Genomic DNA, 57179 nt, shown 5'->3' on the forward strand with positions numbered 1-57179 from the left:
GCGTGGCGAACCGTTGCCGGAAGGACGGCTTCAGCTCTTTGAGCGAGCTGCGGTAGGCCGGGTTATAGGAGCACACCAGCATGAAGGTGTCTGGGGCCGTGATGGTTTCACCTGCCCGGTCCAGGTACAGAGTGCGACGGTGATCGGTCAGTGAATGCAGCACGGCCAGCGAGTCATGCCGTGCCTCCACGACTTCGTCCAGGTAGCAGATCGCCCCGGACTTCACCGCTTGAGTCAGCGGCCCGTCGTTCCACACCACGTCACCGCCGGCCACCAGGAATCGGCCCACCAGATCCGAGCTGGTCAGGTCGTCGTGGCAACTGATGGTGATCACCGGTCGCCCCAGCAGCAAGCCCATGTGCTCAACGAGCCGGGTCTTGCCGCAGCCGGTCGGACCGGTGAGCATCACCGGGATGCGGCGCAGGTGCGCCTTCTCGAACAACTGCACTTCGTTGCCGTTGGCGAAGTAAACATCGCTGCTCATCGGACTCCTCGCACGTCGTCGGTCATGCCGCGGTCAGTTCGCGGTGCACGTGGGCCAGTACTCGCGGTAGCTCCGCGACCCGCCGAATCCGTTGGGAGCGGCGCGGTCCGAACACTTCGGGAAGTGGATCCACCCGGACCGGTCCGACTCCGACGTAGTACACGCACACACCGGCCCGGTCGGCTTCTTCGACGGCATGCGCAACGTCGGCCCAGGCGTATCGGCCTTCATAGCCTTCGTCGGACATCAGTCCGTCGCCGATCATGAGGAGCAGCCGCCGCTCGCCGGACTGGGCCAGCAGCCGGCTGGTCAGATGCCGCAGCGGCGCCCCCAGTCGGGTGTAGCCACCGGTGCGCAGGCCCAGGCCACTCGGCGCCACGAAATTCCGGTCACCGAAGTCCTTGAGGCAGTGCACTTCCACGTGGTGACGGGTGTTGCCGGTGAACGCGAAGACGCCGTGGCGCTGACGCGCGCTGGTCATTGCTCCCGAAAGCGCGTCCGCGCAGGCCAGTTCCAGGCCGAACAGCCGGCCACCGTGCACTCCCAGTGACGAGCTCGCGTCGAGCAGCACCGCGACGGTCACATCCCTATCCGCCGGCAGCAGCTCCCGGAAGATCCGGGGTTCCCCCGCCGCCCTGGCCAACACGTCCAGGCGGTGGCTGACGTAGGCATCCACGTCGAGGTCTGATCCGTCGGCGAGCCGATTGGTCATGGCACGGACGGTGTGTTGCTCGAACCACTTACGCAGATCGACCGCGGCCGGGGACGGCTCGCCCGATGGCGTGCGCCGGTCGCATTCCACGACGGCGACATGGTCGGGCAGCAGGGTGCCGGTGTGCATGTTCCACTCTGGGTAGGGGATGCCGGCTCGCCGGTCGCGACCGAGAGAGCGATCGTCGTCTTCGGGTCGGCTCGGTGGCGGCATGGTGGTGTTGCGAACTCCTCCGTCACCACCGACCGGTACCGAATACGGGCGAGGGCGGCGCTTCTGGTTGCTGGACCATGGCATGCGGCCGAGGCGGCGCACCGAGGAAGCCAGTCGTCCCGGCTCGGTCCAGGCGGCCGGCAGCGTCCCGGTCAGCGAATGCCCGGCCAGGGGTTGCCGGGTGCGCGCCAATGCGGTCGCACGATCGAACATCTCGGCGGCCGGCATCTCGGGATCGGCGGGATCGAGATCCGGCAGCACCCGTTGCAGCTCGGCCACCAGTCCCGGCCACCGCCCAGCCACCCAACCGAGGGCCACCTGCGCCTCGACGAGCGTCAGGGCTTGACGCTCACGTGGCGACAGGTCGGCCAACCGGTACTGGGCAATTCTCTCTTTGGAGGGTGAGCATTGCAGCGCCACCCCGCAGGTCAGCGTCCGTCTGGTCCAGCCCGGTTCCGCAGGATGGGGAACATAGACGGTGGACAGGTTCGGGTTGAGGCTGAAACTTCTTTGGGCACCGGTCATCAGCCGTGCGCCGTCGCGACGCCGGTCGCTCAGTGCGACGGCCGTCAGCGCGCAGCTGATCTCCAGCGCCAGGGGGTCCACGCCTACCCCGGTCAGAAGGTTCCGATGCTGGAGAACATCCAGTACCAGAACGCGATGATCAAACACGTTCCGCCCCATGCGGCGACGTAACGGAGAATCTCCCAGAGCCAGGTCATCAGAGTTTCCTATCGTCGGTCAGTCGGAGAAGATCTCGCGGTTGACGGTGTGCAGGTACGGGATCGCCAAAAACGGTGTGATGTAGAAGATGTCGTAGAGCCACCAGCCGATCACCGGGAACACCACACCGGCATAACGCACATCGGCATACATGGTCATGTTGAACACGTAGCCGATCCAGATCACCACGCCCATCCAGCAGGTCACCACCATCCACTGATGACCCCACCGCTTCATCTGCAGAAATCCGATCGCCGCCGCGATGCGCATGGTGAAGACGGTGAAGATCAGCCCGATCTCCCAGCCCTTCTCGCCCGGGCCGGCCGCCCCGCCGATCCACAACTCGTTGTAGTGCCAGAAATAGCCGGCGTCGAACATCGCGCCCCAGCCGTTGAGCAGCACGCGGGCCAGCAGGGTGTGGCCGGCCACCATGTCCAGCGCCCAGCCCACTGCGTTGATCGCGGCGTCGATGATGACCAGGTAGCCCAGCAACGTCACCAGCATGGGCCGGACCGCCAGACCGTCGCGTTGGGCCTTGCGCTGCAGCCAAATTCCGCGCAGGAACAGTGGGAGGCCGAAGATGCCCGCCGCTGCCGTGCCGATCAGCATGCCGCCACAGATCATCCATCGGTCTGCCCGGCGCTGGGCGGCCCGTGACAGCTCCAGGTGCTCATCGAGACCGAGCCCGTCGCGCAGTTGCTGCGGTGCCGTACGCAATAGCCGCCCCCTCGCCGTTTGAGGAACGCCTACGACGGTAGGGAAATCACTGACTTAAGTCAATGACTTTTGGCGAGTTCAGTGCGCAGCACCCAGGCCACGCAAGGTCCTGGTCACGTAGTCGGCGACCAATTCCGGACGAGATGGCCAGTCATGGGTGGTGATGAGCAGGGCGTAGAGGCCGAGCAGGAAGAACACCGCACTGTTCATCGCGACGACGTCGTCGTCGATCTCGCCGCGCTCCCGCGCCACTTCGATACGCTCGGAGATCAGCACGATCAACGGGTGATGCTCGCCGTTCTCGGCAGGCGGTCGGGTCGGCGAGAAGTGCAGCGCCAGGAATTCGGTGAACAGCGGATCGCCCAGACGTCGCTCCAGATCGATGATCAGGCGGGCGGACTCAGCCAAGATGTCCGAAAGCCCTTGGCGCTCACTAAGAAATTTCTCGAACTGCCTGGTGATTCGTTCTTCCTCCCGGCGCTCCAACTCCAGCAGCACGTGCTCCTTGGTGGGGAAGTGAAAGAAGAATGTGCCGTGCGCGACGCCGGCGGCGGCGACGATGGCCCCGACGTCGGCCTGGGCCATCCCGGTCCGCTTGAATTCGGCAGTCGCCGCACCCAGCAACCGCTCGCGCGTCTGCAGGCGCCGAGCTTCGCGCGCCGTCACCTTCGCCGGCTTGTCCGCCACCGCCATGCTTTGATCCCTCTGTCCACCGACCCTGCGCCATCCGCCGTCACGACAGTATCGCCTTCCGGCGGCCGCGCACATTAGATGACTTAAGTCAGCGTTTTGGATTCCTGCAGGGTGGTCGAGATCAGGGCCCGGATGTTGTTTCGGCAGCGTCCACACACCGTCCCGGCTCCGGTGCGCTCACCGACCTGCTTGGTGGTCGTGGCACCGGCTCGGGCCGCGTCGATGACCTGCTGACTGGTCACCCCGGCGCACAAGCAGACGTACACAGCGCGTCAGGCCCCGGTCTCGAGGGCCTTTGCCTCCAGCTGCACTTTGTCCACCTTGCCCGTGGCATTCAACGGCAGCGCGTCGACGAAACACACCGAGCGCGGCACCTTGAAACCGGCCATTCGGTCGCGGCTCCAAGCGATCAGGTCGGTCTCGGAGAGCGGCGCATCCCCGGCACTTTTCACCACAAACGCCTTGCCGACCTGCCCCATTCGCGCATCGGGCACGCCGACCACCGCAACCTGCGAGATCCCCGGATGCTCCAGCAGGAAGCCTTCGATCTCGGCGGGATAGGCGTTGAATCCGCCGACGATGAACATGTCCTTCTTGCGACCGACGATCCGCAACCGGCCGGCGGCATCCAGCGTGCCGACGTCCCCGGTGTGCAACCAGCCCTGTGCGTCGATGGCCTCGGCGGTCGCCGCCGGGTCATCGAGGTAGCCCACCATCACGTTGTAGCCGCGCACCAAGACCTCGCCGTCGCCGGCAATGCTCACCTCGATGCCTTCGCAGGCCCGCCCCGCCGTGGTCGCGATGTCCTCGAACGAGTCGCCGCGCCGCGAGGCCGTCACCGTACCGGCTTCGGTGAGCCCGTAACCGGTCATGATGGATCGGAACGGCAACTCGTTGCGAATACGCCGGATCAGGTCCACCGGGATGTCCGCGGCGCCGGTTACCGCGGCACGCAGCGACGACAGGTCGTGCGTACCGCGCGCATCCAGCAGTGACTGATACAGCGTCGGCGGGCCAGGAAGCATGGTGATGCGTTCGGCTTCAATGAGTTCCAGGACGGCGTCGACCTCGAAGACCCGCACCGGAACCATGGTGGCACCGCGGATGCATGCGGCGATGCAGCCCGCCTTGTAGCCGAACGTGTGGAAGTAGGGGTTGACCATCAGGTACCGGTCGCCCTCGCGCAGGTCGGCCAGATCGCACCACTCGGCATAGAGCCGCAGGTTCTGTTGATGGGTCATCATCACGCCTTTGGGCCGGCCCGTCGTGCCCGAGGTGAAGATGATGTCGGCGACGTCGCCCCCGCCGACACTGCGCTGCAGCGGCGAACCACTGCTCAGGAAATCCGATCTCAGGTCGACCACCGGCACACCGGGCGGGGCACTGAAATCCAGTCCGAGAAAGCCCTTCTCCACCAGGACGAGCTTGGCGCCGCTACGGCGGATGATGTCCTCGGCCTCGCTCGGTTTGAACCGGGTGTTGACCGGAACCAAGACGCCGCCGGCGGTCAGCAGCCCGAAAGCGGCGATGATCCAATCCGCCGAGTTCGGTGCCCAGATCGCCACCCGATCGCCCTTGGCGACACCCGCCGCGGCGAATGCTCCTGCAGCGCAACGAACCCGGTCGGCCAGCGCGGCGAAGCTCAGCCGTACCGGACCGTCGGCGATCGCCTCGGCGTCCCCGAAGCGATCGCCGGCGCTCAGGACCATCTCGGGAATGGTCTGCCAGCGGGGCACCGCTAGACGGTGACGAGCCGACCGAGGTTACCGCCCATGATCTTGGCCTGGTCCTCGATGGGCAGGTGCGACAGCGCGGTGATGTAGTGCGTCGGCTCGGCCAAGCCCTCCGGGTGCGGCCAGTCCGAACCGTAGAGCACCTGCTCCACGCCCACCAGGTTGATCAAGTCGTCGATGCCCTCCTCGTAGAACGGGCTGACGTAGATCCGGTTCTTGATCTCCTCCATCGGGTTGCCCAGGAACGCCTCGGGCGCCTTCCGATAGACCTCGGTCATGGAGTCCAGCAGCGGGAACATCCACTTGGAGCCGGCTTCCACAATGCCGACCTTCAGCTTGGGGTGGCGGAACAGGGCACCGTGAATCACCCACGAAGCCACCGCATCCTGGATCGGGCGCCACTCGTTGAGAATGCCCATGGCGTTGGTCTGGAACGGCAGCATCTCCTCCACCGAACCGTCCCACTCGGAGGTGTAGCGGGAGTAGCCGCTGTCCGACGAGTGCATCCCGATGAAGACGTCGTGCTCGACGCACCTCTCCCAGAACGGGTCGAACTCGGGCAGCGCGAACGAACGCGGGCCCCGGAAGCCGGGCACCGGGGCCGGCCGGATCAGAATGGCGCGGGCACCGCGCTTGACCGCCCACTCCAGTTCCTCGATGGCCTTCTCGACGATCGGGAGCGTGATGACCGGCGTGGTGAAGATGCGGTTCTGGTAGTTGAAGCCCCAGACCTCGTCCAGCCACTGGTTCAAGGCGTGGATGATGACGTGGATGGTGACCGGGTCATCGCGCAGCCGCTCCTCGATGAGACTGGCCAGGGTCGGGAACATCAGCGAGCGGTCGATGCCCAGCTCGTTCATCAGCTCCAGCCGCGGAGCGGGCTCGAAGAACGCCGGGATGGACTTCATCGGCTCGCCGAACAGCTCGCGCTTGCTCTTGCCGTCGGGGTTGCCGTACTTGAAGTATTCCTCCCAGGCGCCCGGCTTGGCGACCACCGAGAAGGTGGGGTTCGGAATGTAGTTGCTGATCTGGCCGCGGATGGCGATCTTGGTGCGCCCGTTGATCTCCACGTACTGGACGACGTCCTTGTACTCCTTGGGCAAGTACTTGGTCAGCGCTTCCGGCGGCTCGTAAAGGTGGTTATCCGCATCAAACAAGGGGAACGGGACGTCCACGCGATGTGACAGTTGACCCATGAAATGCTCCTTTTCGGTTCATGAGAATCTTATTCTCACATAGGTGTCGTTGCAACACTCTCGGCGAGCTGGTTGCGCACCAGGTACTTCTGCACCTTGCCGCTGGCCGTGCGCGGGAAGTCCTCGACCTCACGCAGTTCCTCGGGCCACTTCTGCCGCGCGACGCCCATCCGCTCGAAGTGCTCCCGCACTTGCGCCATGGCCGGCAGCACGCACCCCGGCTTGAGGCGCAGCACCGCGACCGCCCGCTCCCCCAGCCGGGCATCCGGCGCCGCGACCACGACCGCCTCGGCCACCGCCGGCATCGCCAACAGGACGTCCTCGACCTCCACGGCGCTGATGTTCTCGCCGCCGCGGATGATCACATCGGCTTTGCGGTCGGTGATGGTCAGATACCCGTCGGCGTCGAGCACCCCGATGTCCCCGGTGTGGTACCAGCCCTCGGCGTCGAACGCCGCCGCGGTCAGCGCGTCATCGGTGTAGCCCAGACACAGGTCGGGTCCGCGGCTCAGGATTTCGCCGTCGTCGGCCAACCGCACCTCCACGCCGGGCCGCGCATTGCCGTCGGTGAACAATCGCTTGTCCTCGGGCGCGCTCGGGCGTGAACCGGTGATCGACGGATGCTCGGTGCTGCCGTAGGAACGGAAGACGAAGATGCCCAGGTCGGCGAGTCGTCGGGTGACCGCCCCGGGCACCGTCGACCCGCCCAGACCGACGTGGCGGATATGGCGCAGGTGCGCGTCGGTGAAGTCCGGGTGATCGAGCAGGCTGGTGACGAAGTACGGCGGCCCGCCACCGATCGACACGCCCTGCTCGGCCATCAGTGCCAACACCTTGGCGGGGTCCCAGACGTCGGCGAGGTCGATCGGCGCTCCCTCCAGTACCGGGATGAGGAACGCCCCGACCATGCCGATGAAGTGCCCGACCGGGGTGGCGGTGAGCTGGCGACCGCGATCCTTGGGGTAGTTGGCCAGCAGCTGGCGGGTCTCGCAGCACAGGGTCTGGTGACTGTGGATCACGCCCTTGGGTTCGCGGGTGGTCCCGGAGGTGAACGCGATCAACGCCGGTGCACCGGGGTCGGTATGCAGCGTGCCCGCCATCGGTTCATCGGCGAGCAGGTCTTCGAAGTCGACAACGTTCCCGCCCACCCCGCTCGCGTCGTTCCCGCCCACCACGCTCGCGTCGTTCCCGCCCACCACCCCGATGATCGGGATGTGGGCGCACAGCTCGGGCCGAAAGCTCATCCGCCCGAATCGTTCGGCGGTGATGAACACCCGCGGCCGGCTGGCGGACAGGATGAAGCCCAGTTCCCGTGGGCCGTAGAAGTGCACGACGGGCACCACGACCGCACCCAGGAACGCCGCCGCCCAGAACGCCGCGGCGGCCTCCATCCAGTTGGGCAGCTGCAGGGCCACCACATCACCCGGGCCGACGCCGCGGGCCCGCAGCCCGGCCGCCAGCCGGCGGGCGACGAGCTCCACGTCGGCAAAACTGCCCCGCCACGGCCGTACCGCCGAGTGCACCTCGAACCCGGTCTCGGCGCTCGCCGCCAGCCCGGTGGCGAGCAGGTCACCGAGGGTTTCGCGGGTCCACCATCCCTGCTCTTCATAGTGCCGAACCAGGTCGGCAGGAATCTTTCGCATCTTGCCCGTGATGCTATTCTCCGTTTTTGAGAATGCCAATATCTTGAGTGGAGAGCCATGGGCCAGGACTGTCCGGACGAGCTGGACGTGCAACTGGATGACGGCCTGGCCATCATCACCATCGACCGGCCCCAGGCCCGCAACGCCATCGCCCCCGAAACCATGGAGCAACTCGACCGGGCGCTGGACAAGGTCGCCGGGGCGCAGGCGCTGGTGATCACCGGCGGAGGCGACCGCGCCTTCGTCTCCGGCGGCGACCTCAAGCAGCTCGCCGCCCTGCGCACCGAGGCCGAAGCGGCGGCGATGGCCTGGCGGATGCGCACGCTGTGCGATCGGATCGCCGCGTTCCCGGCACCGGTGATCGCCGCCTTGAACGGCCACGCATTAGGTGGTGGCGCCGAAGTCGCGGTCGCCGCCGACATCCGCATCGCGGCCGCGGACATCAAGATCGCGTTCAATCAGGTGTCCCTGGCGATCATGCCGGCCTGGGGCGGCGCCGAGCGGCTGGGCAAGCTGGTCGGACACAGTCAGGCGCTGCTGCTGGCCGGCACCGGAACCATGCTGGACGCTCCGGCGGCCGAACGCATCGGCCTGATCAACCGGGTGGTCCCCCGGGAGTCTTTCGACGCCGAATGGCGTGCCCTGGCCCGGTCATTGGCCAATCCCTCGGCCGGTGAGATCAAGCGCGTGCTCGGTGGCGCATCGGCAGACGAGGCGGTGGCGGCATTCGCCCGGTTGTGGGTCGCCGACGCGCATTGGGAGGCCGCGGATCGCCTCCAACAAGGCAGGAAGCAGCGCTAATGCGGGGCGGGCCCCGAGGCCAGCGCGACGCCGGCGAGCGGCGCGTGCGGTGGCGGGTCGCCCTCGAGCCGTTGCAGCCAGCGCTCGACGAACTCCACGGTCTCGGCGTGGCCGAGGGTCATGCCCAGCGCCTCCTGCTCGATGATCAGCATCCGCGAGGCGCTGGTCATGAGCACCATCAACACCGTCGGCGGGAATTCCGCGTCGTCGACGCCATACCGGGCGAACAGCCCGGAAACCGCCGCGATCTGTTCGGCGCGAAGCCGCTCGGCGTAGTTGGCGATCTCGGCCCGCAAGGCCTCGCGCTCGTTGGCCACGGTGATGAATTGCATGGTCAGCGCCGTCCACGCCGGGTCGGTGTTGAATCGCCACAGCGCCCAGAGCGGCTGCGGCGACGCCAGCACCGCCGCCTGTTCGGCCAATCCCTGATCGCCGCGCCGCCGGAACATCGCCAGGAACAGGTCGTCCATGGTGCGGAAGTAATAGTGCACGAGCTGATGCTTGAGGCCCGCCCGCTCGGCGACACGGCGCGAACTCACCGCGCCGGCGCCGGCGGTCAGCAGAAGCTCTTCGGCAGCGTCGAGCAACAGGGTCCGGTTCTTCGCGTCCGGTGCCCCAATTCTGCGCTGTCCCTTAGCCGATTCGGACATACAGTTCGCTCCGCATCGTTGTCGTCACCTTTACATGTCCGGCGGCCATCGTAGTGGCGTCGCAACCCTTGACCCCCCAACCCCGCCCATGCTAAGCAGGTGCACAGCAGCTGTCAGCCCGTTCTGCAGAGAGGTCCATGTTGACTGACTTCGCGACGATCGACTTCTTCACCGATCAGTCCCTGGTACCCGATCCCCACCCATACTTCGACTATCTGCGGGCTCAGAACCCGGTCACGCCGCTGGGCGTGTACGACGTGGTCGCGGTAACCGGCCACGAAGAGGCCAACGAGATCTACCGCGACTCCGACACCTACTCCAACCTGGTCGCGGTCGGCGGACCGTTCCCGCCGCTGCCGTTCACCCCCGAGGGCGACGACATCAGCGCTCAGATCGAGGCCAACCGCCACCTGATGCCGATGACCGAGCACATGGTGACGATGGACCCGCCGATGCACACCAAGGCCCGATCGATACTGAGCCGACTGCTCACGCCCAAGCGGCTCAAGGAGAACCAGGACTTCATGTGGCAGCTGGCCGATCGCCAGCTCGACTACTTCATCGACAGCGGCAGCTGCGAATTCCTCACCTCCTATGCCCGCCCGTTCGCCATGCTGGTGGTCGCCGACCTGCTCGGTGTGCCCGAAGAGGACCGGCCGGTGTTCCAGGAGGTGCTCGGCGCACCACAGCCCGGTGCCCGCATCGGCGCGCTGGACCATGAGGAGCTCGCCCACGATCCGCTGGCCTGGCTGGATGACAAGTTCAGCCGCTACCTGTCCGACCGGCGGGAAAGCCCTCGCGGCGACGTGCTGACCGACCTGGCCACCGCCACCTACGAGGACGGCTCGATTCCCGAGATCGCCGACGTGGTCAAGAGCGCCACGTTCCTGTTCGGCGCCGGTCAGGAGACCACCACCAAACTGCTCAGTGCCGCATTGCGATTCATGGCCGAGGACCCGGCCCTGGTCGAGGCGCTGCGCAGCGACCGCAGCAAGATCCCGAACTTCCTCGAGGAGACCCTGCGGCTGGAAAGCCCGGTGAAGACCGACCCCCGATTGGTGCGCAAGACCACCACGCTGGGCGGGGTGGAGCTGAAGGCCGGCACCGTCGTGGTGATGTTCCCCGGCGCGGTCAACCGCGATCCTCGCAAGTTCGACAACCCGCACGAACTGCGGATCGACCGTCCCAATGTGCGCGAGCACCTGGCATTTGCCCGCGGCAGCCACACCTGCCCGGGCTCACCGCTGGCACGCGCCGAGAGCCGCATCTCATTGGAACGAATCCTGGATCGCATGACCGATATCCGGCTCGACGAATCCCAACACGGCCCGGCCGGCGAGCGCCGGTTCACCTTCGAGCCGACTTTCATCCTGCGCGGATTGACCGAACTGCACCTGGAATTTACCCCGGTGGCGGCTCCAGTCACCGCCGGCCTGTAGACCGCAGCTCCGCCGAAGGGACGAACAACATGACGGTGACCACCACCGACGAAGCGCGCTATGACCCGTATGACGTTGACCTCAACAGCGATCCGTACCCGATGTTTCGCCGGCTTCGCGAAGAGGCACCGTTGTACTACAACGCCGAGCACGATTTCTACGCGCTGAGCCGCTTCAACGACGTCAACAAGGCCCTGGTCGATCACCAGACGTTCAGCTCGGCGCGCGGCGCGATTCTGGAACTGATCAAGGCCAACACCCCGATCCCGCCGGGGCTGATTCTGTTCGAGGATCCGCCCATCCACGACATTCACCGCAAGCTGCTGGCCCGAATGTTCACCCCGCGCAAGATCTCCGAACTCGAATCCAAGATCCGCGAGTACTGCGCCCGTTGCCTGGATCCGCTGATCGGTACCGGAAGCCTCGATTTCGTGGCCGACCTGGGCGCGCAGATGCCCATGCGGGTGATCGGCATGCTGGTGGGCATTCCCGAAGCAGATCAGGAGGTCATCCGGGACCGCTCGAATGACAACATGCGCACCGAAGCGGGCAAGCCGATGACGGTTGCGTCGGAGGGGTTCGATGACGGATCGATCTTCGCCGACTATCTGGACTGGCGCGTCGAGCACCCGTCCGACGACATCATGACCGAACTGCTCAATGTCGAATTCACCGACGAATCCGGCACCACGCGGCGGCTGACCCGCGACGAGCTGCTGATGTACGTGATGCTGGTGGCCGGGGCCGGAAACGAGACAACCACCCGGCTGATCGGCTGGACCGGCAAGGTGCTGGCCGAGCATCCCGACCAGCGCCGCGCGTTGGTGGCAAACCCGGCGTTGGTCCCGCAGGCGATCGAAGAGCTGTTGCGCTACGAGCCACCGGCACCGCACGTGGCGCGCTACGTCACCCGGGATGTGGAGTACTACGGCCAGACCGTGCCCGAGGGCAGCGTGATGATGATGCTGATCGGCGCGGCCAACCGCGACCACCGCCGATTTGCCCCCGACGGTGACGTTTTCGACATCCACCGCGAAGCCCGCCAGCATCTGACCTTCAGCGTGGGCGCGCACTACTGCCTGGGTGCCGCACTGGCCCGCCTGGAAGGGCGCATCGCGCTGGAGGAGATCCTCAAACGCTTCCCCGACTGGGAGGTCGACCTCAGCAAGGCAGCGCTGTCACCAACTTCGACGGTCCGCGGGTGGGAGTCCATGCCCGCTTCGGTCGGATGAATCCACTTCTACTAGTTACGAATTGAGGGTTTCCATGGCTGGACGTGTTGAGGGCAAGGTCGCATTCGTCACCGGCGCGGCCCACGGTCAGGGCCGCAGCCACGCGGTGCGGCTGGCCGAGGAGGGCGCTGACATCATCGCGATCGACGTCTGTAAGCCGATCGTGCAGAACTCGCCCATCCCGCCGGCCACCCCGGAGGAACTGGCCGAGACCGTCGACCTGGTCAAGGCACGGGGGCGCCGGATCTTCACGGCCGAGGTCGATGTACGCGACTTCGACGGGCTCAAGGCCGCGGTGGACGCCGGCGTGGAGGAGCTGGGCGGTCTGGACATCATCGTTGCCAATGCCGGCATCGGCAACGGTGGCGACACCCTGGACCAGTGCAGCGAACACGACTGGCAGGAGATGATCGACATCAACCTGTCGGGCGTGTGGAAGACGGTCAAAGCGGGTGTCCCACATCTTATTTCCAGCGGCAAGGGCGGCTCTATCATCCTGACCAGCTCGGTCGGCGGACTGAAGGCCTACCCGCACTGCGGCAACTACGTCGCCGCCAAGCACGGCGTGGTGGGCATCATGCGCTCGTTCGCCGTCGAGTTGGGACACCAGAACATTCGCGTCAACACCGTGCACCCCACTCACGTCAGCACCGGCATGATCATGAACGAGGGCACCTGGAAGATGTTCCGTCCGGACCTGGAGAACCCGGGCCCCGATGACATGGCACCGATCTGCCAGATGTTCCACACCCTGCCGGTGCCGTGGGTGGACGCGGTCGATATCAGCAACGCCGTGCTGTTCCTGGCCTCCGATGAGGCCCGCTACATCACCGGCGTCACGCTGCCGGTCGACGCGGGAAGCTGCCTGAAATAACACTGTCGGCCATCCCTGACAGTTGGGACGCGATATCCCCGGAGTGGATGACCGCTGCGATCAGCGGTCACCACCCCGGGGCGGTCGTGGATGCCGTGACGGTGGCATCTCGTGACGACGGCACTAACCGCCGAGCGCGCCTGGCTCTGAGCTATTCGTCCGGCAGCGGGCCGTCCACCGTGTTCGCCAAGGCCATCGACCCCGAGCACGCCGACTTGGTGGAGCTGACCAGTGGCCTCTACCACGAGCCGCGGCTTTTTCTGTCCGATGTCGCACTGCCGCTTGACCATCCGACGGTCTATCGAGCGGTGATCGACGAACCGCGTCGCGACTTCCTGCTGATCATGGAAGACATCACCGCGGCGCGCGGCGCGCAACCGCGCGACGCCACCCAACCGCTCAGCATCGACGAGGCGGCCCACGGGGTCCGCGGACTGGCCCGCCTGCACGGGGCGTTCTGGGGAGAGCGCATCAGCGGCAATCCTGCGCTGGACTGGGTGGAGCCGTTCGTCCCGTTCGCCGGCCTGGAGCTGGCGCCGCTGGAGGTGGCCTACCAGAGGCTGGGCGACTCGGTGCCGTCCGAGATCACCGCGATGTCTGGGGTGGATCTGTTCAGCGACACCTGGGCCCGCTACATCCGCAGCCTGACCCGGGGACCGCAGACCCTGCTGCACGGCGACCCGCACATCGGCAATACCTACGTGTTGCCCGACGGTGACGTCGGTTTCCTGGACTGGCAGATGGTGCGGCGCGGCAATTACTCACTGGACCTGGGCTACTTCCTGCAAGGTGCGCTGACCATCGCCGACCGGCGCGACGGCGAACGGGCGCTGATCGAGGAATACCGCGGTGCCCTGGGCCTTCCAGCCGGGCAGTTGCCGTCGGCCGAGGAGATCTGGCTGCACTATCGGGCGTCAGCGGCGCATGGCCTGGCGATCTGGATCGCGACGCTGTCCGGCGGCGACAACTGGCAGCGGCCCGACATCAGCCTGGCGCTCGCCCAGCGTTATGCCGCAGCGTTCACCGACCTGGATACCCGTGGCGCACTTCCCGCGCTGGAATCCGGCCCCTGCTGAACTCCCGCGAGCCATGCACCACCCGGGCAGCAAGTGAGAGAATCTCCGTATGGAGTGGACCGGAGCGGTGTACGCCGACGCGCCGACGGTGCAGGTTTCCACCTGGATCGATGCCCCGCCGGAACGCGTCTGGGAACTGGCCATTGATATCCACGCGGTCGCCGAGAGCAGTCAGGAACTCCAGCGCGTCGAATGGGCCGACGGTGACGGGCCCCGGTTGGGTGCTCGGTTTACCGGCTACAACCGGCATCCCGCCCTCGGGGAATGGTCCACGGTCTCCGAAGTGGTCGAGTTCGAACCGCTGACGGTGTTCGGTTGGGCGGTAAGCGATCCCGACCATCCCACTTCCTCGTGGCGGTTGAGCCTGAAGCCGGAGGGAACCGGCACCCGCTTGACCGAATGGATGCAGCTGGGGCCCGCGCCGTCGGGCCTTTCGCTGGCCATCTCCGCGATGCCGGACAAGGAACAGAAGATCGTGTTCGTGCGGATGCGCGAATTCGAGGCGGGCATGGCGGCCACCCTCGATCACCTCAAACGGCGCGCCGAGAACTGATGCGCGCGGCGATCACGCTGGAAGCGGCCAGTGTCGGCAGTTGGGAACACCAGAAGCTGCTGGTCCGCGAGGCCGAGAAGATGGGTCTGGACATCTGCTGGGTCGCCGAGGCCTGGGGCGCGGACGCGGTCTCCGCATTGGGCTATTACGCCGCGTGCACCGATCGCATGCTGCTGGGATCCGGAATCATCCAGCTGTCCACCCGCACTCCGATCGCCATCGCCCAAGCCGCCATCACGCTGTCCAACCTCTCCGGAGGACGGTTCCTGCTCGGCCTGGGCGCCTCGGGCCCGCAGGTCATCGAGGGGCTACACGGTCAGTCCTTCGACCGGCCGCTCGGCCGGATGCGCGAGACCATCGAGATCATCCGGCAGGCGATCTCCGGAGATCGAATCGCCTATAGCGGCAAGCACTTCCAGATACCCCGCCCCGATTCCGCCACCAAGCCTATGCGGCTGTCCATGCGCGCCGAACACCGGATTCCGCTGTATCTGGCCAGCCTGACCCCGGCGATGCTGGCGCTGACCGGCGAGGTCGCCGACGGCTGGCTGGGCACCAGCTTCGTCCCCGAGGGTGCCGACGCGGCCTACTTCACCCACCTCGACAACGGCCTGGCCCGCTCCGGGCGCACCCGGGCGGACCTGGACATCTGCCAGGGCGCGGAAGTGTCGTTCGCCAGCGACGAGAGGCATCTGAAGGAACTGATCGACAGCCGCAAGGCCGAACTGGCCTTCAGCCTGGGCGGAATGGGTTCGACCAGCACCAATTTCTACAACCAGGCCTACAGTCGCCAGGGCTGGTCGGATGTCTCCGCCGCGGTGAAGCAACGCTGGCAGGCCGGCGACCGGGAGGGCGCCGCCGCGCTGATCACCGACGAGATGGTGCTGGCCACCACCTTGATCGGCACCCCCGCGATGGTCCGGGACCGCCTGCAGGTCTGGTGCGACACCGGCGTGGACACCGTGCGGGTCTACCCGGCCGGGGAGCGTCTCGAAGATCGGATCGCCACGCTGGGCGCCGCGATCGAACTGGTGCACTCGATCAAACCCGCCGGGCGGTAGCGGCCCGGCTAGCCGGGTGAGCTGCCGATAACCCCGTCGGCAGCCAAGGCAGCGATCTCGGTCTCGGAAAGGCCCAGCTCGCTGAGCAGCTCATGATTGTGCTGGCCCAGCAGCGGTGCGTGGCGGGTATGAGTACGGTGCGGGCGCTGCGACATCCGGGCGGGCAGTGTGCTGTGTGGCGCGGGGCCGTTGACCGGGTGATCGACCTGCTCGAAGAAGCCCCGCTCGGCCAACTGCGCCAACTCGGTCTGGCGATGCGGTTGCATGACCTTGGCGACCGGAACGTCAGCGTTCCACAGTGTTTCGACGACGTCGTCGGCGCTGCGGGTCGCGCACCAGCCGGACAGCTCCTGGTCGATGAGGTCGTGGCGTGCGCGCCGTCCGGCCGCGTCCGCCAGGGCCGGATCGGCGGCCCAGGACGGGTCGCCCAGTGCGACACGCAGGCTGCCCCACTGCTCATCGGTGGCGACCGCGATCGCAACCCAGCAGTCGTCCCGGCCGAATTCGTCGATGCCGGCGGTCTGATAGAAGTTCTGCGGGGCGGCTGCGGGCCCGCGGTTTCCGTCACGTTGCAGCAGCGCACCGTTGGCGGAGTATTCGATCACCTGCTCGGCGGCGATATTGAGTGCGGCGTCGATCATGGCCGCCTCCACCAGCACGCCCTGCCCGGTGCGGCGGCGATGCTCCAGTGCCAGCAGCAGACCCGTCAGCGCATGCACGCCCGCATTCGGGTCCCCGATGGAATACGGCTCATAAGGGTTGCGATCGGGGTAGCCGGTCAGCCAGCTCAGCCCGGCGGCGTCCTCGATGACGTAGGCGAACGCCGGGTTGTCCCGCCACGGGCCGTTCAGGCCGAATCCGGGCATCCGCAGCATGATCACGTCGCTGCGCAGCGACTGCACGAATTCGAAGTCCAGACCCAGATTCTCGATGACACGGGGGGTGAAGTTCTCGACGACGACATCGCAGGTGGCGATCAGGCGGTGCAGCACCTCGCGGCCGGCCTGTGTCTGGAAGTCCAGCGTCAGACCCTTCTTGTTGGTGTTGAGCGCCGAGAAGATCGGGGACTTCTCCCACCACGACTCCTCGCTGACCGGTATCCCGGCGATCAGCCGGGTGCCGTCGGGATGCCGGGTCGACTCGAGATGGATCACCTCGGCGCCGAGCATGGCCAGCAGGTGCGTGCACGACGGTCCGGCCCAGAAGGTGGTCATGTCCAGCACGCGTATGCCACTCAGCGGCAGCCGTTCCCCGGCCGATCCCGAAGCCGGGGCGTCACGTCGCGACGGCGGCATCTGCCGGTAGTGGTCGGTGTGTTCACCCAGTCGCGGCGCCGAGGTCGGTGCCTGCAGCGCCACACCGCTGAGCCGATAGGGCGGAACCGGCTGGAGGAACCCGTCCCGTGGATTGCGGGTGAACACCTGGCGATGCCGGAAATGGTCAAATGTCGGTACGTTCTCCCCGTTGCCGACCGGCGAGTTGGGTATCCGGAACGCCGACGCCAGGTCGCGGACATCGTCGATCTTGTGACTGCGTACCCACTCGTACAGCTCCGCTGCGTGCAGGTTCGCCTGCTCGGTGATCGACAGCGGCGAGTTCTCGTCGATCCACTCGTCGTGACCCGACATCGCACACAGGTCGAACCACTGCTGCGCGGTGCCGCAGCCCAGCGCGACCAGACCGTCGGCGGCCTCGGCCACACCGGGCACCGTCGGTCGGCGTTCGGACCGCCAAGGGCGATCGAGGACCTGAAAGTAGGTGACGGGATAGTAAGTGAGGCCGAGGATCTGGGCTTCCAGCGCGGACAGGTCGATCAGTTCCCCGCACCCGTCGCGCAGCGCGCGGACCCGCGACGCCAACGTCATCGCGGCCGCGTAGGCCCCAGCGAGCCAGTCGCCGACCTGCCCGCCGATGTGTACCGGAGCGCGGTCCTGCGAACCCCGTCCCAGGCCGACAGCTCCCCCCGACCAGGCCTGCAAGGTGAACTCGGTGGCCGGGCGATCCCGCCACGCCCCATGCAGTCCGAACGGCGTGATCGTGGTGACCACCAGGTGCGGGTGACGCCGGTGGATCTCGGCGGGCGCCAGCGACGGGTGGCGACCGACAGCTCCATCGGGCGACCACACCACCGCATCGGCGGATGCCAGCAGCCGGTGCACCAACTCGATGTCTTCGGTGCTGCCCGGGTCGGCGACGACACTGTGTTTGGAACAGCCCAGGAAGCTGAACAGGACACCGCCGGCGTCGACGTCGACCTCGGCCCCCGAGGCCGACCATCCGCGCAATGAACCACCGTGCGGGGGTTCGACATCAACCACCGTCGCTCCCCCGTCGGCGAGCATCTTGGTGGCATAGGCGCCGGCGATACCGTCGGACAGGTCGACGACGGTGTAGCCGTGCAGTGGTTCCACGGCGTCAGGATTCCTTGTTGCGGCTTGACTTGCTCAGCCGGAAGTCGGGAGGAAACCTCGAGTCGTTGTCCTTGACCGCTCCGGACAGACCGGATTCGATGGCGTCGTCGAGCATCAGGTCATCAGCGTCGGGTGCCACGCCGGAACCCATCGACTCGAAGAACGCCGACAGCAGACTGCCCATGTACTCGCCCTGATGCTGCTTGTATACCTCGAAGAACATCTTCTGCATGAACACGGTGTCCACCGGGCGGTTGCGCGCGCAGGCCAGCGCGTACTTGTCGACCTCGGCTTCGAGCTCCTCGCGCGTGACCACCTTGTTGAGGAAGTTGCACTTCTCCATGTCGGCGGCGGTGAAAGGCCGTCCGGTGAACACCATTTCGGAGAACTTTCGCAGCCCCATCATCTGCACCCAGGTCCACATCCGCGGTCCCCAGCCGTAGTAACGGAACGACGGGTGGCCGAACAGTGCGTCGTCGCTGGAGATCACCAGATCGGCGTCGGCGGCCTGATAGAAGTGCCAGCCATAGCAGTAGCCCTTTGCTTCCACGATGCTGATCTTCTTGAGCTCCTGCAGCGGCCGGTTGCCGGCTTGCACGTTGGCGTACCAGGCGCTGATGGTGGCGCCGTTGCGAAAGGTGCCTTTGGGCGGATAGTTGACGTCCATACCTTCCAAACGCAGCTCGGCCAAACGCTTTTCCGGCTCGTCTACGCCCTCCATGAACTCGGGAAGATCCGCACCGCTACCCAGGTTGTCCCCGACACCGCGGATCACCACCACTTTGACGTCGTTGTCCACACTGGCCCCACGCAGCAGGTCCGCGTAGCGCAGCCGCGCCGATGACGTCGGAGCATTGAGGTATTCGGGGCGGTCGAAGGTGATGGTGGCGATCTTGGTGGCCGGATCCTTGTGGTAGCGGATGATCTCTTCCGCGGACGGCCGCTGGGAAGACCCTGGCGTGTCTGACATTCGCGAACTGCTCCTTCAACTCGGACTGGTGGTCAACACTTCGTGGCCGTCCTCGGTGATCAATACGGCCTCACGCCCGAATACCGCACCCACCCCGGGTTCGAACACATAACCGGTGACGGCCAGCACCATGCCCGGCTCCAACCTGCCGGACGCCGCGGTCCGCGGCAGATGAGCCGACACTACCGGCGGGTCGAATCCCAGCCCCAGACCATGCGCCACCGGAACCGGCGGCAGCGGCTCCCCGGCGTCGGCGTAGGCACTCAGCAGCGCGCTGCACGATGCGCCGGGACTGCAGGCACCGGACAGCCTCTCCCACAGACCATCCCAGCGCCGGTAGAGAGCAGCGGTGTTGGCGTCGGCCCGACCGCCGACCGGAAAGGTGCGTCCGACCTCGGCGAGGTAGCCGCCGGCGAGCACAGCTGCCGAGATCGCTACCAGGTCACCGGTCCGGACCCGGCCGTCGCCGCTCGCACGCCGCCACGGATGTTCCCGCGAGGTCACCCAGGCGGCGTCTTGGTTGGCCGGGGCGCTGTCCCCTCCCGCGGTCATCGCCTCCATCAGCACCCCGGCCAACGTCTGTTCGCTGACACCGTCTTCCAACGCTCCCGCCGCCGCTGCCAACGCCGACTGGGCGGCCGCCACCGCGGTCCGCAGCGCGGCGATCTCCTCGGCGGTCTTGATGGACCGCGCGGCCCGCATGGCGGGCTCCCCGTCAACGAGGTCGGCTTGCGGGAACGCCAGCGGAAGCAGTTGGGCGAACAGCGGTGACATCGCATCGGTTCCGACCCGTCGCGCGGTCAGCGCCCCGTCGAGATGCGCTAGCGCGGCAATGATGTTCGTCGGATTCCACGAAGCCTCGTTCAGGTGATCGTGCGGAATGTCCTCGGGTACACCTTGATCCGACGAGCTCAGCAGATGAACCGCGCCGCTCGCACGCACCAGTACGCCGTTGGGGGCAAACGAACGGGTGCCCGCCATCCAGCGTTGCGGAGTGCCGGTCAGGTAGCGGACATTGGCCTGGCGCCCCAACACCAGCACATCGAGATCATGCGCTTCCATCTGAGCCAGCGCGCGCTCACGTCGCCCGCAACCCAGCGCCAGCGCATCCGGCGCAACCTCAGTACGCATACGGCGCCTGAGGGTCGTCGGTCAGCGAGAGGAAGCCGTCCTCGGTGATCACCACAACGTGCTTGCTGCGGTATCCGCCGGTGCCGTTCCCCCACACCATCGGCTCCAGCACCAACACCATGCCCGGCTCGAACACAAAGTTCTCGTCGAATTCGGTACCCAGGTCGGTGCCGATCATCGGCGCCTCGCCCGCAGTCACGCCAAGGCCGTGGCCGAGGTAGCCGTGGGGCAACCATGGCCGCCGTCCACCGTTGGCGGTACTGGCCACCCGGGCCAGGTCTCCGGCGGTGACACCGGCCCGCGTCACGTCCAGCACCGCGGAGAGCACCGCATGCCATTGTCGAAACTGCTTCTGCTGGTGTGGGTTCGGGTCGGCTCCGACGAACCAGGTGCGTCCGAATGCCGAGCAGTATCCGCCGTAACTGATCGAGGTGTCAGACCACACCACGTCACCCACGGCCAGCTCCCGATCGGAGGCCAACAGCGGCAGGTCGCCGCGGGCTCTGCCGTCATTCGTCACCTGCCAGATCGGTTCGAGCATGATGGCGTCGGCACCGAATTCGAAAGCCCGCCGCAGGAAGTGCGCCGACAGGTCGCGTGGCCGGATACCGGGATCCAGCGTCGCGTGCACCGCGGCCATCGCCCGTGCGGTGATCCGGCATGCGGTACGGATGCACGACAGTTCATCGGCGGTCTTGGTCAGTTTGGCGGCGTTGACCACCTGAGCCGCATCGACCGGCCGGCGCGCCGCGAACAGCCGCTGGTGAGCACGCCGCATGGCGCCGGTGCATTCGTCGACCCCGACCACGGCGGTGCCCGGGATCAATTCGGCGATGGTTCGGGCGAATTGGTCGACACCTTCGTCGCATTCGAGGAACGCCGGTGCGTGCAAGTGATCGGCGGCCAGATCTGTGTCCCAGGCGTTCCGCAACGGGGCGAACAGGTGCGTCCACGGGTCGTCGGCAAGCACCACGGCGACCGGTCGATCGATGTGGGACAGGCCGGCGTCACCCAGCCGCCAGCTGGTACCGGTGGCATAGGTGACGGCGCTATTGCCTAACAGCACCAGGGCATCGATACCCCGCTCGGCCATCGCCGCTCGCAGCCGGGTGCCCGTTTCCCGGCGCAGCCGGGCTCGGTCCGGGACTTCTGCGATCTCTACGCCGCCGGCCACGGCCGACAGCGTTGCCGCAGCAGCCGCCATCAGACACCCAGGAATGCTTTGATGTTGGCGCTCACCACTTTCGCCGCGTCCTGCGGTCCCAGTGCTGCGACAACGCTGGCCAGCGACTTCTCCGAGTAGCCGAAGGTGCTCTCGTTGTGCGGGTAGTCCGAGGACCACATGACCTTGTCCACCCCGATCTGGTCGATCAGCCGCAGGCCAAGGGGGTCGACCATGAACGAAGCGTTCATGTGGGTGTCCCAATAATGCCGGATGTCGTACTGCAGCTGGTGGGTGAACATGTGTTGGTAGGAGGCGAGTAGGTGTTCGGCGTCCTGCAAAGCGGTCGGAACCCACGCGATCCCGCCTTCGAACCAACCGATCCGCAGTGCCGGGTGACGGTCCAGGATGCCGGAGAAGATGTACTTGGCGAACTGCTCGCGGAATGAGTCGACGTTGACCATCATGCCCACTACCACGCTGTTGACTTCGCAGGGCGTCTTCGGCGGGGTTTCACCGATGTGGTGGGTGATCGGCAGCCCGGCCTGCTCGATCTCGTCCCACACCGGATCCATCACCCGGGCGCCGAAGTCGATGATGTTGCCGTCGTCGTCCTTGCCGGGGTTCAGCGGCAGTAGGAATGTCTTGAGTCCCAAGGATTTCAATTCGTCCAGCGTGCGCCGGGTACCTGCGGGGTCCCACCAGTTGATCAGACCCACCCCGTAGAAGTGACCGTTCGACCGCTCCTGCAGCTCCGCCATGTACTCGTTGTAGATGCGGAACACCCGCTCCCGAAGCTCCTTGTCGGGGAAATGAAACAAAGCGAGTACAGCGTTCGGAAACGCCAGTTCCTTGTCGACGCCGTCGGTGGCCAGCTCCTGGATCCGGGCCTCGATATTGCTGCTGGCCGCACCGGCCAGATCGTCGTATTGCATCAGGACCGCCGAGAAGTCGCCCGGCAGGAATGACTGTCCCTTGCGGCCGACCATGTACGCGCCGTCCTCGTACCAGATCCGGGGCGCCTTGTCCTTGAGGTCCTCGGGAAACCGCTGGTAGAAGATGTCGTCGGCGATCGAGATGTGATTGTCGGCGGAGAACACCTCGGTTCCCGCAGGCAGCCCGACGTTGCCGAAGCCCGCCTCGGCCTGGCCGTGCCGGTCCTTGGGCGCCCCGTAGCCGCCGGCGGGATAGAACGCGGCGGCTTCAGTTGATGTGCTGGACATGTCAATCCACTTCCAATCGGGCGGTTACCAGGTGACGGGGAGCTCGTAGACGCCGTAGGCGAGCCGGTCGTTCTTGAACGGAATCTCGTCGATGTCCACCGCCAGCTTCAGGGTGGGGATGCGCTGGAACAGGGTGCGGAAGGCGATCACCATCTCGGCGCGGGCCAGCTGCTGACCGACGCACTGGTGCGGGCCGAACCCAAACGCCATGTGCTGGCGGGCCGGGCGCGCCAGGTCCAGCGCGTCCGGGTCGGGGAAGACCGAGGCGTCCCAATTGGCCGGCGCCAAGTCGATGATGATGCCCTCGCCGGCGCGAATGGTCTCGCCGGCGATCTCGATGTCATCGAGGGCGACCCGGCGCTGGCCGTTCTGGATGATCGACAGGTAGCGCAGCAGTTCCTCGACGGCGTTGGCGATCGCGGCGTCGTCGCCGTCGCGGAACACCGCGGTCTTCTCGGCGATCCTGTCCGGCTCGCGCAACAGCGCCGCGATACCCAAACCGATCATGTTCGCAGTGGTCTCGTGTCCGGCGATGAGCATCCCCGTGCCCAGCTGGGTGGCCTCCCGTACCGACAGATCACCGTTCGACACGCGCTTCCCCAGGTCGGAGACCATGTCCTCGGCCGGGTCGGCCATCTTGGCCTCCAGCAGCCGCACCAGGTACTTGGACAGCTCGGTGGCACCCGCGGCAAGGTCGTCGGAGGTGGCGTATCGATCCACCCCCATGGTGGCGTGCTGCTGGAAGAACTCATGGTCCTCGTACGGCACGCCCAGCAGTTCACTGATCACCAGGGAGGGAATCGGCAGCGCGAATCCCTCGATCAGGTCGGCCGGTTGCGGACCGGCCAAGATCGCGTCGATGTATTCGTCGGTGATCCGTTGCGCCACTGGCTTCATCGCCTCGACGCGCTTCATGGTCAGTGCGGGCGACAGGATTCGGCGATACCGGATGTGCTCGGCGCCGTCGGAGGTGAACACCGACTTGGGGCGGTGATCGACACTGGCGCGCATGCCCTCGTTCCAGTGCGGGAAGCCGGGCTGGTGATCGTCGACGCTGACGCGGGGATCGGAGAACAGGGTGCGCACCGCCTCGTAGCCGGTGATCAGCCACGGTGTGCTGCCGTCCCAGATCCGTACCCGGCTCAGCGGCCGCTGCGCGGCCAGCGCCATGGTCTCCGGCGGCGGCGCAAAGGGGCACCGGCCGTCCCGGCTCATCGGGTACTCCGGTGTTGCGGTACTGGCAATGGTGGACGCTTCGGTCACGCTCACTCCTCGACGATCTTGATGGCTCCGGACGGACAGACGCGGGCCGCCTGGCGCACGGCGTCGGCCAACTCCTGCGGCGGGGACTGATCGAGCAGGACGACGACGCCGTCCTCATCACGCTGGTCGAACACGCGCGGCGCAAATCCCACGCATTGCCCCGATGACGCGCAGATGTCTTGGTCGGCAGCGACTTTCATTGCTAACCTCCTGGAACTCCGGTGACCGGAGCGAGCCACAGCCCCACGATTGCGTCGATCAGGTCGGAGCCGGCTTCGGTCCAGCTGGCGGATGTCGACGCTCCGGACGCCAGCGCTCGTTCGTGTTCGGCGCAGCTGTGCATCAACAGGTTTCGGGCCATCACATTGCGGGCCTGGTGGACCCGGACCGGAAGATCCGGCAGGCAGGCGTTGATGCCATCGACGACCTGCACCAGAGACGGCGAACTCAGCGCGTCCTTGACGACGATGTTGTGGTAGGCCGGATCGGCCATCACCTGTGCGGCAAATCGCGCGTACCAGGTCGGATTGCCCAACGCGGCAAGGTGATCGGTGAGCGGACGGACCAGGCACGACACCCAGTGGCGCAGTTCGGTGGAATCCACCGCAGCCGACACCATCTCTTCGCGCAGCCGCTCGACCGGCACCCGGTGGCGGCGCTCGATCTCGCGGACCAGGTCGGTCTTCGTGCCGAAGTGGTACCCGACGGCGGCGTTGTTGCCCTGGCCGGCAGCTTCACTGACCTGCCGGTTGGAGACCGCGAAAACCCCATGTTCGGCGAACAGCTGTTCGGCCGCGGTCAGGATCGCCTCCCGCGTGCTGTTGGCCCGCTCAGCCCGCACGGCTCGATCAGCGGTAGTCACGACGTCAGTCAATCGTGGTTCACGTTTTAAGTCAAGCGATTGATTTAATTGCCTGCGCCGTCCGCCGGCTTGCTGCGCCGCCGGATCGCTTTGCCCGCGACAGTCCCGCCGTCCACCGGCAGCACCACGCCGGTCACGTACCGGGAGCGCTCGCCGGCGAGGTAGAGCGCGGCTTCGGCGACGTCGGCCGCGGTGCCCTCCCGCTTCAGGGGCCGGTCGGCCCGCATCGTCTCGCGAATCGCCGCTTCGTACCGCGCCAGGTCATCTGGATCCAGGTTCGTCGCTGCCGACGACGCCACGAATGGCGTCGGAACGTTGCCGGGCGCAATGGCATTGACCCGGATGTCGTAATGGGCCAGCTCAATCGCCGCGGACTTGGTGAATTGGATGACCGCGGCTTTCGAGGCGCGATAGGTCATCACCCCGCCGCCGGCCTGGATGCCGCCGATCGAGGTCAGATTGAGGATCGACCCGCCGCCGGCCTTGGACATCTGCCGGGCCGCGTCGCGGGTACCGGCCATCACGCCGAGCACGTTGACCGCCATGATGCGGTGGAAGTCCGCCAGGTCGTCGTCGAGAAACCTGTTGTGCATGGTGCCCGAGACCCCGGCGTTGTTGACCATGACGTCCAGTCCCCCGAACGTCTCGACGGCCGTTTCGACCAGCGCGCCCACTTGGGCCGGTTCGGAGACGTCGGCGACCCGGAACGTCGCATCCGCACCGAGTTGTCCCGCGAGCGCTTCGCCGCGTTCGCGATCCAGATCGGCGATGACGACGCGTGCCCCCTCGGCGAGGAATCGCTCGGCGATCCCGCGGCCGATACCCGATGCACCTCCGGTGACGATTGCCACCTTGCCGGCCAATTCGTTGCCCATCTGCACCCTTCCGCCGCGACCGCGCTCGTCGTTCGACTCAACCCGTTTCCCCGAGTTCAGTCAAGCGACTGATTTAAATGGCCAGTCGACCTAGAGTCGGCAAGATGACAGGCCCCGTCTCGGCTGATGCTCGGCTGGAGATCTCCGCCCTGCTCTATCGCTACGCCCGCGCCGTCGACTCCAAGGACTGGGCGCTGTATCGATCGGTATTCACCGAGAACGCCGTCATCGACTACACGTCAGCGGGCGCGATCCGCGGCACGCGTGACGAAGTCGCCGATTGGCTGGCGACCGGTTTCCAGGCAATCCCGATGTCGATGCACTACATCACCAACATCGAGGTGTTGGAATACACCGGCGATGCAGCGCTCGTGCGGGCGATGTTCTACAACCCGATGCAGCTGCCCGGCATGACGGGCTTGAGCTACTGCGGTGGCTATTACCACCACGAGCTGGTCCGCGCCGAAAATGGCTGGCGCAGCGCAAACCTGCGCGAGGAGAACGTCTGGTTCACCAATCCCCCGGTCCGTCACGACGTCGGTTAAGCCATCGCAGATTCGGCGGCACAGAGTTGTCAGACCCCCCCTGCAATGCTTTGGCTATGACCTCGATCGCACCGGCAGCCAGCGCCGAAGCGCGTGGTGGCACGCCTCTCGAGGTGCTCTTCGAGGAGTTGGCGGAGTTGACCGGTCAGCGCAATGCTGTCGATGCGCGCATGGTGGAGATCATCGCCCAGATCGAACGCGACGAGCTGTGGGGTTCTACCGGCGCACGATCGATCGCGGCGCTCGTGGCCTGGAAAACCGGTGTGTCACCGGGAAACGCCCACACGATCAGCACCGTCGCACACCGGCTTGCCGAGTTCCCCCGCTGCGCCGAAGGCATGCGGGAAGGCCGTCTGTCGCTCGATCAGGTCGGCGTCATCGCGGGGCGGGCCGGCGACGGCTCCGATGAGCACTATGCGCAGCTGGCGGCTTCTGCCACGGTCAACCAGCTGCGCACCGCGGTCAAGCTCGAACCGCGACCCGAACCCGAGCCCCGGCCGCAGCCGGCGCGCTCGATCACCAAAATCACCGACGAGCAGTCCAGCTGCTGGCGGATCAAACTCGATCACCTCGACGCGGCCAAGTTCGACGCGGCACTGCAGTCTCATCTGGATGCCCTGCTGGCCGAGTGGAAACACGACCATGACGGCTGCGCAACAGATCAAGCGTCCCCGCCACCGACGACGGCTGATGCATTCATGCGTCTGGTCGAGGCCGATGGGACTCCGAGACCGCCCGCCGGCCCCACGGGCAGCACACCACCGTGGTGGCGCACCTCGACGTCAAAGAACGGGCCGCGGCGCTGCACCTAGGTCCGCTGCTCTCCGATGACGAACGCCAATACCTGCTGTGCGACGCCAGCTTTGAGGTGTGGTTCGAGCGCAACGGTGAGGTCATCGGCGCCGGTCGCGCCACCCGCGCAATCAACCGTCGGCTGCGCCGCGCCCTTGAGCACCGCGACCGCTGCTGCGTGGTTCCCGGCTGTGGGGCGACCCGGGGGCTGCATGCCCATCACATCCGGCACTGGGAAGACGGTGGCGAGACCGAGCTCGCCAACCTGGTGCTGGTCTGCCCCTACCATCATCGGCTACACCACCGCGGTCTCATCACCATCACCGGAGGCGCCGCCCACCTCATCATCACCGACAACAGCGGCCGACCACTAAGCTCCGCATCACTGGCCCGCCCACCCAAGCAGCCCCCGCCCACAGTGGCGCCGTGTCCTGGGCCCACCGGCGAACGCGCCCAATGGTGGTGGTACCAACCTTTCCAACCGCAAGCACCACCGACAACCAACTAGATCCGATATTTCGATCGCACTCGGCCGATCACCCGGCACAGAAATCCAGCAGTAAGCCGTTGACCTGTTCGGCCTGTTCGATCTGCGGGCAGTGGCCGGCGTCGGCGACGACCGTCGCGCGCCCGCCGGGTATCTGATCGGCGATCTGGGCCGCCCAGCCGGGCGGGAGCAGCTTGTCGCAGCCACCTTCAATCACCAGCGTCGGTACCGAAATGCGGTCGTAGCGGCGACTGCTCGACGCCGGTGGCGGCGGTTCGGCACCGGGCCTGCGGAACCGCGCCGCCGCGATCGCCTCCCAGGCCCCGGGTGCGGTGCTCGACGCGTAGCGCCGTCCCACGTACTCGTCGTCGGCCGGATAGGCCGGGTCGTGAAACAGCGCTGCCACGATCCGGCGCATCGCCGGCACCGTCGCGTCGTAGTCGTAGAGCGCGGCCATGTGCTCGTTCTGCTGGATGTCGCCGCCACCGCAGATGGCTACCAGTCGCCGCACCGGCAACAGCGGCGCCTCCGAGGTGGTATCGACCAGCAGCATGATCGCGCCCATCGAATTGCCGACGAAATCCGCCGATTCGACCCCCAGCGCCGCGCAGAGCCGTGCGACGTGCCGGACCCGCATGCCGCGCCCGTCGTTGAAATCGATCACCTTGGCCGATTCCCCGAACCCGAGCAGGTCGGGTGCGAGCACCCGGTGGCGTTGGGCCAGCGCGGGAATGGTGCGTTCCCAGCCGATCTCGGCGCCGGCACCGAACTCACCGCCGTGCAACAGGACCACCGCGGGGGCCGCCGGGTCGCCTGCCTCCAGGTAGGAAGTGCTCAGGCCGTCCACGACGACGGACTTGCGGGTAACCGGCACGGGGACTCCTCAGTCAGGGATCAGCGGGCCGATCGGCCGGGTCGTGGTGGCGTGCACCAGCAGTTCGGCCAGTTCGGCGGGGCGGCTCAGGAACGGCGAGTGCGAGGCGTCGATGGTCAGCGGTTCGACGCCGAGCCGCGTGCAGACCAGGTCGGCCAGCCAGCGCGGATAGGCCCGGTCCTGTTCGCAGCGAATGAAGCTGCGGCCGATATCGGCCGCCCAGAAGTGCGGCACCGACACTGGCGCAACCGTGGTCTCGCCAAACCGTTCCGGCCCGAGCCGTTCGAAGGCCCACCGCAGCGTTTCGTCATCGCAATCGTGGTAGAAGTACTGCCGTGCCCCGCCGATGTCGGCGAAGGTCATCGTCCCGTCGTCGGCGAAGTGCAGATGGCTCAGCATGTCAGCGGCCGCGGTGTCGAAGAACTGGGCTCCCTCGCTACCCATCGTCATCGCATCGGTGTAGCTGCGGCCCTCTCTGGGCAGAGCCGCGGCAAGATAGATGATGTGGCGCACCAGATCCGGGGCACTGTCGGCGCCCAGGGTGGCGTCGAACCCACCGCCGGAGTGCCCTACCAGGACGTCGCCGGTTTGCAGCACCGCGGCCACGGCCTCCCGGCGGTTGGCCAGGGTGGACTCCTCGTGGAGCCGGGCGCCGTGGCCGGGTAGGTCGACGGCGATACCGGTGTGGCCGATCTTCGCCAACTCCGCGATGGTGCGACTCCAACACCAGCCCGCATGAAATCCACCGTGCACAAAGACGAATCGCATGCTGCTCCTGCCCCGGGTTACTTGATCGCGATCGGATTCACCGGGGACCCGACTCCGCCGGTCACCCGCAAAGGCGGTGCAACCAACTGAAATTCGTAACGGCCGTCGGCGGCGCAATCCGCGGCGAGCGCACCGAGGTCCCAGTACTCCCCGAGCATCAACCCCATGTCGCGCAGGCACAACATATGCAGGGGCAGATACGTTCCCTCGACGCCCGAAACCGGGTCCTCGACCATCAAGTTGTCCGCGGCCACAGCCGCGACGTCATGGGCGTGCAGCCAGGAGGCGCACCGCCAGTCCAGTCCGGCACCCGGTTCGGCACCGTTGCCGGTTTGCGAAAACCTTTCCCACCAACCGGTTCGAACCACCACGATGTCACCGGGTTCCACGCTGACCTGTTGGGCTCGGGCGACGTCGTCGAGTTCCTCCGGGGTGATCGGGGTCCCCAAGGGCAGGAAGGTGTCCGCTCCGCGGTGGGCGACCACGTCGAGCAGCACTCCCCGCGAGGTGATCCCCTTGCCGTCGACTTTGTCGATACCGCAGTGGTAGGCGCCCAGGCTGGTCACCGAACCCGCCGGGAAGCCGTTGTAGAGCTGGTCGTCGTAGTAGACATGCGAGAGCGCATCCCACTGACTGGCGGCCTGCAACGGCATCACGATCATGTCGTCGTTGAACCGGAACGGGTTGTCGACGAAGAACTCGCCCAGTTGCTGCGCCGCGATGTTGCGGTGCCATTCCGGGCCGTACTGCGCCAGCGTGCTGACGTCACCGCCGTCGACGGTCATCACGTGAATCGGGTTGTTCCGGAACTGGAGCGCGCCCTGCGGTCCCGAGGACCCGAAGTCCACCCCGAGCGGGAACACCTTGCCGCGTCGAACCAGGCCGGCCGCCTCGGCGACCTTCTGCGGCGTGATGAGGTTCAGGGTGCCCAGTTCGTCGGCGTCGCCCCACCGCCCCCAGTTGCGGACCGTCTCGGCCACTCGCCGGAACTCGGTCAGGCTGGCCACGGCACCGACCCGTCGGTCAGTGCGGCGGCGGCTCGGCCGCTGATGTTGCCGCCGTCGACCCAGAGCACCTGCCCCGTGATGTATCCGGCGGCCGGGCTGTTCAGAAACACCAGTGGCGCAGCCTGTTCGCCCGCGCTGGCGACCCGCCCCAGCGGTTTGGGAATGTCATCGAGAAACCCCTGCCCATAGCTGCTGCGCAGTTGGTCGAGGATCGGGGTCTCGGTGACGCCGGGCGCCGTGCAGTTGATCCGGATCCCGCGATGCGCCAGCGGGCCGGCGTTGAGCATGCCGTAGAGGATGATCGCTTCCTTGGAAAGTCGGTAGCCGCCGTCGACGAGCGCGGCGGGATTGGCACGGCACCACTGTAATCCGGCAGCCATGCCCTGCGAGTTCAACAGGCCGACGGTTGTCTGCGCGTTCTCGCGGTAGGCCGTCGCCGCCAGCGAGGACACATTGGCGATCGCCGAACCTGCCGGCATCACCGGCAGCAGCGCTTCAGTGAGATGACGCAAGCCCAGAAAATTGATCGTGACCACCCGCTCCGGGTCACCGATGCCCGAGGACACCCCCGCGACGTTGAACAGCGCGTCGACCCGCCCCACCTCGCAGATGGCAGCCACGGCGCGGTCGATGGACGCCGAATCCGCCAGATCTGTCGCGTGAAACTCGTCGGCACTAGCCGCGGGTTCGACCCGGTCCACGCCGACGACCTGCGCTCCGAGTTCGCCGAGCTGCGTCACCAGCGCGGCGCCGATTCCCGACGCGCAGCCGGTGACCACGGTTCGTCGCCCGTCGTAGCGCCACAGCGCGGACGCTGCGCTCACTGCTGGCCGCGTGCTCTCTCTTCTTTGGCCAGCTGCGCAGCCTGCACCCGACCCTCGTTCATCTCGGCCATCGCCTCGGGGATCTCGGTGGCGGTGAACGTGCCGCCTCGACCGGTCGGCAGTCCGCCGAACGAGTAGGACTCATCGAATGCCGGCGCGGTGGGCGCGGGTCGGCGGGCCTCGAGCTTTTCCAGCACCGGTTCGAGCCGCTTGGCCTTCTCGGCGACCGCCTTCTCATCGCGTTCGATGAACTCCGGCAGCACCTCCTTGCCCATCAGCTCGATGGCCTCCATGGTCGCCTCATGGCTGCGCGGGTTGAGCAACAGGATCAGCTCATCGACGCCGCTCTCTTCGTAGCCGCGCAGGAACTCCCTTGCGGTCGCTGGGCTTCCGATCGCCCCGCGGCCCGGCCCATAGGCCAGCGTCGGGTCCTTCTCGACCTCTTCGAGGTAGCGGTTCCACACCCCGGTCCGGCCCGGGGTGTGCTCGCCGGTCATGTAGTAGTGCATGATCCCGAACGAGAAGAATCCACCTCCGACTCCAAGGCGCGCGACGGCCTGCTCATCGGTGGGGGCCACCATCATCGACAGGTCGCCGCCGATCGCCAGGATGTTCGGGTTCACCTGGGGGGTGACCGGGACGCCGTTCTCTTCGAGTTCCTTGTAGTAGCCGTTGACCCGCTCGGCCAGCGGTCCCGGACCGGTGTAGGCGAAGCTCAAGGCGCCGATGCATTTCTGAGCGGCCATCTGCACCGACGCCGGCCGGGTGCAGGCCACCCAGACCGGCGGATGCGGCTTCTGCATCGGCTTGGGCACCACGTTGCGGGCCGGCATCTGGACATGCTGGCCGTCAAAGCCGGTAAACGGCTCCTCGGTCATACAGCGGATCGAGACCTCGAGTGCTTCCTCCCATTGGGTCCGTTTGTCGGCCGGGTCGATCCCGAATCCGCCGAGCTCGGCGATCGAGGATCCCTCCCCGGTGCCGAATTCGACCCGGCCACCGGACAACAGGTCCAGGGTGGCGACCCGCTCGGCCACCCGAGCGGGGTGGTTGACCACCGGGGGCAGGTGCATGATCCCGAAACCGAGCCGGATGTTCTTGGTCCGCTGGCTGGCCGCGGCCAAGAACATCTCCGGCGCGGTGGCGTGGCAGTACTCCTCCAGGAAGTGGTGCTCGGTGAGCCAGACCGTGGAGAACCCGGCCTTGTCGGCCAGCTCCACCTCGTCGAGGCCGTCGGAGAACAGCTGGCGTTCATCGTCGTCGGACCATGGACGCGGCAGCGCGAATTCGTAGAACAGTGAGATCTTCACGTTTTACCTCCTGGGCGATTGGTTGGGAGTCTGCGATTCGGCGAGACGATGGTGCGTGCAGATGTGTTGGGCGGCCACGTAACCGAAAGTCATCGCCGGTCCGATGGTTGCTCCGGCCCCGGCGTAGCTACGGCCCATCACCGGGGCCGAGGTGTTGCCCACCGCATAGAGACCGTCGATCACCGAGTCGTCGGCGCGCAGCACCCGCGCGTCCTCGTCGGTACGCAGGCCACCCGAGGTGCCCAGGTCGCCGAGGATGATGCGGAACGCGTAGTAGGGCGGCTTGCCCAGTGGGTGCAGGTTGGGGTTGGGCAGCGTCGGATCGCCGTAGTAGTTGTCGTAGACACTGTCGCCGCGACGGAAGTCGTCGTCGTGGCCGGAGCGAGCCAGCTCGTTGAACCGTTGCGCGGTGCTGCACAGCCGTTCGGGTGGAACGCCGATCTCGCCTGCCAGCTCCTCAAAGGAGTTGGCCGCCTTGACCACACCGGAGTCCAGCCAGGCTTGCGGTATCCGGCGCCCGGTTGGTACCGGTGCGCCGGGGATCTTCGGGATCGGCAGGTGCCCGGCGACGACGTAGCGGTGAAAGGATCGCTGGTCGGTGACCAGCCAGCACGGGATGTGGGTGACACCGGCCTGCTGTCCGGCGATCATGGCGTGCGCGAAATCCATGTAGGGCGCCGCCTCGTTGATGAAGCGCTCGCCGTCGCCGTTGACGATGAACTGCGACGGCATCATGCGTTCGTTGAGCATGAACTGCAGTCGGCCATCGGGCCAACACAGTGCCGGGAACCACCAGGCCTCGTCGAGCAGTTCGGTCGCCGCGCCGATGCGTTCGGCGGCCCGGATCCCGTCGCCGGTCGCGAGCGGATTGCCGAAGCTCCAATCGTGTTCCAGCACAGGCTGATGCTGCTGGCGCCAGGCCAGGTCGTGGTCGAATCCGCCGCTGGCCAGGATCACGCCGCGGCGCGCCGATATGCGCTGGGCCCGGCCGCCGCGCTGCACCACCGCACCGGTCACCGCACCCGATTCGTCGGTGGTGAGCTCGGTCATCGGCGTGTCGAGCCACAGTGGGATATCGCGTTCGACCATCGCCAGCCGAAGCCGCGCGGCCAGCGATTGGCCGATGGCGGCCATCCGGTCTCCGAAAACCCGGGCGCGAAACATCCGCCACAGCAGCTTGGCCAGCACCGCTTTGCCGCGCCATGATTGACGGACCTGATAGAAAAGCCGAAGGTCCTTGGGCCCCAGCCAGATCCCCTTGGGCGCCAACGCCAGCGGCGCCAGTAGATTCTGTTCCTCGTCGCCGAGCTTGCGCAGGTCGATGGCGGGCACGTTGATGGTGCTGCCCAGTTCGGAGCCGCCGGGCAGCTCCGGGTAGTAGTCGGCATAGCCGGGCTTCCAGACGAACTCGAACCAGGCGCTGGTCTGCTCCAGGAACTCCATCATCCGCGGCGCGGCATCCACATACTGCCGCAGCCGGGCGTCGCTGACCAGCCCGTCGGTGATCGAACGCAGGTAGGTGAGGACATCGTCGGGGTCGGGCGCATAGCCCTCCCGACGCTGCGACGGCGCCCCCGGCACCCAGATGCCGCCGCCGGACAGCGCGGTAGAGCCGCCGAAGTATCGCGACTTCTCCACCACCAGGGTGTCCAGGCCGCGGGCGTGCGCGGCCAGCGCCGCGGTCATTCCGCCGCCGCCGGAGCCGATGATGAGCACGTCGACGACGTGGTCTGCGTCGGTCACCGGAGCACCTCCGTGTGTTCTGCGGTGCGGATGGCGAACCCGGCGATCAGCTCCGGCGCCGCCCGGTAGTAACGACGACCGGTGCGGTAGCCGCCCTGGGCTGCGAGTGCACCGAAAGCGGCTGCCCAGGTGCGGATCTCATGCGCGGAACCACCACCGGACTCGGTGATGTATGTGTTGGTCCAGTCGTTGAGTTCGTCAAGGCGTCCACTGTCCACGATCGACAGGAAGCGCTCGTCGAATTCCGGGTTCAGCGGGGCGAGGTTGTTGGTCCCCGCGGCGAAGTCGCGCGCTGCCGCGATGGTTGCCTCCTGGCGGGCCTGGCGCTGCTCGGCACTCATGGCGGTGCCGTGCAGGATCCGGTCCCGGGTGACCGGCGGCGCGGTCGCCAGTGTCGGGATCGGCGGATCGTGCGAGAGCCCACCGGATCCCACCACGAGTACCCGTAGGTCCAGGCCGGCGAGGAACTCCCCTACCGCCGCGCCTAGCGCGCGGGCGCGGTGTATCGGTCCCAGCGGGGCGGCGACCGCGTTGATGAAGATCGGGATCACCGGGCATGCGCCCGCGTCCCCGAACAGCCGCTCCAACGGCTGCGTCACGGCATGGTCGACGTCCATGGACGCCGAAACAGCCACGTCCACACCGCGTTCCAGCACCGCCTGCGCGCACTCGCGCGCGATGTCGGCCGGAACGTTCAGCGCCCCGAGGTGCGTGCCATAGTCACCGATGCCCTGGGCCGCGGTGCCGACGCAGAACGGCGGCATCAGTTGCAGAAAGAACCCGTTGTAGTGATCCGGCGCGAAGATCACCGTCAGCTGTGGGTTGAAGTCGGCGACGAACGACGCGGCGTCGGCGATCGCGGCGTCGATGTCGTCCATTAACTCACGGGGTGGTCCCGGCAGATTCAGCAGTGGGCTGTGGGACATGCAGCACAGGGCCAGTGTCATCGGTGCGATCACCCCCTTGCGCGGTCACGGCCAGGACGTCGAAGAGTCGTGAGCTCACCTCGGGGGCGCGCTGGGCGATGCAGGCCGCGGCGATGCAACGGTCCGGGCGCAGGAACAGCACCGATTCGCTGTGCCGGTCGAACCAGGCTTTCAGCGCTCCGGTCCGATCGCCGACGATGGTGATCGCGGGGTCATCGGCCTGGCCGGGCGGGGTCCAATGCAGCTGGGTCGACGGCCGCACCGCGATAAAGCTGGCCCCCAGCGCCGTCCACCGTGCGAAGACCTCTTCGCCGAGCAGCGCCCGGGGATTGTTGTTCCAGGCCAATACCGCGAACCCGGCGCCGATCACCTCGTCGAGGAGTAGGTCTGTGCCACTGCGGGTGTCAACGCGCGGCTGGATGAACAGGGTTCCCGCCGGGGAATCGGGACGGTGTGGCTGGTCATGAACGACCGCACCCTGCTCGTAGCGCGGCATCGGCTTGAACCGCATCTCCAGGACATAGCGTTTGAGGGTCGGCACCGCCGAGGCCGCGCGGATCACCCGGTCACGCAGGCCCGCCACGCGGCGGTTGGTCGGCGAAATCACCTTGCCCACCATCGTGGAAAGGTCGATCATCGCGCGGGCGTGCCTGCGGCGCTCGGTGTCGTAGCTGTCCAGCAGGCTCGGCCCGGCCTGGCCGCGGACCACGGCGGCCAGCTTCCAGCCCAGGTTCATCGCGTCGCGGATGCCGCTGTTGTAGCCCTGGCCCTGCCAGACCGGCATCAGATGCGCGGCGTCACCGGCCAACAGCAGCCGGCCGCGGCGGAAGGCCCCGGCGATCCGGGAGTGGTGGGTGTACACCCGGCGGCGGATCACGTCGACATCGTGCGGATGCGGAACGAACGGGGCCAGCATGGCCGCGACGAACTCGGGGTCTTGCGCCTGCTCGTCGGTCTCGTCGGCGTGAATCATGAACTCGAACCGGCGGATACCGTGCGCGATCGAGATCGAGGCGTATGGGCGCGCCGGGTCGGCACCGACCTCGCTGTTGGGGTGGCCCAGTGGATCATTGGCGATGTCGACCACCAGCCAGCGCGTCGACGAGGTGGTGCCGTCGAAGGACACTCCCATCAGTCGGCGAGTGGCGCTGCGCCCGCCGTCGCACCCGACGACGTAGCGAGCCGAGACGGTCTGCGGTTCCAATCCTTCACCGCCGATACTCACCGTGACCGATTCGCTGTGCCCATGCGGCGGTCCCAGCTTCGCCTCTCCTCCGTCGAGCCTCGCTGAACCGCCGGTCTCAGCGATCCCGGTCATCGGCCGGCCCCACAACACCTCGACGTGGTCGAAGCGTTCCAGGCCGCGGAGCAGTTCGGCGTCGACCAGCGGCTGCACGAAGCCGTTGCGCTTGGGCCAGCCGAAACAGGCGTCGGCGGGCGCCATTTCGGCCAGCAGGCGCCGGCGGCCGTCGTAGAACCGCAGGATCTGGTTGGGGACGGTGTGCGGCAGTACGGCGTCCACCAGGCCGATCGCCTGGAAGGTACGCAGCGACTCGTCGTCGAGGCCGACCCCGCGGGGATAGTCGATGAGAGTGTCGCGGTCCTCGATGACCAGGGTGCGAATCCTCTGCAGGCCGAGGATATTGGCCAGTGTCAGGCCGACCGGACCGGCGCCGACCACGACGACTTCGACATCACTGGGCGCGGCCACGCTAGCGCTCCAGCAGGAATTCCAGGTGAAGGCGGTTGAAGGTCTCGGGGTCCTCGTACTGGGGCCAGTGGCCGCAGCCGGGCATCAGTTCGAACCGGGCACCCGGGATCATCGAGGCAATCCGCTTGCCCTCTTCGACGTCGGCCGTCGGGTCATCACTGGTCCAGACCACCAGCGTGGGCGCCGTGATCTGTCCGTATTCGGCCGGCCCCAACAGATTGCGGGCACGGATCTGCGGGTCCTGCAACGCCATGATGTCGCGCATCGCGTCGACGAAACCCGGCAGGCGGTAGATCCGCTGACGGCTGGCGACGATGTCGTCGTAATCCTTCGTCTTGTCTGCCATCAACCACTTGATGCGCGCCTGCACTGTTTCCCAACTGGGATTCTCGACCGCAGCCATCGACAGCGTGATGATTCGCTTCATCACCTCGGGGTCGGCCTGGGAACCACCCGCGGTGTTGAGCACCAGTCGGTGGACGCGGTCCGGGTGGTCGATGGCGGCGCGCGCCGCCACCCACCCGCCGAGGGATTCGCCGCTGATGCTGGCCGTCCGAGCGCCGATCGCGTCCAGCACATCCACCAGGTGCGCCACGTAGTGGCCAACCTCGAGTGGATGACCGGGCTTGTCGGTGTAACCGTGACCGAGCATGTCCACCGACCAGGTCCAGAAGTGCTCGGCGTGGGCGGCGAGATTGCGCACGTAGGCCTCGGCGTGCCCTCCGGAGCCGTGCAGCAGCACCAGAACCGGCTTGGCCGGATCGCCGGCCCGCAAGTACCGGGTCCGCACTCCGCTCGCGTCGAGGTAGCCCTGCTCGAACGCGACGCCCTGGAGGTCACTCCAGACGCTCTCGAACTCCGGCACCGCCCACCTCTTCCCCAGCTCGTATGGAAATGTCATTCTCGTTTTGCGGCATATCAAACGTGCTTTTATCGCACACAGATGTACGTTATATTCAAGAGCATCACTCTCACGCGGGTGTATGTCAAGGAGGCCCTGCCGATGCCCACGCTGATGCCCGACGCGGCCGCCGAGACCGCGCGGGGTTCCCAGACACTGGCCCGGGGGCTGGCCGCCCTACAGGCCGTGGCTGCCGAGCCGCAGGGATTGACGGTCCAGCAGGTCGCCGACCGGGTAGGCGTGCACCGGACGATCAGCTATCGACTGCTCAACACGCTGACCGGCTTCCGGTTGATCGCCAAAGGAGACGACGGCCGGTACCGCTCGGCCGCCGCACTGGCCGTACTCGGAGCCTCGTTCGACAACAACGTGCGACAGCTTTGCCTGCCGACGCTCCGCGCGCTCGCCGACGAACTCGGGACCACGGTGTCACTGCTGGTCGCCGAGGGCGACCAGCAAGTGGCCGTCGCGGTCATCGTCCCCACCCAGGTCGGCTATCAACTCGCGTTCCACGAGGGCAGCCGCCATCCGCTCAGCCTGGGCGCCGCCGGGATCGCACTGCTGGCAGCCATGCCCGCGCGCCCCGGCGAACGCGACATCGTCCCGCAGACCCGGGAGCGCGGTTGGGTGGTCACCCACGGCGAGATCGAGCCCGGAACCTTCGGACTGGCCGTTCCGGTTCGCCGCCGCCCCCCGGCACCGCCGACCTGCATCAACCTGATCTCGCACCGCGAGGACGTGGTGCTGCGCGGCCGAGACGCCGTGCTGGCCGCAGCCGGCCGGCTGTCCGAAATCTTGAGCTGAAGCTGCCCGAGAGGAACATATTGATGTCAGCCGGCGCGCATGGCGATTGGGACGACGACGCTTGGGACAACTCAGTGGACGTGGTGGTCTTGGGCACCGGCGGTGCCGGATTCACCGCCGCACTCACCGCGGCCGTGCATGGCGCATCGGTGGCCCTCTACGAGAAGTCCGACACCGTGGGCGGCACCACTGCGGTGTCCGGTGGCATCGCCTGGATTCCGGCACACGATCGCGCTCCCGGGCTGACCGTCGAGGCAGCTATGGACTACCTGCGCGCCCAATCCTTCGGAGCGATGGACGACGCGCTGGTTTCGACGTTCGTGCGGACCGGCCAGGAGATGGTCGAGTTCGTCGAAGCCCACAGCGATGTCCGCTTCGAGGTCGCCACCGGCTTCCCGGACTACAAACCGGAGCTGCCCGGCGGACGCCCGTCCGGGGGGCGCTCACTGAGCCCGCTGCCCTACGACGTCTCCCGGGTGGGCTCCTGGCAGGACCGGATCACGGCGTTCCCCGCCGACTACAGCAACGTCGGGTTCGACGCCGAGACCCGTGCCCGGCTGCACGCCGACATCGAGGCAACAGCCGCGGGCGATATCTGCGTGGCCGGCACCGCGCTGATCGCCGGGCTGTTGCGCGGCGCGCTCGACGCCGGGATCACACCGCAGACCGGGTGCCGCGGCGTCGAGCTCCTCGCCGACGCCGAAGGCATCGCGGGTGTGCGGGTCGAAGGCGACGGCTTGACCCGCCGGGTGCGCGCCCGGCGGGGCGTCATCTTGGCCAACGGCGGCTTCGAATGGAACGCCTCCCTGGTGGAGGCGTTTCTGCGCGGGCCGATGCGCGGTGCGGTGTCACCGCCGAACAACACCGGCGACGCACTGCGCATGGCGATGGCGCACGGCGCGGACCTGGCCAACATGGGCGAGGCGTGGTGGGTCCCGATCGTCCGGATCCCCGGCGACACCATCGCCGGCGAGCAGCGCAGTCGCAGCGTACGGCTCGAGCGGACCCGCCCGCGCAGCATCATCGTGAACCGGGCCGGGCGGCGGTTCGTCAACGAGGCCTGCGACTACAACTCGATGGCCGGCGCCTTCCACTATCTGGAGCCGCGCGGCGGATACGTCAACGATCCGGCGTGGATCGTGTTCGACGCCGGGCACCTGCGCCGGTACGGATTCCTCGGTGTCGCACCCGATGGCACCGCACCGGACTGGTTCTCGCAATCGCCCGATCTGGCCGCCCTGGCCACCAAGACCGGGATCGACGCCGAGGGTCTGGCACAGACGGTGGCCGCCTGGAACCGCGACGTCGCGGCGGGGGCGGATCCCGACTTCGGGCGGGGATCCAGCGCCTACGACGGCTATTGGGGTGACGACCAGGCACGCACTGTCGCCGGGCGCACCTTGGGGCCCATCGACACCGCGCCCTTCTACGCCGTGCCGCTGTCCATCGGAGCCATGGGCACCAAGGGCGGACCACGCACCGACTCCGACGGCCGGGTTCTGCACGTGAGCGGACATCGGATCCCCGGCCTGTTCGCCGCGGGCAACGCGATGGCGGGAGTGACCGGCCGGGCATACGGCGGCGCGGGCGGCACCATCGGCCCAGCCATGGTGTTCGGCTTCCGGGCGGGGCGTGCGGCAGCGACCACCGACCCCAGGGGATGACGGGCCGGATGGTTCGCCGTCGCAAGCATCGCGGAAATGTTATTCTTCGCTACCAAGAATTTGAGTCTTTGCCCACGCGTCCGCTCCGGCGGGTGCAGCAGTGGAGGAGCCCGTGACAGGCAGGCAGGTCGCCGGATCGTCCGTGGTTGCGGGGATGGCGTTTGCCGCTGCGCTGGCCGCGGCCATCCCAGCGGGCGCCGATGACACGGCGCCGCACCGGGTGCGCTACTCCGTCAGTTCCACCGAGACCGCCCAGGCATACATCTACTACCGCGAAGTGCAACCACCCAACTTCGGCGAGTACAGCCACAACCCGTATCAATACAGTCCGAAGGCAGACGTCATCATCGGGCCGGGCCAGCCCTGGATCTTCGACACCACCCTGGCCAACCCCGAGGACTGGGCAATGGTGGTGGTGTCACTGCCCGCGATGCATCCCGCTCCGGGCGCGCCCGGGTTCGTCTGCGAACTGCGCATCGACGACGTCGTGGTCGCCACCGACGCCGGTACTAAGGGGGCGCTCTGCTCCCTCCGCACTTGGTGAGGGACCCTGGTGCTGGGTGGACAACGGACAGGAGAGGCGTATGCCGTCGCGTGATCCGGCGAAGCCGGGGGGGCCCAGAAAGCACGTCGGAAAGCACGCCGCCAAGCGCGCTTCGAAGGACGCCCTGACCCTGGCGGAGGCCGAGGCGAAGGCCGCCGAGGCGGCGGCGGAGTTGGCCCGCGCCCGCGCGGAGCTGCTGAAGGCACAGCAGGAGTCCGAGCCGGAATCCACGGCCGCGGTCGAGCCGGAAACCGCGCAGGTAGTCGAGACGTCGGCAGCGGTCGAGCCGGCCTCGGGCGTTGACGAGGGCGACGCCGAGCAGCCGGCCGAGCGGCCCCGGAAGTTCGCGCGCGCCCGCAACGTGCTGCCCTGGGCGGCGGCGACGCTGGCCGTGCTCACCATCGGTGGTCTGATCGCCGCGGATGTGGTGATGCTGGCTCATCACAACAGCGTGGCGCAGCGCCAGCACCAATTGGCCGAGTATGCCGCCGCCGCACGTCAGGGGGTGGTGACGCTGATGTCACTGAACTACGAAACCGTCGATGACAACGTCAAGGCGATCCTGGACAACTCAACCGGTGAGTTCAAGAAGGACTTCGAAGACCACGTCGGCGATTTCACCAAGGTGGCCCGCCAGTCGAAAACCGTCACCACGGTCGACTCGGCGGTCGCGGGGGTGGAATCGATGTCCGACAACGACGCCGTGGTGCTGGTCGCGGCCAACACCAAGGTCACCAATGTCGCCGGGGCGAAAGAAGAACCCCGTGCCTGGCGCCTCACCGTGCACCTGGCCCGCGAAGGCGACCAGGTCAAGATGTCGAAGGTGGACTTCGCGGCATGAGCGAATCCGACGAGGATGACGTGACCGTCGAAACCACCGAGGAGTCGGTGGGCGACCAACCGACCGCGGACGACGAGACCGTGGATGCCGCGCTCGGGGGCCAGGGACCAGTCGAGGACGCGGCCGAGTCGGCGGCACCGGCCGTCTCGACGACGCGCTGGATCGCGGCCGCGCTCACCGGGCTGCTGGTGGCCGCCGCGGCACTGACGTACTGGCTCTACTTCGGGGTGCTCGGTGCCGATCGGCAGCTCGGGCCCGCGGACGAACAGGCGGTGATGGCTGCCGCCGCCGACGGCGCGATCGCCATACTGACCTACGCCCCAAAGACGATGGACCAGGATTTCGCCACCGCCGAGAGCCACCTCACCGGTGACTTCCTGTCGCACTACATCGATTTCACCCAGAAGGTCGTCACCCCGGCAGTCAAGGAGAAGCAGGTACAGACGGTGGCCGCGGTGGTTCGCAAGGGCGTCGTATCCCTGCACCCCAGTTCCGCGGAGGTGCTGATCTATCTCAACCAGACCACGATCAGCAAGTCGATTCCGGACGGCTCGTTTTCGATGAGCAGCGTCAAGGTCGGCTTGGAGAAGCACGACGGCCGGTGGCTGATCTCCTCGTTCGACCCCGTCTAACCTGTTACATCCGGACCAGGGCGAACGTCCAGGTGTTCACCCCGCCCGGGCCATTCATACAGCCCACGTCGAAATGTGATTCGACGACACCGGCCAGTGTGTTCGCATCCCAGGTGTAGGTGTCGCGCGTCGGCATCGAGGGCCCGAACGGACAGTTCAGACCGTTGGGGTAATCCGAGGTGAACGAGTACCGACCGTCCACCAGTTTGGCGGTACCACCGTAATATCCGCGACCGAAGAAATGCGGCCGGTCGATCGCACTCACCGTCACGCAGCCGGTGGGCAGGTCGTCGAACTTGCCCATCGTCTCGCACGGGTAAGCCGCCCACACCCATGTCGCGTCGGTCCACCGGTTGCTCAGGACCTCGTAGTTGCCATAGCGCATGTCGGCCGCGGCGGTCGGTGCCACCGCGGTGGCGACGGTCAACGCACCTAGCACTGCACCGACAGTGGTTCGGAACATGGGCGAACTCCCTCGACTTACCAAGATTGTTGTCCCGCTAGAGGTCTCCGCGACGCCACAGCGACTCGCCGTCGGCGACACAGGTCAAGAAAAGTCCATCGGGTGCCTGCGCCACCTCGCCGGAAAACTCGTCACACTTGCTGTTCTCCTCTTTGATGCCGTGCATCTCCGGGGAGCGGAACCAGCGGGGCTCGTAGCGGCGCGGCGACGCGCAGTACACCAGCCTGCCCGGCAGGGTCGAGGCCCCTGCGACTGCGGACCCGAAGACGAAGTAGGTGGTGTTGGAGCACGGCGCACCCAGCACGACATTCGGCATGATTCCGGGTGTGCACGCCGGGACGTCGCACATCGGTACGTATGGGTCGGCGACCGCCGGCACCGCGGGCGTCACGCCGGCGATTGTGCCTGCGGCAAGTAGCGCCGCGACAAGCACTTTCATCACGCGAGTGGTCTGCATGGCCTCCCCTACCGCCTAGAGCCGCTCGACGGTCAGCGGCATGAGGATCACCGTGGGCTGGTTACGTCCACAGGCCCCCGAGACGCCGATCGTCCGGTCGTAGCCGACCAGCCGGTCGATGTTGCGTTTGTCGTACTGGCCGTTGGTGTCGCTACCCTGGAACTGGTAGCGCTGTCGGCCGGACGAGGTGGTGCCGTCCGGGCAGGTCTGCCAGTTCTCGTGGAAGCGGTCGACGATCCAGCGCGAGGTACGAAATTCCAGCGGAGCGGTCCAGCCCTGGTCGCTGCTCACCTGGCCGGTGCAGACGTGCGCATTCTCGCAACTGGAACTGAATGTCCATACCGACGTGACCGTGACCTCATTCATGAAGACCTCATTGGTCTTGGCCCAGTCCCCGTTCGAAATGACCCGGTAGGGGCCGTTGAGTTCGAAGCCCAGGGCCGCCTGCGCCGGCGGTGCCGGAGTCGCCCCGACGACCAGTCCGAAAGCCGCTGTAGCGACGATCAATTCACGTGCGCGCATTCGTCCTCCTCCGGCACTCAGTACGGCATCAGGTCGGTCCACGACTTGGGCCCGGAACCGGGCACCAGGTTCGTCTGCTGCTCGTAGCGCCCATCGGGGGTCATGTACTTGCCGGTGTTCGGGTCATAGGGCACCACCGCAACCGAAGGCGTCTGTTCACCGATCCCGGCGTTCCCAGCCAACGGCGGCGGCGCCGGCACCTCTGGCCGCGGAGAATCCGGTGATGTGCCCGATGGTGTGGCCCACGGCGGCAGCGGAGTACCCCCGACCGGGGCGAAGAGCCGGTCGCTGAAATCGACCCGGTCATCGACCGGGATGCCCTGCTTGAGCAGGTTCGGGTCGAACGCAGTGGGCCCGGTGAGGTGCTGGCGCATCGCAATCGGGACGAAACCCTTGGGGTCGTCGCAGAGTTCGACGGTCGGCGCGCGCTTGCCAGGATGCTCGATACACGGGAAGTTGCGGGCACCACGCACCGATACCGGTGAGTCCTGCGGCAGTTTGCAGTACAGGCCGTCGGGGGTGTCGATTGTGGTGGTGTCGGCCGGAGAACGCCATGACGACGGCGGCAGGAACCCCACTGTGCATGGGTTGGGGTCCCCGAACGTGAGGGTGAAGTCGCCCTGCGGCAGACCGGTCGGGTTGTTCTTGGGCAGACCGAACGACTGCTGGGCCGCAATGTAACCGGGCAGCAGCACCATCAGCTGCTCCAGCGACGGGTTGTAGACCATCAGGACCTGCCCGAGGGTGTTCAGGTTGGCCAGCAGGATAGGCAGCGTGGGCTTGAGATCCTGCATTAGGCCGGATACTTCGTCGGCGAATCCGGGGCCGCGTTGCAAGATGGCGCGCAACTGCGGGTCGTTGGCCGCTACCTGTTCGGAGATCCCGGCCACGCTGCGCGCCCAGGACCGGATCGCGTCGGTGCTCTGCACCTGCGAGTCCAGCAACGGCGCACTGTTGTCGACCAGCTTGCGCACCTTGTCCGAAACCCGGTTGGCATCACCGCTGATGGTGGTTGCCGAGTCCAGCAAGGACTGGAAGTCATAGCCGGCACCGTCGAAAGCGACGAATGTCTCGTCGAGCAGATTACTGAGTTGGTCCTTGGGAATCGAGTCGACCAGCGCACTGACCTGATCGAGCATCGGACCGACCTGTTGGGGGACTTGGGTGTCCGACGCCGCGATCACCGAGCCGTTGTGCAGGTAGGGGCCGCCATCGGTGCGCGGCAGCAGATCGACGTACTGTTCGCCGATTGCCGAAACACTGCGCACCGCGGCCACCAGATCGGCGGGCACCTTAGGTGATCGATTCAGTGACAACGTGGCACGTACCCCGCCCGGCGTCAGCTCGACCTTGGTCACCGTGCCGATCTGCACCCCGTTATAGGTGACATTGGAAAACCGGTAGAGCCCCCCGGTTTCGGGCAGGTCCAGTTTGACCACCACCCGGCCGATCCCGAGCATGGTCGGCACCTGCATGTAGCCGAAGAGCATGGCTGAAACGCCGATCACCGAAGCCACCAGGAAGAGGATCAGCTGAATCCTGACAAAGCGTGTCAGCATCTAGCCACCGCCTCCCGAGCCAACCGCTCCCGGCGGCAGGGCCTGGCCAGACGACTGCAGAATCGGCTCTTGCAGCGGGTCGTAGGAGTAGTTCAGATACCAGGGATCACCGGGCGCCGGAACCAGTTTCGCGTCCTCGTCGCCCCACTGCGTGCCGGCGAACATGGCCCGCTTGAGGCGGGGCTTGGTGAGGTCGAAGACGGCGAACAGGTTCAGGAAGTCGCCCCGCACGGCGCGCTCGATCGCATTGGGCCCGTACGGGAAGGCCGAGGCGTAGGCCACTGCCGAGTTGAGCTCCGGGCCGATGTCGGCCAGCGAACGCAACGCCGGTTCGATATGGATGAGGTCGGAGACCAGTTGGTGCCCGGAGTCGTTGACCAGACCCGCCGACAGATCGCCGAACTGGCCCAGCTTGGTCAACGCGGTGACGAACTTGGGACGCTCCTTGATCAAGACGTCGATGGCCGGCGGAATCTTGTTCAGCGCACGGTTGATGGTGTCACGCTGCCCGGCGAAGGTTGTGGCCGTCCGGTTCATCTCTTCGATGGCCTCGACGATGTTGTTCCGTTGCCGGTCCAGCGCACCGGTGAAGGTGTCCAGCCGGACGATCAGGTCGCGAATGTCGCCTTCCCGGCCTGCCATGGAAGCGCTGAAGTTGTGGATGATGTCACCGATCTGACCGAGTCCGCCCCCGTTGACCAACACCGCCAGCGACGAGAGGGTCTGCTCGGTAGAGGGATAGGTCGAGGAGTCGCTCAGCGGGATCTTGGCCCCGGACTTCAGCCGCCCCGTCGGCGCCTGCCCGATCGGCGGATTGAGCGCCAGGTGCATGGAACCGAGCAGGCTGGTCTGCCCGACGGTCGCCACCGCATTCGCCGGCACCTCGACGCCGGGGTTGACCGCGATGTCGACGTTGGCGTGCCAGTTGCTGACGGTCATCTTGCCGATACTGCCGATCACCACATCGGACAGCATCACCGGCGAATTGGATTCCAGCGTGCCGACATTGGCCAGCTCGACGGTGAAGTGCTGTGCCCCGGAACCGCGGCCCTGAACGCCCGGCAGCGCCATCGAGTTCAGGCCGCCGAAGGCACAGCCGGATGTGGTGCCGGCGACCAAGACGGCGACCGCAGCGCTGCGCCGCAGGGATTTCAGACCCATCATCATGGCGTGGGCACCCCCTCTGCCGGCAACGGTCCGGGCGGCGGCCCAGGCGGCGGCGGACCGCCCGGCAGCAGCATCCCGTCGAAGGTGGTCGGACTGGGCGGCGGTACACCGGAGATCAGCGCCGGCGTCGCTGCGGCGGGCAGTCCGTCCGGCGCGTAGGAACCGCGCGGTTGCAACGGATCCGTCCATCCGGGCGGGGGCGGGACGTCGCCGTTCAGCCCGGTGTAGGCCGAGATCGACGGCGTCTGTTCCGGCAGGTCTCCCGGGTGCTCGGCGTGCGGCATCAACGCCGGGTCGGTGTAGATCAACTTGTCCGGGCTGGCCGCCTTGGTCAGGTACGGAGACATCGGGAACGGGAGCCCGTTGAAATTCAGCAGCCGCATGGCCGGACCGAGGTACCCCTCGCACAGCTTGCCGGTCTCCGTCGACGTCACGTTGCCGATCGCGCCGGTCATGGTGCAGATCGCCTGCACCGGGTTGCTGAAGTTGGCGAACGCGAACGAACCCACCGGGGTTCCGCTGGTCACGTTGTACATGTTGAGCGTGTTGGCGATCGCGTTCGGGGTGATATGCAGGATATTGCGGATCGCATTCTTCGAATCGACCAGCGTCTGACTGACTTGGGCCACACCCTGCAGCGCCTCGGCGGTTTCGGCGCGGCTTCCCGCCACGAAATCCCGCACCGTGTCGATCGCACCGGCGAAGTCGGTGAGGGCTGCATCCAAGTTGGATCGACTGTCGTTGACCACACTGGTCAACGTCGCGAGCCGCGACTCGAACACCACGATCTGCTGATCGCTGTCGCGTAGCGCCGTCACGAATGTCTGCAGACCCGAGATGATGTCGACGATGTTGCCGCTGCCCTCGGCGAAGATCCGGGCCACGCCGGAGAGCTGCTTCAGCGTTTCGCGCAGTTTGGCGCCGTTGCCGTCCATCGCATTGGCCGCGCTGTCGATAAAGCGCGCCGCCGACGTTCCCGAAACGCCGCTGCGCGGCCCCAATTCGGCGGCAAGCCGGTTCAACTGGGTCTTGACCTCGTCCCACTCGACCGGGACCGCGGTGTGCTCGCGCGGGATCACCGCGCCATCAGCCATCGTCGGCCCGTCGCCGCGATGATAGGCGGGGGTCAGTTGGACGAACCGTGCCGCCACCAGGTTGGGTGCGACGATCACGGCCTTGGCCTCGGCCGGGACCGGCACCTTGTGGTCGACGCGCAGGGTGAGCTTGGCTTGAGTCCCTTGCGGTTCGATCCGGTCGATGGTGCCGACCTTCACCCCGGCAACCCGGACCTCGTCACCGGGATAAATCGCGGTCGCAGTGGAGAAGTACGCGGTGATCCGGGTCGGCTTCAGGACGGTCTGGCGGACAAGGATGCCTGCACCGGCCAGTAGCAGCAGTGCCGCCAGGGCGGCCGCCGCCATCTGCAGTGGTCTACGAGTCCTCATCGGGGCGGCAGGTCTCCTGGTTGTGGAATCCCATTGACCGGGAACGGCAGTTCGGCACGCGGTCCGGCATTGTCCGGCGGCTGACCGGCATCGACGCCACGACGGAATCCGAACGCGTAGTCGAAGAACGGCTGGAGCAACTGAGGCAGGAACAGGTTCGGGACATAGGCGCTGTAGTAAGCCCCGTTGGACACCGTCTCACCTTGGGTGAGTTCGTATTTCGCCAAACCGGGCAGCGCCTTGGCGAGGTTGTCCCGGTTCTTCACCAAGATCTTGTTCAGCTCGATGATTTTGTCCAGCGTCGGTTTGAGCTGTTCGTTGTTCTGAGCGACCAGTTCGGACAGCTGCCGCGACACCGCGGAGGTGCTGACCAACAGGTTGACGATGGCCTGCCGCCGGGTGTTGAGCACCTCGACGAGACTGTCGGCGTCCAGGATCAGCGAGTTGATCTGCTGGCTGCGTTCGGAGAGCACACCGGTCAGATCAGCCGCCGACTTCAACAGGTCGGCAAGGCCCTCATTGCGACTGTTGACTGCCCGGGACAGCCGGCTCAGGCCGTCGAACGTCGGCCCCAGCTGCGGGGCGATCTGGTCGATGGTCTCGGAGAGGGTGTCCAACGACCGGTTCAGTGACTCGGTGTCGGTGCCGGCGGTGTTCGTGGTGAGTTCGCCGACCACGTCGACCAGCGAGTACGGCGACGACGTCCGGGTGAGCGGGATGACCTCCAGCGGATGCATCTTGCCGCTGCCCGTCGGCTCCACGGTCAGCACCCGCTCACCGAGCAACGAACCGGTGCGGATGTGGGCCGTGGTCTGCGTCCCCAGTCCGTACTTGCCCGCCAGAGTGAAGGTCACCAGGGCGTCGCCGTTGTCGAGCGCTACGTCGGTCACCGAGCCGACCTTGATCCCCGACAGCGTGACGTCGGCACCAGTACTGAGGCCACCGGCCTCGGCGAACCGGGCCTGGTAGCGCACGCAGGTGGCCCACTGGATCAGCTGCTCGGGCTGCAGCCCGATCGCAACGATGAATGCGACGACCACGACGCCGATCAGGCCCATGCGCATCAGATGGCTGCCATGGTATTTCAGCATCGGCGGGTCCCCCGTCGTACCGAGGCGGCACCGGGCAGCACGGCGCTCAGTCGGTGTCGCTGCATCGGCCCTCCTCCGCTTTGATCCACGGGAACACCGCGGTACGGCCTTGGGTATCGCTGACCCGGATCTGGACCGCGCAGAGGTAGTACTGGATGAACCCGCCGTACGCCCCGAGCCGGATGGCCTTGCGGTAGTTCTCCGGCGCCTTCTGCAACGACATGTCCAGGCCGGCGAGGTCGGCGTTGATCGCGGTGGTCAACCGATCGACCTGAGTGATGGTGTTGGTCAGCGGATCGCGGGCGTTACCGAGCAGGTCCGCCAGCGACGCGGTGCCGCGGTCCAGGGCCGTGACCGCAGTCCCGATCGGGTCGCGGTCAGCCGCCAGCCCGGCCACCAGCTTGCTCAGCCGGTCGATCGCCCCGGAGAACCGCTTGTCACCGCCCGAGAGGGTGGCCAGCGTCGTGCGGAGCTGGTCGATCAGGGACTCGATCACTTGGTTGTTGTCGGCCAGGGAGTTCGAGAACGACGACGTCCGCGACATCAGGGAGTCGATGGTGCCGCCCTGACCCTGCATGATCTGGATCAGCGACGCCGTCAGCGAGTTGACGTCCTGGGGATTCAGGCCGCGGATCACCGGCTTGAGGCCGTTGAGCAGCAGGTCCAGGTCCAGGGCCGGCGCGGTCCGTTCGAGCGGGATCTGCCCTCCCTTTCCCAACAGCTGAGTCGAACCCGGCCCGTCGGCCAGTTCCAGGTAACGGTCACCGACCAGGTTCAAGTAGCGCACCGAGGCCTGCGTGCCGGTGGTGAGTGGGATGTTGCGGTCGGCCTGGAACTTCACCAAAACCGTTCCGTCCGGACGCAGCGACACGCCGCCGACCGTGCCGACCCGCACTCCTGCGACCCGCACGCTGTCGCCGGCCTTGAGCCGGGAAGCGTCGGCGAACACCGCCTGGTAGCCCACCGTGGGGCCGGTTCGGACCTCGGCGAAGATCGCGAACAGAAATACCGTCGCCAGCGCCATCACCACGGCGTAGATGCCGAACTTGATCAGCGTTCCCATTCCGCTTCTCATCCCGGCATCCCCACCTGGGCGCTGTTGCGCGGCGGACCGCCGATCGGCCCGAACAGCGCCTGCTTGAGGCCGTCGGAGTTGAGCAAAATGCCCTGGTTGCCGTATTCGTACGGGTTGGCTCCGGTGTCGGCGATCAACGCGGGCACCCGATACTCCGGCGGTACATCGGGCAGGCCCAGTTCCGTGCAGTAGGAACGGTCGGAGCGGGCCGCCACCTTCGGTAGATGATCGGGGTAGCGGTAGCGTTCCTTGGCCAGGGTGAAGCTGGCGGTGATGATGATGCCGGGGACGTCGAACGGCGGGGATTTGGCGAACGGCACCAAGCCGCCGATCGCGCAGCCGAGCTCGTCGTGGTACTTGTCCAGCAACGCGGCGGTCGGCTCCAGTACCTGCGTCAAGTCGGTCAGGACCTGCCGATTCTCTCCCAGTACCTCGTTGCCGGTATCGGCCAGCCCGATGGCGCTGAGCAGGAAGCTGTCCAAGCTGTTCTGCTCTTGCACAACGCTCTCACTCATGGTGCTGGTGGCGTTCAGTGCGGCGGTCAGGTCCGGTGCCGCGTCGGCGTAAGAACGAAACACCGGAGCCATGGTGGTGGCCTCGTGTTCGAGGGTGCCCAGGCTGGGCTCGATCTCGGCCAGCAGCTTGTCGAAGTCGGTGAGCGCCTGCCCCAGCTTCTGCCCGCGTCCGTTGAACGCCGTCGAGACCGCACTCAGAGTCTCGTTCAGCTTCTTCGGGTCGATCTTGTCCAGGACCCGCACCAGTTGTTGGAACACCGTGTTGATCTCGACCGTGACATGCTCGCCCGCCAGGACCTGGCCGGCGTGCATGCGGGCGGTGACCGGTTCGGGCGGCGGCACCAAATCGACGAACTTGGCTCCGAACACCGTCGAGGAGGCTATCCGGGCGCTGACGTTGGCCGGGATCAGCGGCAGTTGTCCCGGTTCCATCTTCAGATGCAGGACGGCGGTGCCATCGGGCTTGGCCTCGATGTCGCCGACCTTGCCGACCTGCACACCGCGGATCTTGACCTTGGCGTCGGGGTACATCACCAGGCCGGCGCGCTGCGAGAGCACCGTGACGGGCACCGTGCGGGTGAAACTGCCCCGGAACAAGCCGATCGGCAGCCCGATCGCTGCCGCGATCGTCAGCACCGTCGCCAGCCCGATCAGCGGACGCAGGTACGCCGGCGGCTGGCGCCTGGCACCGGCGGGCCGATGCCGGCCCGCGGCGGCGGACCGTCGGTCCGGGTCGTGGAGGTCGCCGCCCAAGGGTGGATCCGCCGTCGCTCCCAGAACCATTACCGCTCCATCACCGCGGCGTCGAGGCAGGCGTCATCGTGAGCCGAGATCAGTGCTCCCACACCACTAGGCACCACCGCTGCCGCCCCTTCCACGATGGTTACCGCCGACACCGCGGCCCGACCCCCGAAGAGTTCTACGCACTGTGCCACACCAGTGGCACCCGACGGGTGGCCTTTGCGAGTCAAGCAGCACGGCATTGCGATTCCCCAGCTCCTACCCGATGACCTAGGTGACCGCGCCGACGGTCTTGAGTTCGATGATGCGGTCCCAGTCCAGGCCGAGCTCGACCAGGATTTCATCGGTCTGCTCGGCGAATCCGGGTGCCGGACCGGTCGCTGGGGCGGCCACGTCGAACTGCACCGGATTGGCCACCAACTCCAGTTCACCGGCCTGCACGATGTATTCGTTGGCGCGGATCTGCGCGTCCGCAGCAGCCTGCAGGGTGTCCTGCACCGGCGCCCACGGGCCGGCCAGGGTGGCGAAGCGCTCGCTCCACTCCGGCAGCGTCCGCTTGGCCATTGCCGCGCGCAGGATCTCCACGGCGGCCGGGGTGTGCTCGGCGAACGACTGCGCGGTGGCGAACCGCGGATCGTCGATGTAGTCGTCGAGTTCCATGTGCTGGCACACGTCGGCCCAGAACTTGGTGGGTTGCATCATGACAAACGAGATGTAGCGCTCGTCGGCGGTCGCGTAAACCCCGACCAGCGGGTTGATCGGCGAACCATGCACACCGGGCGGCTGCTGGATCAGACGCTCGCCCAGATGACTGGTCAAGGCGACGGTATGGCCCATGGCCCAAAGGCCGCTGCCCAGCAGAGACACGTCCACCACCGACGGCTCGCCGGTGCGCTCGCGCTGGAACAGTGCCGCCGCGATACCGCCGGCCAGATTGGTGCCGGAGATGGTGTCCCCGTACGCGGGTCCGGGCGGGCCGATCATGCCCTCGATGCCGGGCGGGGTGATGGTGGCGGCGGTACCGGCGCGACACCAGAAGGCGGTCATGTCGTAGCCGCCCTTTTCCGATTCGATACCGCGGGGGCCCAGCGCGCTGCCGCGGGCGTAGATGATCTTCGGGTTGACCGCACGGATGTCCTCGACGTCCATGGCGAACTTCTTGCGATGGCCGGGAAGGAAACTGGTCAGGAAAACGTCTGCGCGCTTTGCCAGTTCGAGCAACACCTCACGACCCTCGGGCGTCGACACGTCCAGGCCGATGCTGCGCTTTCCGCGGTTGGCGTGCTCGATGTTGGGGTTGGGGTCGCCTTCGACCCGCAACATGCCGGTCTGGCGCAGCCCGCGCTGCGGGTCGCCGGTCACCGCGTGCTCGACTTTGATGACCTCGGCGCCCCACTCCGCCAGCACCGCACCGGCAGAGGGGACGAACCCGTACATCGCGACTTCCAGGACGCGAACGCCTTCGAGCGGTCTCATCCGCCTGCTCCGGCTACCGGCACCGCGAACGTCTTGCTTTCCAGGAATTCCTCCAGCCCGGCGATACCCATCTCGCGGCCGATCCCGGACTGTTTGTATCCCCCGAACGGCGCGTCGGGGCTGAAGTAGTTGCCGCCGTTGATCGAGAACGTTCCGGTCCGGATCCGGCGGGCCAGCGCCAGCGCCCGATCCTGGCTACCGAAGACCGCACCGGACAGTCCGTAGATCGAGTTGTTGGCGATCCGGACCGCGTCGTCGTCGTCGTCATAGCCGATCACCGTCAGCACGGGTCCGAAGACCTCCTCCTGGGCGATCTCGCTGTCCGGGTCGACATTGGTCAACAGCGTTGGGGTGTAGAAGAAGCCGGGATCGACCTTCTCCCCGCCAGTCACCAGGGTGGCACCGGCGGCCACCGCGCGCTGCACCATGGCATCGACCTTGTCGCGCTGCTTGGCGCTGATCAGCGGACCCATGTAGGTCTTGGGGTCGGTGGGGTCGCCGTAGCGCACGTGGGAGAAGTTCGTCTTGATCATCTCGACGATCTCGTCGTGATGACTGTTGGGTACCAGCAGCCGCGACGTCAGGGCACAGCCCTGGCCGGCGTGGGTCACCATCGAGAACGCAGCGAACACCGAGGCCATGTTGAAGTCGGCGTCGTCGAGGACAATCGCCGCGGACTTGCCGCCCAGCTCCAGGAAGACCCGCTTGAGTGTCCCGCTGGCAGCGGACATGATCGCCCGGCCGGTCGGGGTGGATCCGGTGAAGGTGACCATGTCAACGTCCGGGTCGGTGGTCAGCGCGGCGCCGACCGCGGGGTCTGACGAGCTGAGGACATTGACGACGCCGGCCGGGATGTCGGTGTGGTTGGCGATCAGTTCGCCGAGCGCCAGCGTCACCAGCGGAGTATCGGGCGCGGCCTTGAGCACCAGGGTGCACCCGGCGGCCAGCGCGGGCGCCAGCTTCGCCAGGGCCAGCTGGTTGGGGTAGTTGTAGGCGATGATCGCGGCGACGACGCCCGCGCCTTCCTTCTCCACCCAACGGTGGTGCAGCATTCCGCGGCTCTCGACGTTGCCGAGGTCTTCGGTCATCGGATAGTTCTTGAGCAGATCGGCGTAGTAGCGGACGATCGCGATCGGCTGGTCGAGCTGAGCACCCTGGGTCAGCGCCGGCGTCGCGCCAACCTCGGCGATGGTGAGCGCGGCGAATTCGTCACGATGCTCGACGAGTGCACGGTGCAGTTGATCCAGGCAGCGGACCCGCAGGTCGGTGTCGGTCGCCCAGTCACCCTCGTCGAAGGCCCGGCGTGCCGCCGCGATGGCCGCGACCGCGTGCTCGACGCCGGCCTCGGGGGCATAGCCCAGGACTTCTCCAGTGGCCGGGTTGAGCGAGGCATAGGTGGCGTCCGCCTCCACCAGCTCACCGTTGATCAGCAGTCGCCGGTCGACAACCTGTCCTGTGGAGCCGTCGGCGGTGGTGTCTGCCGTGTCCTGCGAACGCATCAAGCCTCCCGGGCGGGTAACTAGATTCTCATCTGCGGCGAATCATACATCTCATATGTGAGAACTCAAGGGTGTGCGAAAAGCGTTGCAACCTGCACTTCTACGGCGAGAGTTAATGCGGCTACGGCATTTTCGCTGCTGAGAGGGGGTCCGGATGGACCTTGCCAGAATCCGCTAAGCGAGAGTACGATTCTCAACGCTCGGAAAGGAGATTCTTTGTGACCGAGACGGGCCTCGTGAGGACTGCTGTCGTGACCGGGGGCGCCTCGGGCATCGGTGCGGCAGTCGTGAGCCGATTGCGCGCCGCCGGCCACCGGGTGGCCATCATCGACCTCAAACCGGACGGTCAGGATCTGGCCTTCGCCGCCGACGTGACCGATCGCGGGCAGATCGACACCGCACTGACGCAGATCCGCGAACAGCTCGGTCCGGTCACCATCCTGGTCAACGCCGCCGGCAAAGACGGTTTCAAAAAGTTCAGTCACATCAGCTTCGAGGACTGGCAGCAGATCATCGATATCAACCTCAACGGCGTCTTCCACACCATCCAGGCGGTGCTTCCCGACATGGTCGAAGCCGGCTGGGGCCGCATCGTCAACATCTCCTCGTCGAGTACGCATTCCGGGACTCCTTATATGGCGCACTATGTTGCGGCCAAGTCCGCGGTCAACGGGCTCACCAAGACCTTGGCGCTGGAGTACGGGCCGAGCGGTATCACCGTCAACGCCGTGCCGCCGGGCTTCATCGACACCCCCATGCTGCGCAATGCCGATCGCCAAGGGTTCCTCGGCAACATCGAGGACAACATCGCGAAGACCCCGGTACGGCGTATCGGCAAGCCCGAGGACATCGCCGCGGCCTGCGCTTTCCTGGTGTCCGAGGAGGCCGGCTACATCACCGGACAGATCCTCGGCGTCAACGGCGGCCGCAATACCTGACCTTCACCACATTTCGCCAAGCCAAGGCGTGCACAGACACCAACGAAAGGAACAGCAGTGGGACGCGTTGCCGGAAAGGTCGCATTCATCACGGGAGCAGCCCGCGGGCAGGGTCGCAGCCATGCACTGCGGCTGGCCGAGGAAGGCGCCGACATCATCGCCGTCGACTACTGCACCGACTTCGAGACCATCGGCTACAAGATGGCCACCCCCGAGGATCTCGAGGAAACCAAGAACTTCGTCGAAAAAACCGGTCAGCGCTGCGTCATCGCCCAGGCCGACGTCCGCGATGCGGCCGCACTCAAGACAGCGCTGGAAGCCGGCATCGCCGAGCTGGGCAAGCTGGACATCGTTGTGGCACAGGCCGGTATCGCCGGCATGAAGGGTCAGCCACCACTGCAGGCGTGGACCGACGTCATCAACACAAACCTGGTCGGCACCATGAACGCCGTCCACGTCGCGCTGCCGCACCTGAAGGAAGGCTCCGCGATCGTGGCGACCGCCTCGGCCGCCGCGCTGATGGACGCACACAGCAAGCCCAACCCGGGTGGCGACCCGGGCGGCATGGCCTACATGACGTCCAAGCGGATGATCTCGCAGTTCATGCACGACCTGGCCACCGAGCTGTCCCCGCGTGGCATCCGGGCCAACGTGATTCACCCGACCAACTGCAACACCGACATGTTGCAGAGCGAGCCGATGTACCGCTCGTTCCGCCCCGACCTCGAACACCCGACCCGCGCCGACGCCGAACCGGTCTTCTATGTCCAGCAAGCGATGAAGGTGCCGTTCATCGAACCCGAAGACATCTCCAACGCGGTGCTGTGGCTGGTCTCCGACGAGGCTCGGTACGTCACCGGGATGCAGCTGCGGGTCGACGCCGGTGGATATCTCAAGTGGTACGACTACCACATCTGATGACGCCCGTCGTATCCCAGCGCACCGAAATCGGTTGAAAGGAGCGAGAACATGAAGGTTTCCGTTGATGGCCAGCGATGCCAGGGCCACACGCTGTGCGCGATGATCGCGCCCGACTCCTTCGTGCTCAACGACATTGACGGCACCTCTTCGCCGGTGTCCGAAGTGGTTCCGGCCGATCAGCAGGACGCCGTGCGTGAGGCCGCACACTCCTGCCCCGAACAGGCCATTCTCATCGAGGAATGAATAGGGAGGATTCCTTGAGCGTCAACGATTCACTCGCCGCGACCGGCCAAGACGATGCGCCCGACGATCGGAAGAAGAACACCTTCTTCTTCGATCGGCACGCCCCGGAGTACCGCGATCAGTTCGAAGAGATCACCAACGAGATGCAGGCCAAGTGCCCGATGGCGTGGAGTCCCACGTACAACGGGCACTGGGTGGCGGCCGACAGCAAGCACGTCTTCGAACTGGCCCGCTGCCCGGTGGTCTCCAACCATCACGACATCAGCGGCGAAACACCCTTCCAGGGCATCACGATCCCCAAGGCCAGCCGCGCAACGGTGGTGCGCGGCGGCATCCTGGAGATGGATGAGCCCGAGCACAGCGCCTACCGCGGCGCACTGAATCCGTATCTGTCCCCCGCCGCGATCAAGCGGTGGGTGCCATTCGTCGACGAGATCACCCGCGCCGCACTCGATGAGCACATCGAGTCGGGCCAGATCGACTTTGTCGAGCATCTGGCCAACGTGGTTCCCGCGGTGTTCACCCTCGCGATGATGGGCATCGAGCTCAAGAAGTGGAACGTCTACAGCGAGCCCACCCACGCCTCGGTGTACACGCCCGAGCACTCGCCCGATCGCGAGAAGATCAACGAGCAGCACCGCGAAATGGGTATCGACATCATCAACAACATGATGGAGATCCGGGAGAACCCGCGTCCAGGTCTGGTCAACGCGCTGATGCAATTCCGCATCGACGGTGAGCCCGCGCCCGACATCGAGATCCTGGGCAACCTGGGTCTGGTCATCGGCGGCGGTTTCGACACCACCACGGCGCTGACCGCGCACGCGCTGGAATGGCTCGGCCAGCACCCATCCGAGCGCACCCGGCTCAGCGAGGAGCGCGCAACGCTGCTGGACCCGGCGACCGAGGAATTCCTGCGGTTCTTCACCCCCGCGCCCGGCGACGGCCGGACGTTCGCCGAGGACGTCGAGGTCGAGGGGCAGCAGTTCAAGCAGTA

The 57179-nt window shown here is 66.6% G+C and carries 56 protein-coding genes and 2 pseudogenes (2 of these 58 running past the window's edge); 19 read left to right on the forward strand and 39 right to left on the reverse strand.

The genetic code is table 11. The features are described from left to right. The 8 genes from ACJH71_RS09840 to ACJH71_RS09875 form a co-directional block, all read right to left on the reverse strand. Positions 1-484, reverse strand: the 5' portion of a protein-coding gene (locus ACJH71_RS09840) for a CbbQ/NirQ/NorQ/GpvN family protein (RefSeq protein WP_406757823.1). The gene continues 311 nt to the left of window position 1, outside the view; the window shows 484 of its 795 coding nt (coding positions 1-484); the start codon lies at positions 482-484; its stop codon lies beyond the left edge, outside the window. A 22-nt stretch (positions 485-506) separates the two neighbouring features. Next, positions 507-2015, reverse strand: a complete 1509-nt coding sequence (locus tag ACJH71_RS09845; protein WP_406757824.1) for a nitric oxide reductase activation protein NorD — start codon at positions 2013-2015, stop codon at positions 507-509. Between the two features lie 135 nt (positions 2016-2150). Beyond that, positions 2151-2756, reverse strand: a complete 606-nt coding sequence (locus tag ACJH71_RS09850; RefSeq protein ID WP_406757927.1) for a hypothetical protein — start codon at positions 2754-2756, stop codon at positions 2151-2153. A gap of 171 nt (positions 2757-2927) precedes the next feature. Then, a complete protein-coding gene (locus ACJH71_RS09855) occupies positions 2928-3542 on the reverse strand; it encodes a TetR family transcriptional regulator (protein ID WP_406757825.1) in 615 nt (204 codons plus the stop codon). Between the two features lie 83 nt (positions 3543-3625). Next, on the reverse strand, positions 3626-3808 hold the full coding sequence (locus ACJH71_RS09860) for a bacterioferritin-associated ferredoxin (protein WP_308484323.1): 183 nt from the start codon (positions 3806-3808) through the stop codon (positions 3626-3628). A gap of 6 nt (positions 3809-3814) precedes the next feature. Further along, entirely contained in the window at positions 3815-5278 is a 1464-nt protein-coding gene (locus tag ACJH71_RS09865; protein WP_406757826.1) for a FadD3 family acyl-CoA ligase, read from the reverse strand. 2 nt (positions 5279-5280) lie between these two features. Further along, entirely contained in the window at positions 5281-6471 is a 1191-nt protein-coding gene (locus ACJH71_RS09870) for an amidohydrolase family protein (RefSeq protein ID WP_406757827.1), read from the reverse strand. Between the two features lie 35 nt (positions 6472-6506). Then, entirely contained in the window at positions 6507-8114 is a 1608-nt protein-coding gene (locus ACJH71_RS09875; RefSeq protein WP_406757828.1) for an AMP-binding protein, read from the reverse strand. Between the two features lie 57 nt (positions 8115-8171). Here ACJH71_RS09875 and ACJH71_RS09880 point away from each other — a divergent pair, with 57 nt between their 5' ends. Further along, the gene (locus ACJH71_RS09880; protein WP_406757829.1) at positions 8172-8915 is read left to right on the forward strand and encodes an enoyl-CoA hydratase/isomerase family protein; all 744 of its coding nucleotides are present in this window, start codon (positions 8172-8174) and stop codon (positions 8913-8915) included. On the opposite strand, the gene ACJH71_RS09885 is transcribed toward ACJH71_RS09880, so the two are convergent. Beyond that, positions 8912-9565 carry a TetR family transcriptional regulator gene (locus tag ACJH71_RS09885; protein WP_406757830.1) on the reverse strand — a complete coding sequence of 218 codons (654 nt, stop codon included), beginning with the start codon at positions 9563-9565 and terminating at the stop codon, positions 8912-8914. The two genes, ACJH71_RS09880 and ACJH71_RS09885, sit on opposite strands and share 4 nt — an antisense overlap. 137 nt (positions 9566-9702) lie before the next feature. Between ACJH71_RS09885 and ACJH71_RS09890 the strand changes: the two genes are divergently transcribed. The 6 genes from ACJH71_RS09890 to ACJH71_RS09915 are packed head-to-tail and all read left to right on the forward strand — an operon-like array spanning position 9703 to position 15800. After that, complete coding sequence (locus ACJH71_RS09890; protein WP_406757831.1) at positions 9703-11004, forward strand: cytochrome P450; 1302 nt, start codon at positions 9703-9705, stop codon at positions 11002-11004. 29 nt (positions 11005-11033) lie between these two features. Continuing rightward, positions 11034-12236 (forward strand): cytochrome P450, encoded by a 1203-nt coding sequence (locus ACJH71_RS09895; protein ID WP_406757832.1) that lies wholly within the window; start codon positions 11034-11036, stop codon positions 12234-12236. A gap of 34 nt (positions 12237-12270) precedes the next feature. Then, positions 12271-13110, forward strand: coding sequence for a mycofactocin-coupled SDR family oxidoreductase (locus ACJH71_RS09900; RefSeq protein WP_406757833.1), 840 nt, complete (start codon positions 12271-12273; stop codon positions 13108-13110). A 47-nt stretch (positions 13111-13157) separates the two neighbouring features. Beyond that, entirely contained in the window at positions 13158-14186 is a 1029-nt protein-coding gene (locus tag ACJH71_RS09905; RefSeq protein WP_406757834.1) for a phosphotransferase, read from the forward strand. Positions 14187-14235: 49 nt separating this feature from the next. Continuing rightward, positions 14236-14739, forward strand: coding sequence for an SRPBCC family protein (locus ACJH71_RS09910; protein ID WP_406757835.1), 504 nt, complete (start codon positions 14236-14238; stop codon positions 14737-14739). Continuing rightward, positions 14739-15800, forward strand: coding sequence for an LLM class flavin-dependent oxidoreductase (locus tag ACJH71_RS09915; protein WP_406757836.1), 1062 nt, complete (start codon positions 14739-14741; stop codon positions 15798-15800). Before ACJH71_RS09910 ends, ACJH71_RS09915 begins: the two co-directional genes overlap by 1 nt. A gap of 8 nt (positions 15801-15808) precedes the next feature. Here the strand turns inward: ACJH71_RS09915 and ACJH71_RS09920 are convergent, their stop codons facing one another. The 9 genes from ACJH71_RS09920 to ACJH71_RS09960 are packed head-to-tail and all read right to left on the reverse strand — an operon-like array spanning position 15809 to position 25697. After that, positions 15809-18211 carry a CoA transferase gene (locus tag ACJH71_RS09920; protein ID WP_406757837.1) on the reverse strand — a complete coding sequence of 801 codons (2403 nt, stop codon included), beginning with the start codon at positions 18209-18211 and terminating at the stop codon, positions 15809-15811. Between the two features lie 4 nt (positions 18212-18215). Then, on the reverse strand, positions 18216-19181 hold the full coding sequence (locus ACJH71_RS09925) for an enoyl-CoA hydratase/isomerase family protein (protein ID WP_406757838.1): 966 nt from the start codon (positions 19179-19181) through the stop codon (positions 18216-18218). 15 nt (positions 19182-19196) lie between these two features. Further along, positions 19197-20312 carry a M24 family metallopeptidase gene (locus ACJH71_RS09930; protein ID WP_406757839.1) on the reverse strand — a complete coding sequence of 372 codons (1116 nt, stop codon included), beginning with the start codon at positions 20310-20312 and terminating at the stop codon, positions 19197-19199. Then, positions 20302-21516, reverse strand: coding sequence for a M24 family metallopeptidase (locus tag ACJH71_RS09935; RefSeq protein WP_406757840.1), 1215 nt, complete (start codon positions 21514-21516; stop codon positions 20302-20304). The genes ACJH71_RS09930 and ACJH71_RS09935 overlap by 11 nt, the downstream gene beginning before the upstream one ends. After that, the gene (locus ACJH71_RS09940) at positions 21516-22697 is read right to left on the reverse strand and encodes an amidohydrolase family protein (protein WP_406757841.1); all 1182 of its coding nucleotides are present in this window, start codon (positions 22695-22697) and stop codon (positions 21516-21518) included. Before ACJH71_RS09940 ends, ACJH71_RS09935 begins: the two co-directional genes overlap by 1 nt. Before the next feature lie 24 nt (positions 22698-22721). Further along, complete coding sequence (locus ACJH71_RS09945) at positions 22722-23912, reverse strand: cytochrome P450 (RefSeq protein WP_406757928.1); 1191 nt, start codon at positions 23910-23912, stop codon at positions 22722-22724. Positions 23913-23962: 50 nt separating this feature from the next. Then, complete coding sequence (locus ACJH71_RS09950; protein ID WP_406757842.1) at positions 23963-24160, reverse strand: ferredoxin; 198 nt, start codon at positions 24158-24160, stop codon at positions 23963-23965. Positions 24161-24162: 2 nt separating this feature from the next. Next, positions 24163-24822 carry a TetR family transcriptional regulator gene (locus ACJH71_RS09955; protein WP_406757843.1) on the reverse strand — a complete coding sequence of 220 codons (660 nt, stop codon included), beginning with the start codon at positions 24820-24822 and terminating at the stop codon, positions 24163-24165. A 44-nt stretch (positions 24823-24866) separates the two neighbouring features. Beyond that, positions 24867-25697, reverse strand: a complete 831-nt coding sequence (locus tag ACJH71_RS09960) for an SDR family NAD(P)-dependent oxidoreductase (RefSeq protein WP_406757844.1) — start codon at positions 25695-25697, stop codon at positions 24867-24869. A gap of 104 nt (positions 25698-25801) precedes the next feature. Here ACJH71_RS09960 and ACJH71_RS09965 point away from each other — a divergent pair, with 104 nt between their 5' ends. The 3 genes and pseudogenes from ACJH71_RS09965 to ACJH71_RS09975 all read left to right on the forward strand — a co-directional run bounded on the left by ACJH71_RS09965 (position 25802) and on the right by ACJH71_RS09975 (position 27542). Then, positions 25802-26242 carry a nuclear transport factor 2 family protein gene (locus ACJH71_RS09965; protein WP_406757845.1) on the forward strand — a complete coding sequence of 147 codons (441 nt, stop codon included), beginning with the start codon at positions 25802-25804 and terminating at the stop codon, positions 26240-26242. Between the two features lie 170 nt (positions 26243-26412). Then, a pseudogene (locus ACJH71_RS09970) lies at positions 26413-27143 on the forward strand (DUF222 domain-containing protein); the annotation flags it as partial. A 69-nt stretch (positions 27144-27212) separates the two neighbouring features. After that, the gene (locus ACJH71_RS09975) at positions 27213-27542 is read left to right on the forward strand and encodes an HNH endonuclease signature motif containing protein (protein WP_406757929.1); all 330 of its coding nucleotides are present in this window, start codon (positions 27213-27215) and stop codon (positions 27540-27542) included. A gap of 28 nt (positions 27543-27570) precedes the next feature. Here ACJH71_RS09975 and ACJH71_RS09980 read toward each other — a convergent pair whose 3' ends face one another. Genes ACJH71_RS09980 through ACJH71_RS10020 form a run of 9 tightly spaced genes read right to left on the reverse strand, consistent with a single transcriptional unit; the run spans position 27571 to position 37549 of the window. After that, positions 27571-28395: an alpha/beta fold hydrolase gene (locus ACJH71_RS09980; protein ID WP_406757846.1), complete on the reverse strand. Its 825-nt coding sequence runs from the start codon at positions 28393-28395 to the stop codon at positions 27571-27573. Positions 28396-28404: 9 nt separating this feature from the next. After that, entirely contained in the window at positions 28405-29163 is a 759-nt protein-coding gene (locus tag ACJH71_RS09985) for an alpha/beta fold hydrolase (protein ID WP_406757847.1), read from the reverse strand. A 17-nt stretch (positions 29164-29180) separates the two neighbouring features. After that, complete coding sequence (locus ACJH71_RS09990) at positions 29181-30170, reverse strand: cyclase family protein (protein WP_406757848.1); 990 nt, start codon at positions 30168-30170, stop codon at positions 29181-29183. Continuing rightward, complete coding sequence (locus ACJH71_RS09995) at positions 30158-30994, reverse strand: coniferyl-alcohol dehydrogenase (protein WP_406757849.1); 837 nt, start codon at positions 30992-30994, stop codon at positions 30158-30160. The genes ACJH71_RS09990 and ACJH71_RS09995 overlap by 13 nt, the downstream gene beginning before the upstream one ends. Then, a complete protein-coding gene (locus tag ACJH71_RS10000) occupies positions 30991-32304 on the reverse strand; it encodes an LLM class flavin-dependent oxidoreductase (protein ID WP_406757850.1) in 1314 nt (437 codons plus the stop codon). Before ACJH71_RS10000 ends, ACJH71_RS09995 begins: the two co-directional genes overlap by 4 nt. A gap of 3 nt (positions 32305-32307) precedes the next feature. Continuing rightward, the gene (locus ACJH71_RS10005; RefSeq protein WP_406757851.1) at positions 32308-34047 is read right to left on the reverse strand and encodes an FAD-binding protein; all 1740 of its coding nucleotides are present in this window, start codon (positions 34045-34047) and stop codon (positions 32308-32310) included. Then, complete coding sequence (locus tag ACJH71_RS10010; RefSeq protein WP_406757852.1) at positions 34044-34973, reverse strand: 3-carboxyethylcatechol 2,3-dioxygenase; 930 nt, start codon at positions 34971-34973, stop codon at positions 34044-34046. Before ACJH71_RS10010 ends, ACJH71_RS10005 begins: the two co-directional genes overlap by 4 nt. Continuing rightward, complete coding sequence (locus tag ACJH71_RS10015; RefSeq protein ID WP_406757853.1) at positions 34930-36684, reverse strand: bifunctional 3-(3-hydroxy-phenyl)propionate/3-hydroxycinnamic acid hydroxylase; 1755 nt, start codon at positions 36682-36684, stop codon at positions 34930-34932. Before ACJH71_RS10015 ends, ACJH71_RS10010 begins: the two co-directional genes overlap by 44 nt. A gap of 1 nt (position 36685) precedes the next feature. Then, positions 36686-37549, reverse strand: coding sequence for an alpha/beta fold hydrolase (locus tag ACJH71_RS10020; RefSeq protein WP_406757854.1), 864 nt, complete (start codon positions 37547-37549; stop codon positions 36686-36688). A gap of 138 nt (positions 37550-37687) precedes the next feature. Here ACJH71_RS10020 and ACJH71_RS10025 point away from each other — a divergent pair, with 138 nt between their 5' ends. The 5 genes from ACJH71_RS10025 to ACJH71_RS10045 all read left to right on the forward strand — a co-directional run bounded on the left by ACJH71_RS10025 (position 37688) and on the right by ACJH71_RS10045 (position 42070). Next, a complete protein-coding gene (locus ACJH71_RS10025; RefSeq protein ID WP_406757855.1) occupies positions 37688-38389 on the forward strand; it encodes a helix-turn-helix domain-containing protein in 702 nt (233 codons plus the stop codon). A gap of 23 nt (positions 38390-38412) precedes the next feature. Beyond that, the gene (locus tag ACJH71_RS10030; RefSeq protein WP_406757856.1) at positions 38413-40053 is read left to right on the forward strand and encodes an FAD-dependent oxidoreductase; all 1641 of its coding nucleotides are present in this window, start codon (positions 38413-38415) and stop codon (positions 40051-40053) included. 154 nt (positions 40054-40207) lie between these two features. Continuing rightward, positions 40208-40597: a hypothetical protein gene (locus ACJH71_RS10035; RefSeq protein ID WP_406757930.1), complete on the forward strand. Its 390-nt coding sequence runs from the start codon at positions 40208-40210 to the stop codon at positions 40595-40597. A gap of 40 nt (positions 40598-40637) precedes the next feature. Then, positions 40638-41438, forward strand: coding sequence for a VirB8/TrbF family protein (locus tag ACJH71_RS10040; protein ID WP_406757857.1), 801 nt, complete (start codon positions 40638-40640; stop codon positions 41436-41438). Then, positions 41435-42070 (forward strand): twin-arginine translocation pathway signal, encoded by a 636-nt coding sequence (locus ACJH71_RS10045; RefSeq protein ID WP_406757858.1) that lies wholly within the window; start codon positions 41435-41437, stop codon positions 42068-42070. Before ACJH71_RS10040 ends, ACJH71_RS10045 begins: the two co-directional genes overlap by 4 nt. Before the next feature lie 4 nt (positions 42071-42074). Here ACJH71_RS10045 and ACJH71_RS10050 read toward each other — a convergent pair whose 3' ends face one another. The 12 genes and pseudogenes from ACJH71_RS10050 to ACJH71_RS10105 all read right to left on the reverse strand — a co-directional run bounded on the left by ACJH71_RS10050 (position 42075) and on the right by ACJH71_RS10105 (position 54080). Beyond that, on the reverse strand, positions 42075-42533 hold the full coding sequence (locus tag ACJH71_RS10050) for a hypothetical protein (protein WP_406757859.1): 459 nt from the start codon (positions 42531-42533) through the stop codon (positions 42075-42077). A gap of 37 nt (positions 42534-42570) precedes the next feature. Then, positions 42571-42990 carry a hypothetical protein gene (locus tag ACJH71_RS10055; protein WP_406757860.1) on the reverse strand — a complete coding sequence of 140 codons (420 nt, stop codon included), beginning with the start codon at positions 42988-42990 and terminating at the stop codon, positions 42571-42573. Between the two features lie 15 nt (positions 42991-43005). Continuing rightward, a complete protein-coding gene (locus ACJH71_RS10060) occupies positions 43006-43512 on the reverse strand; it encodes a hypothetical protein (RefSeq protein ID WP_406757861.1) in 507 nt (168 codons plus the stop codon). Between the two features lie 17 nt (positions 43513-43529). Further along, positions 43530-45071 (reverse strand): MCE family protein, encoded by a 1542-nt coding sequence (locus tag ACJH71_RS10065; RefSeq protein ID WP_406757862.1) that lies wholly within the window; start codon positions 45069-45071, stop codon positions 43530-43532. After that, on the reverse strand, positions 45072-46235 hold the full coding sequence (locus ACJH71_RS10070) for an MCE family protein (protein ID WP_406757931.1): 1164 nt from the start codon (positions 46233-46235) through the stop codon (positions 45072-45074). Beyond that, positions 46235-47683: an MCE family protein gene (locus ACJH71_RS10075; RefSeq protein ID WP_406757863.1), complete on the reverse strand. Its 1449-nt coding sequence runs from the start codon at positions 47681-47683 to the stop codon at positions 46235-46237. The genes ACJH71_RS10070 and ACJH71_RS10075 overlap by 1 nt, the downstream gene beginning before the upstream one ends. Next, entirely contained in the window at positions 47680-48774 is a 1095-nt protein-coding gene (locus ACJH71_RS10080) for an MCE family protein (RefSeq protein ID WP_406757864.1), read from the reverse strand. The genes ACJH71_RS10075 and ACJH71_RS10080 overlap by 4 nt, the downstream gene beginning before the upstream one ends. Before the next feature lie 46 nt (positions 48775-48820). Beyond that, positions 48821-49849: an MCE family protein gene (locus ACJH71_RS10085; protein ID WP_406757865.1), complete on the reverse strand. Its 1029-nt coding sequence runs from the start codon at positions 49847-49849 to the stop codon at positions 48821-48823. Next, on the reverse strand, positions 49846-51147 hold the full coding sequence (locus ACJH71_RS10090) for an MCE family protein (RefSeq protein WP_406757866.1): 1302 nt from the start codon (positions 51145-51147) through the stop codon (positions 49846-49848). The genes ACJH71_RS10085 and ACJH71_RS10090 overlap by 4 nt, the downstream gene beginning before the upstream one ends. Beyond that, positions 51147-51335: pseudogene (locus tag ACJH71_RS10095) on the reverse strand (hypothetical protein); the annotation flags it as partial. The pseudogene ACJH71_RS10095 and the gene ACJH71_RS10090, both read right to left, overlap by 1 nt. Before the next feature lie 40 nt (positions 51336-51375). Continuing rightward, entirely contained in the window at positions 51376-52581 is a 1206-nt protein-coding gene (locus tag ACJH71_RS10100) for a CaiB/BaiF CoA transferase family protein (RefSeq protein WP_406757867.1), read from the reverse strand. Then, positions 52578-54080, reverse strand: coding sequence for an aldehyde dehydrogenase family protein (locus ACJH71_RS10105; protein WP_406757868.1), 1503 nt, complete (start codon positions 54078-54080; stop codon positions 52578-52580). The genes ACJH71_RS10100 and ACJH71_RS10105 overlap by 4 nt, the downstream gene beginning before the upstream one ends. A gap of 236 nt (positions 54081-54316) precedes the next feature. Here ACJH71_RS10105 and ACJH71_RS10110 point away from each other — a divergent pair, with 236 nt between their 5' ends. The 4 genes in view from ACJH71_RS10110 to ACJH71_RS10125 are tightly spaced (at most 57 nt apart) and all read left to right on the forward strand, a layout consistent with a single transcriptional unit that may run on beyond the window. Then, entirely contained in the window at positions 54317-55018 is a 702-nt protein-coding gene (locus ACJH71_RS10110) for an SDR family NAD(P)-dependent oxidoreductase (protein WP_406757869.1), read from the forward strand. Between the two features lie 57 nt (positions 55019-55075). Continuing rightward, on the forward strand, positions 55076-55936 hold the full coding sequence (locus tag ACJH71_RS10115) for a mycofactocin-coupled SDR family oxidoreductase (protein ID WP_406757870.1): 861 nt from the start codon (positions 55076-55078) through the stop codon (positions 55934-55936). Between the two features lie 51 nt (positions 55937-55987). Continuing rightward, positions 55988-56182 (forward strand): ferredoxin, encoded by a 195-nt coding sequence (locus ACJH71_RS10120; protein WP_024440885.1) that lies wholly within the window; start codon positions 55988-55990, stop codon positions 56180-56182. A 14-nt stretch (positions 56183-56196) separates the two neighbouring features. Beyond that, positions 56197-57179: the 5' portion of a cytochrome P450 gene (locus ACJH71_RS10125; protein ID WP_406757871.1), read on the forward strand. 400 nt of this gene lie beyond the right edge of the window; 983 of the gene's 1383 nt are visible here — the first part of the coding sequence; its start codon is at positions 56197-56199; its stop codon lies off the right edge, out of view.

The sequence above is a fragment of the Mycobacterium sp. SMC-15 genome (genome assembly GCF_045310925.1).
Classification (GTDB): domain Bacteria; phylum Actinomycetota; class Actinomycetes; order Mycobacteriales; family Mycobacteriaceae; genus Mycobacterium.

Coding starts and splice junctions, on each gene's coding strand:
- ACJH71_RS09850 (WP_406757927.1), bottom strand. CDS start 2,756: ATGATCTGTGGCGGCATGCTGATCGGCACGGCAGCGGCGGGCATCTTC.
- ACJH71_RS09855 (WP_406757825.1), bottom strand. CDS start 3,542: ATGGCGGTGGCGGACAAGCCGGCGAAGGTGACGGCGCGCGAAGCTCGG.
- ACJH71_RS09870 (WP_406757827.1), bottom strand. CDS start 6,471: ATGGGTCAACTGTCACATCGCGTGGACGTCCCGTTCCCCTTGTTTGAT.
- ACJH71_RS09875 (WP_406757828.1), bottom strand. CDS start 8,114: ATGCGAAAGATTCCTGCCGACCTGGTTCGGCACTATGAAGAGCAGGGA.
- ACJH71_RS09880 (WP_406757829.1), top strand. CDS start 8,172: ATGGGCCAGGACTGTCCGGACGAGCTGGACGTGCAACTGGATGACGGC.
- ACJH71_RS09885 (WP_406757830.1), bottom strand. CDS start 9,565: ATGTCCGAATCGGCTAAGGGACAGCGCAGAATTGGGGCACCGGACGCG.
- ACJH71_RS09890 (WP_406757831.1), top strand. CDS start 9,703: ATGTTGACTGACTTCGCGACGATCGACTTCTTCACCGATCAGTCCCTG.
- ACJH71_RS09895 (WP_406757832.1), top strand. CDS start 11,034: ATGACGGTGACCACCACCGACGAAGCGCGCTATGACCCGTATGACGTT.
- ACJH71_RS09900 (WP_406757833.1), top strand. CDS start 12,271: ATGGCTGGACGTGTTGAGGGCAAGGTCGCATTCGTCACCGGCGCGGCC.
- ACJH71_RS09905 (WP_406757834.1), top strand. CDS start 13,158: ATGACCGCTGCGATCAGCGGTCACCACCCCGGGGCGGTCGTGGATGCC.
- ACJH71_RS09910 (WP_406757835.1), top strand. CDS start 14,236: ATGGAGTGGACCGGAGCGGTGTACGCCGACGCGCCGACGGTGCAGGTT.
- ACJH71_RS09915 (WP_406757836.1), top strand. CDS start 14,739: ATGCGCGCGGCGATCACGCTGGAAGCGGCCAGTGTCGGCAGTTGGGAA.
- ACJH71_RS09925 (WP_406757838.1), bottom strand. CDS start 19,181: ATGTCAGACACGCCAGGGTCTTCCCAGCGGCCGTCCGCGGAAGAGATC.
- ACJH71_RS09930 (WP_406757839.1), bottom strand. CDS start 20,312: ATGCGTACTGAGGTTGCGCCGGATGCGCTGGCGCTGGGTTGCGGGCGA.
- ACJH71_RS09935 (WP_406757840.1), bottom strand. CDS start 21,516: ATGGCGGCTGCTGCGGCAACGCTGTCGGCCGTGGCCGGCGGCGTAGAG.
- ACJH71_RS09940 (WP_406757841.1), bottom strand. CDS start 22,697: ATGTCCAGCACATCAACTGAAGCCGCCGCGTTCTATCCCGCCGGCGGC.
- ACJH71_RS09945 (WP_406757928.1), bottom strand. CDS start 23,912: ATGAGCCGGGACGGCCGGTGCCCCTTTGCGCCGCCGCCGGAGACCATG.
- ACJH71_RS09950 (WP_406757842.1), bottom strand. CDS start 24,160: ATGAAAGTCGCTGCCGACCAAGACATCTGCGCGTCATCGGGGCAATGC.
- ACJH71_RS09960 (WP_406757844.1), bottom strand. CDS start 25,697: ATGGGCAACGAATTGGCCGGCAAGGTGGCAATCGTCACCGGAGGTGCA.
- ACJH71_RS09965 (WP_406757845.1), top strand. CDS start 25,802: ATGACAGGCCCCGTCTCGGCTGATGCTCGGCTGGAGATCTCCGCCCTG.
- ACJH71_RS09985 (WP_406757847.1), bottom strand. CDS start 29,163: ATGCGATTCGTCTTTGTGCACGGTGGATTTCATGCGGGCTGGTGTTGG.
- ACJH71_RS10010 (WP_406757852.1), bottom strand. CDS start 34,973: ATGTCCCACAGCCCACTGCTGAATCTGCCGGGACCACCCCGTGAGTTA.
- ACJH71_RS10025 (WP_406757855.1), top strand. CDS start 37,688: ATGCCCACGCTGATGCCCGACGCGGCCGCCGAGACCGCGCGGGGTTCC.
- ACJH71_RS10030 (WP_406757856.1), top strand. CDS start 38,413: ATGTCAGCCGGCGCGCATGGCGATTGGGACGACGACGCTTGGGACAAC.
- ACJH71_RS10035 (WP_406757930.1), top strand. CDS start 40,208: ATGGCGTTTGCCGCTGCGCTGGCCGCGGCCATCCCAGCGGGCGCCGAT.
- ACJH71_RS10040 (WP_406757857.1), top strand. CDS start 40,638: ATGCCGTCGCGTGATCCGGCGAAGCCGGGGGGGCCCAGAAAGCACGTC.
- ACJH71_RS10045 (WP_406757858.1), top strand. CDS start 41,435: ATGAGCGAATCCGACGAGGATGACGTGACCGTCGAAACCACCGAGGAG.
- ACJH71_RS10050 (WP_406757859.1), bottom strand. CDS start 42,533: ATGTTCCGAACCACTGTCGGTGCAGTGCTAGGTGCGTTGACCGTCGCC.
- ACJH71_RS10055 (WP_406757860.1), bottom strand. CDS start 42,990: ATGCAGACCACTCGCGTGATGAAAGTGCTTGTCGCGGCGCTACTTGCC.
- ACJH71_RS10060 (WP_406757861.1), bottom strand. CDS start 43,512: ATGCGCGCACGTGAATTGATCGTCGCTACAGCGGCTTTCGGACTGGTC.
- ACJH71_RS10065 (WP_406757862.1), bottom strand. CDS start 45,071: ATGCTGACACGCTTTGTCAGGATTCAGCTGATCCTCTTCCTGGTGGCT.
- ACJH71_RS10070 (WP_406757931.1), bottom strand. CDS start 46,235: ATGATGGGTCTGAAATCCCTGCGGCGCAGCGCTGCGGTCGCCGTCTTG.
- ACJH71_RS10075 (WP_406757863.1), bottom strand. CDS start 47,683: ATGAGGACTCGTAGACCACTGCAGATGGCGGCGGCCGCCCTGGCGGCA.
- ACJH71_RS10080 (WP_406757864.1), bottom strand. CDS start 48,774: ATGCTGAAATACCATGGCAGCCATCTGATGCGCATGGGCCTGATCGGC.
- ACJH71_RS10085 (WP_406757865.1), bottom strand. CDS start 49,849: ATGAGAAGCGGAATGGGAACGCTGATCAAGTTCGGCATCTACGCCGTG.
- ACJH71_RS10090 (WP_406757866.1), bottom strand. CDS start 51,147: ATGGTTCTGGGAGCGACGGCGGATCCACCCTTGGGCGGCGACCTCCAC.
- ACJH71_RS10100 (WP_406757867.1), bottom strand. CDS start 52,581: ATGAGACCGCTCGAAGGCGTTCGCGTCCTGGAAGTCGCGATGTACGGG.
- ACJH71_RS10105 (WP_406757868.1), bottom strand. CDS start 54,080: ATGCGTTCGCAGGACACGGCAGACACCACCGCCGACGGCTCCACAGGA.
- ACJH71_RS10120 (WP_024440885.1), top strand. CDS start 55,988: ATGAAGGTTTCCGTTGATGGCCAGCGATGCCAGGGCCACACGCTGTGC.